Genomic DNA, 57671 nt, shown 5'->3' on the forward strand with positions numbered 1-57671 from the left:
CGCAGCGAACGTGCCGCACGGTCGGCCAGCTCGGCGCGGAGCTCTTCATCGCGCAGCGAGCGTGCAGCGCGATCGGCGCGGAGTTCTCCGTCGCGCAGCGAACGTGCCGCACGGTCGGCCAGCTCGGCGCGCAGCTCCTCATCGCGCAGCGAGCGTACAGCGCGATCGGCGCGGAGTTCTTCGTCGCGCAGCGAACGCGCCGCACGGTTGGCCAGCTCGGCGCGCAACTCTTCATCGCGCAGCGAGCGTGCAGCGCGATCGGCACGGAGTTCTTCGTCGCGCAGCGAACGCGCCGCACGGTCGGCCAGCTCGGCGCGCAACTCTTCATCGCGCAGCGAGCGTGCAGCGCGATCGGCGTGCAGTGAGCGAGCGGCACGGTCAGCCAGCTCGGCGCGCAGCTCCTCGTCGCGAAGTGCGCGTGCAGTGCGTTCCGCTCGCAGGCCATCGTCGCGCAGCGAACGGGTTGCGCGCTCGAAACGTGCGACCAGACTTCCGTCGCTTCGCAATCCTCGGGCGAAGGATCGCGACGCGCGTGCATCGCCTGAACGTATTGCCAGATCGATCTGATCCGCCACGTCCTCGACCTGTTCCAGATACTTGGTCGTGACGAGCAGCAAATCTTCCAGCAAATCAATGTGAATCACTGAGCTCATGGTTGTTCTCCTGGTTATATTCATTGACGAGAATGAATTGCCTGTGGTGCTGCAGTTAAACAAGCGCTTATAAAACACGGTCGATCAGGCTTGTTTAAATCAATAGAAAATGAAAAACACTTCGTGATTGGTTGTTTTTGAGTGGCATCGCGAAGACCCGATATCGATTGAGCAACGGAAGCGCACGGCACGATATAAGCATTCCAGACTCTCGGAGGAGGCTGCTCGGATGAAATTGGCTGAAAATGAGGCGGCCGCTTGAATAGTTTTGGATATTGGTGTCAATAAGGACGATTCTGGCGGAAATAAGGAGGCAAGGCAGAGAAAGGGATGCCGGAAAGTGGACCGTCGACGCGCGTAATGGTGAGGTTGTTGTTGAGTGAGGTGTTGCGGCCCCATATGTCGTCCGATTCCATGATTGCCTCCTAGCAAATTTTTTATTGAATTAAACGGATGAGTGGAACGGCATTTTGTGAATATTGCGAGATTCCTGAGAAAGCAATGAGGGTAGATTAGTTATTTATTTTTTCTTGTCAAGGATGAATTATATCTGTTTCGGTTTCAGATTTTTTGGCTTCATCCATTTCTGGAATTTAATCTTGGTGTCGATTTCGTGGTTTTGAAACTGGTCGTGAAAAGGGACGGACCTGATCGTGATGGGAACGATTGCTGTCAACGCGGTGGAACAAATAGTGGGGTCGAGAGCACTTGGCGGGCCACGATGGGAAAGCTGAGTGACGAATTGCTGAACCGGGAATGGTTCCGCAGCCGTGCGGAGGCCAAGGTGCTCATCGAACGCTGGCGGCAGTTCTACAACGAGCGCCGGCCCCATAGCGCGCATCGCTAGCTGAGAGCGTTCGTCAGCATGAGGCCGCTCGTAGGCTGGGCGTGTCGATGGCGACGCTGGGGAACTGGTGTCGTGATCAGCGCGATGGCAATGCGCAGGCCGCAACGGGGCGGCGTCGCCCAGTGTGCCGAGCTCAAGTCGTCGCCCGGTAGTCGTCTGTGTAAGGAGTTGGCCAGCGCGAAGCTGGATATTTGAATTTTTCGAAAGGCGACGGCGTACTTCGCGAAGGGGTCGCGGTGAGGTAATGCGATGGACTCGCCACCCCTCGGGGTGGCGATAATGCAGAGGATTTTTTGCGGAGCGGAGACGGGGCACTGAGCTGGCATGGGCACGGTGTACGGCGCCGTTTCCGCTCCGCAAAAAATTCTTTGAGCTAAGCCGCTCCACGGGCGGCGCCCGCTATGGGCATTGAATCTTGACACCGTGGTGTGAACTTGCCCGCGGCGGTATTTGGGGTGACGGGAATGAGAGGGTCTCGTTGCGGTTTTGCTGGCAGGGGATGCCGTTCGACGCGATCAGCCGACGCGCCGAAGCTGTGTTGGTGCTGGGCGGACGCGTGAAGCACGACGAGTTCGCCGTGTCCGCCGATGTTCTGCGGACACGGTGTAGAGCGGCACATGGGATGAGCTTCATGGAGCCGCCCTCGCTGGCGGTGCTCGCGGCGTGGGCAGTAAGCGCTCGATGCAGAACATGCGGCCTCGAGAGCAGGCCGGACATGCACGCAACGATCGGCCGGTCAGCTTCTCGTAGCGATCGCGATAGTCTGCTTGAGGCGTAGCGTGCGCTGGGCATGGAGAGTCGGTCTCAAGGAGCCGGCGGCATAGGGTCAATCGCATCTCGCGCAGGCGATTGCTCAGTATCCCGTAGTGACGGATGCGCTGGAATCCGCGCGGCAGCACGTGCTGGAGAAAGCGGCGGATGAACTCATGTGCGGGCAGGCGCATCGGCACCGACGGGTTGATCTGGAAAGCGGCCGGGAAACAGCCAGTACTGGGGCCGGCCAATGCACCAGTAACTGCGCAGGATCTCCAGCAGCCGTGGCGAGAGCATCACGTAACGATCGGCGTGCCCCTTGCCCTGTTCGACACGCAGCACCATGCGCTGGCTGTCGATGTCGCCGACCTTGAGGCGCGTCGCCTCCGAGATGCGCAGGCCGGCAGCATAGGCTGCCATCAGCAAGGTACGATGCTTGACGCTGCGGATCGCCTCGAGGAACCGGGTGACCTCATCCTGACTGAGGATCACCGGCAGTTTGAGTGGCACCTTCGACATGGGGATCTCGTCGACCGCCCAGTCGCGTTTGAGCGTGACCATGTACAGGAAGCGCAACGCTGCAGTGGCCACTACCAGCGTGCTGCGAGAACGCCGCTGGACTTCAACCAAGTGCAATTGCCACGCGCGGACCTCCTCTGGACCCATCACCTCGGGAGAACGCCCGAAGTATTGGGCAAAAGCCTTCACCTGCTGAAGATAGGCACGTTGGGTATTGGAAGCGAGGTTGCGCACGCGCATATCCTCGATCATGCGTCGACGTAGGGGTGTCATGGTGAACTCCGCTCAGAAGAGACGTGGGCAGCAAGCTGCACTGCCATCGTCGCACTTGAACGGAGACATCCCACGTACGATACCAACGCCGCCGGCCGACCACCTCCTCCCGCGTCAGCGGGTTAGTTCAATCACGATTATCCAATGAGGACGTCCAGCATGGGTGCACAAGTGATCGGGCTCGATATCGCGAAGTATGTCATTCAGGTTCACGGAGTGAACGCAGCCGGCGCAGCGGTACTGACGAAGGGCCTCAAACGTTCTCAGATTCTCGAGCTTTTCGCAAACCTGTCGCCTTGCCTGATCGCGATAGAGGCTTGAACTGGCTCGCACGATTGGGCGCGCCGACTGGCTGGCTTTGGGCATCGAATCAAGCTTATTCCCGCGCCATATGTAAAACCATTCGTCCGGCGTTCCAAAACGGATGCCCGTGACGCAGCGGCCATTTGCGAGGCTGACCGCACATCTGGAGCCGGAGCATGTGAGCGCGCGGCACCAGTCGCTGCATCATTTCGTGGCGAAATCGGAATGGTCCGATACGGCGCTGCTTGAGCAGGTGCGGCGCTGGGTGCGGCCGCACATGGACCCGGCGGGCGGGTAGTACTGGATCATTGACGACACGGGTTTCCCCAAGAAGGGCAAGCATTCGGTCGGTGTGGCGCGGCAATACTGCGGTCAACTGGACAAACAGGACAACTGCCAAGTGGCGGTGAGTCTGTCGGTAGCGACGGAAGAGGCAAGCTTTGTTCAGCGGTCAATGCTGGTTTATTGACACAGTAAGACTTCTATGGGGCATTGGAGAATGTTATAGGAATACCTATATCGGCGTATCAGGAGCTTCGTCCGGAAGCAGAGGTGCTCGCGGCCCATCGGCGAACTGGGGACGTAACGATTTTCCGATTTTAAGATAAAATAAGTAAATAATTCACCTCGAAATTCGCAGCCGGTTGCGAATTCTGGCGTCATATTTTTTCAATTCATTGAACATTCCATCCAATATCTGCGTGGCGCAAAATCAAGAAATTACAAATTTATCAACAAAACAAAATTTAATGCTCGTGATTTTAACCTGCTTATTCTGACAGCTTTAAGTGCGAGGGTGATCGACATATATTTGACCCTGAGGACATCAAGAATAAACCGCAATGTCAATTCGATGTCGTATCGGCCGTGCATTGGTGTTCATGCAAAGCAGGTCCGTGTTGCGGTAGGACCTCTCGCTCAAAAAGGAGTTCGTATGTCAGGAGCGACGCCCATCTGGCTGCGCTCGCATTGCTGAATGCCGGGTGGCCGACGCCGATCAAGTTCCGGCGGAACATGTACCTGAATAACGTCGCCGAGCAGGATCGCCGCGCCGCCAAACATGTCGTCAAACCGATGATGGGCTTCAAGAATTTCCGATGTGTGCGCATCATTCTCTCCGACGTCGAAATCATGCACATGATCCACAAGCGGAAGATAAAAGATGACGGTGTCGCCTCAACGGTTGCCGCAAAGTTCTATTCGCTTCGCTTGATAAGTAAATAATCCCAATCATTGTGTGAATTGCCTGCTCTGTCCGACCAATCGCGACAGAACCGATTTTATTGAGTGAGCGGATCGCCTCGGTGGATCGTATGAGGATCCTGCGGCATGACATGCGCGGGCGGTCAGTGACGGAGCGAAGTCGCAACGAAGTCAAAAGAGATAGTGAGCGTGAAAATAATGCTTGTGGTCGGTTCTCTCGGTGGGGGCGGAGCGGAGCGCGTGGCAGCGACGCTCGTCAACGCGTGGGCGGAACGCGGAGATGACGTGACGCTCGTTTCGACGTTCTCGGGACGCGGCGACTGCTTCTACGAGATATCGTCGCGCGTTCGCGTCGTGTATCTCGCCGACCTCGTGCGATCGACTGCAACCGGCGCGCTCAACGCATGGCAACGTTTCATCGCGTTGCTGCGCTTGATCAGGACGACACATGCCGACGTCGTGGTGTCGTTCCTCGCGCACGTCAACCTCGCAGTCATCGCGGCGAGCCGTGGAACGGGCATCCCCGTCATCGCCTGCGAGCATACGAATCCGATCGCGGCACCGCGCGGCCGGTTCCAGCGATTCATGGTGCGCTGCCTCTATCCGCATGCCGACGTATTGACCGTGCTGACGGCGGGAAGCGTCGATCCGTTGTGCAAGGAGATCCCCGCACTGCGGAACGTCGCCGTTCTGCCGAACCCGGTCGATGACGACGTCCTGCGATTCTGGAAGATGCCGGGCGCGCCCGGTTCCCGCAAGCGTGTGCTCGCCGCGGGACGCCTGCATCCGATCAAGCAGTTCGATGTGCTGATCGACGCATTCGCCACGCTGGCACACGAGTTTCCGGACTGGGACCTGTACATCTGGGGAGAGGGCCCGACACGGGATGCGCTGGCGCGACAGATCGGCAGGCTGAAGCTCGACGGCCGCGTGTTCCTGCCGGGAATGACGCGCGAGCTGTGGGCCGAAATGGCGAACGCCGACATCTACGCACTGACGTCGCATTTCGAAGGGTTGCCGATGGCGATGATGGAGGCGATGGCCATCGGCCTGCCATGTGTCGCTTTCGACTGCCCGAGTGGGCCGCGTGAATTGACGCGGGACGGCCGCGACGGCGTGCTGGTCGACAGACGCGACGCCGGCGGCCTCGCGGCGGCGTTCCGCGAGCTGTTCTCGAGCGAACACCTGAGAGGCGAATTGGGGCGTAAGGCGGCGGCGTCGGTGCGCGAACGGTTCTCGACGGCAGTCATCCTGGCGCGGTGGGATCGGTTGTATACGCGAGTGGGCGCGAAATCGGAGGCGATATGAGAGTGGTTCACGTCATCACTTGCCTTGAACAAGGCGGCGCCGAAGGTGTGTTGTTCCGTCTGGCGACGTTCCCGTCATCGCAATCGACCGCCCATATCGTCGTCTCGCTGCAGGGGCTCGGGTTCTACGGTCCCAGGCTGCTGGAGAAGGGGATCGCCGTGATACCGCTCGGCATGCCGAAAGGGCGCGTCACGCTATCCGGACTGCACCGGTTGTATGGCGTACTGCGCAACGCGCAGCCTGACGTCGTCCAGACGTGGATGTACCACTCCGATCTGATCGGCGGGTTGGTCGCGCGTTTCGCGGGCATCCGCAACCTTGCGTGGGGCGTTCGTCATGCGAACCTCGACCGGGACAAGAATTCTCCGATGACGCTGCGCGTCGCGAGACTGTGCGCGCGCCTCTCACACCTGGCGCCGCGCGCCATCGTCAGTTGCTCGGAAGAGGCGACGGCGACGCACAAGGCGTTCGGTTACGACGCGAGGAAGTTCGTGAACATTCCGAACGGCTATGACCTCAGCCGCCTCCGCGTCGACGCCGGCGCGCGCGAGGCGATGCGTCGTACATGGAACATCGGCCCGGACGAGATGCTCCTCGGGTGCGTCGCGCGCTGGGATGTGCAGAAGGACCATCCCAACCTGCTCAGGGCGCTGCGCATGCTCGCACGGCAGGGTTTCAGCGGCCGCTGCGTGCTCGTGGGCCGCAACATGGACGAGCGCAACGCGGAACTGATGTCGCTGATTCGCAAACTCGGCGTCGAACGGCAGGTGATGCTCGCCGGTCCGAGCGATGACGTCCCTTCGATCCTCAATGCCCTCGACCTGCTCGTCCTGCCGAGCTCCGGCGAGGCGTTTCCGAACGTGCTCGCCGAAGCGATGGCGTGCGGGACGCCCGCCGTGACGACCGACGTCGGCGACGCACGCATGATCGTCGGCGACACGGGTTGGGTGGTGCGCCCGCAGGATTCGGCAGATCTCGCGAGCGGCTTGTGGAACGCGCTCGACTGGCTGGGTTCGACGGACAGGGCGGCGATCGCGGCACGGTGCCGTCAGCGCGTCGAGCAGCATTTCTCGCTTCAGAAGATGGTGAGTTCGTTCGAGCGCGTTTGGGCCGACGGATGCACGGTTCAGGATCCCGAAGTACACGCATTGAAGATCGGATGAGCGCGGTTGGACGCCTGGACTGGCGGCCACGGGCATGGGCGGAATGATCGACAGGGATGTCGTCACATCGGGAATATCGTGCGCATGAGCACAATGCGAAACTGGAGCGTAACGAACACGATGCGCACGCTGGCTGCGCTCGCGGGCGCCTTGCTGTGCTGCATGTCCGCGCCTGCAACGGCAGGCGACGCGCCGCAACCGCGCAAGTTCCTGACGTTTTCCAGCCACCTGCCCGATACGTGGATCATGAAGCACGGGAGCGAATACGTATTCGTCTGGGGCGAAAGCGACGGCAACACGCGCAATCCGGCACGTGCCGACGTCTGGAAGCAGTACGCTCCGAACGCCGTGCTGAGCACCTACTTCCCGTATGGCCGCGATCCGGCACGCGCCGATCCCGCGAGCTGGCAGAAGTCGCATCCGGAGTGGATCGCGTACCGCTGCGATGGCGAGACGATGGCCAAGCTCTTCGACAAGCCCATCGTGCCGCTCGACATTTCGAATCCGCAGGTGGTGGCCTGGCAGGTTGGCAATTTCATCAACGGCCAGTACCGCGACATCGCGCTCGACAACTTTTCGACCTCGAACGTCGAGCGTGGATGCGGCGTGAAGCGCAACGGCCGCTTTGTTCGCCAGTACACGGACGACCGCGCCGGCACCGACCGATTCGCGGAAGCCAAGGTCGCGTGGCTCGAACACGTGACGGCGAAATTGCATGACGCGGGAAAGACGGTGACGGTCAATTACCAGATCGATCGGCCGGTCGACTCGCCGTTGGTCGGCCGCATCACGAAGGCCGTCGACTCGGTGCTGACCGAGGAAATGTTTCCGCCGCGCCGCAAGGACCGCTTCAAGGCGATTCTCGACTACGCCGACCGGTTGAAGCGGGAGGACAAGGGCTTTTACGCGATCTATCAGATCGAGGCGCCGTCCGCGGACAACGTGCAGTCGGTCATGGCCGCCTACCTGATCTATGCGTGGTCGAAGAGCGCCGTGTCCATTTCCGGCGTGCAGGACTACGGCAGCGAGCCGAAGTATGGCGGCTTCGATCGGTCGGTCGGCACGCCGTGCGAGGAATACCGCAACAGCGGCGGCATCTATTCGCGGCGCTATGCGGGGGGCGTGACGGTGTTCGCCGATCCCATGTCGCCGGTCGCGGCCGTTTATCGCGTACCGCCGGGTTTCAGCGATGTGTGGGGCAGGCCGGCGCCGTCGGCGCTCGAGCTGGAGCCGGGCGAAGGCCGGGTCCTTTACCGCAACGGCGTCATGACGTGTTCGTGAACGAGGGGCGTGCTGATCGGCGGCAGGGGAGCGGGTGCGGACGTGCGTGGGTGAAGGGCGCGCGTGATGCGGGGCGACGGAGACGGGGTGACGAAATGTTGAACTTCGTAGTGGCGATGCTGGCGTCCTTGCTGGTCACAGTGCTGATTATCCGGTATCACGGTGTCAACCAGCGGTTTGCGGGAGTGGATTTCGACATGCAGGGTGCGCAGAAATTTCACGCGCGCCCGGTGCCGCGCATCGGCGGCGTCGCGATCCTGCTCGGCGTCATCGTGTCGATCGGCGTGTTGTGGGGGCGCTATCCGACGATCGCGCGCGACCTGCTTTACGTGTGCCTGTGCGGCGCGCCCGCATTCCTTTCGGGCTTCGCCGAGGACGTGACGAAACGCGTGTCGGTGCGTGCGCGGCTGTTCTGTACGATGTTTGCTGCTTGGCTCGGCTACGGACTGCTCGATATCGCCGTCACGCGCATCAGCGTGCCGCCGATCGACTTCTTGCTCGGCTACCCGATCGTCGCGGGCCTGATCACGGTCGTGGCGGTGGCCGGGCTCGCGAACGCCGTGAACATCATCGACGGATTCAACGGGCTCGCGTCGATGGTGTCGACCATGATGTTCGCGTCGCTCGCGTATACCGCGTTCGAGGTCCACGACGAAGTCGTGATGACCGCGTCGCTGATGATGATGGGCGCCGTGCTTGGATTCTTCGTCTGGAATTTTCCGGCCGGGCTCATCTTCCTGGGCGACAGCGGCGCCTATTTCCTCGGCTTCATGCTGGCCGAACTGTCGATCGTCCTGGTCCAGCGCAACCCGCAGGTTTCGGCCTGGTATCCGATCCTCCTGTTCATGTACCCGATCTTCGAGACGTGCTTCTCGATCTACCGCAAGAAGCTGCTGCGCGGCATGTCACCGGGTATGCCGGACGGCGTGCACCTTCACATGCTCGTCTACAAGCGAATCATGCGCTGGGTGGTCGGAACGAAACAGGCACGCGAACTGACGCAGCGGAACTCGTTTACGTCGCCGTACCTGTGGCTGCTTTGCCTGCTGGCCGTCGGGCCCGCGACGCTGTTCTGGCGAAACACCGTCGTGCTGTTCGCTTTCGTGGTCATGTTTGCGATCACGTATATGTGGATCTACGCACGCATCGTGCGGTTCAAGGTGCCGAGATGGATCGTCGTGAGAGTCGGACGATCCGAAGAGGCGCGGACAAATGTTTCGGCTACCTGACTAATAGTCGAGAAATGCGTACTTGTGCAACAGGCATGAAGGATGGCATGTCGCATCTTCGTGGCGCAATGCACCGGTTGTCGTGATCTGGTGGTCTTGCCGGGATGGATGTTTGAAAGTCGGATTGCCCGGCAACAAAGATAAACAACTAATTTTATATGTCACCTGGCCTATGCGTTTCCTTGCTCGTTTCGCGCGAATGACTGGTGCGTCGGTCCTGCCGCTTATCGTGGGTGCTTGCGCACTCGCACCGGGGATGCAGTTCGATCCGCATGCGTCGATCGATGAGGACGATCCGTCGGTCGTTCCCACGGTCACCACCATCACTCCGGCCATCATCAAGCAGCAGCGCGAAAGCAGGTTGCGGACGTCGGGCGATACATACAGGCAGTTGATGACCGCTGTTGCGCCGTATCGGATCGGCCCCGCGGATGTGCTGTCGATCATCGTGTGGAATCACCCTGAACTGGTCATCCCGAACCTGACCTATACGATCGGCGAAACGGCGGGTTTGCAGCCGGCTGGCCCGGGACTCAGTTCGCAGGCGGTCCCCGGGTTCGCGGTCGGCGACGACGGCAACATCCAGTTTCCGTTCATCGGGGCGTTCCGGGCACAGGGCCTGACGACGGCCGAACTGCAACAACGATTGACCACGGTGCTGCAACCGTACATCCGGTCTCCGCAACTGACGATCAGTGTGGTGGCGTACCGCAGCAAGCGTGTTTTTGTCGAGGGGCCGGTGGCGCTGGCCGGCGTGAAGCCGATCACCGACGTTCCGATGTCGCTGGCCGAGGTGCTCGGCGAGGCGAACGGCGTGCAATCCGGCGTGGGCGACCTCAGCCAGATCGAACTGCTTCGGAACGGAAAGCGATTCCGGCTGAACCTGGGGGAGATGGCGGCGCAAGGCGTGAACACCGCGCAGATCATGCTGAAGGATCGTGACGTCATCCGCATCGTGCCGCAGACCTACAACCAGGTCTTCGTGACGGGCGAGGTCGGCAAGCCGACCGGGCTCTCGATGCATGACGGCCGCCTGACCTTGAGCGATGCGCTGGCGAGCGTGCAGGGCGTGGATCCGAATTCCGGCGATCCGGCCGCGGTCTACGTGATCCGTGCGACCGATGATCCCGCTCAGCCGGAAGTCTTCCGCCTGAACGGCAAGTCGCCGGCCGCCTATGCATTGGCGGAACATTTCGAGCTGAAGCCGAAGGATGTCGTGTACGTCGACGCGACCGGCCTGACTCGCTGGAGCCGGGTGATCAATCAGCTCGTGCCGACGGCAGTCGGTGCGAATGCCACCCGTGGCACCGTGAACTGATACTGCCATGCATTCAATACTTGTCGTGTGTGTCGGGAACATTTGCCGCAGCCCGATGACGGAGGGGCTGCTGCGCGAGCGCCTGAAGGATGTCGAAGTCCGGTCGGCCGGACTGGATGCGCGGGTCGGACAGCCGGCCCACAACCACTCCATCGAACTGATGGAGGAACGCGAGATCGACATCCGGCCGCACCGCGCCAGGCAACTCGGGGAGCACGAGTGCCGCCGGGCGGAGCTCATTCTTGTGGTGGAGGACGGGCACCGCCGGGCGATCGAGCACGTGTATCCGTTTGCGCGCGGCCGGGTCTTCACGCTGGGGCACTACGGACGCTTTGACATTGCCGATCCGTTCAGGCAGGAGCGACGGAAGTTCCGGGAGTGCCTCGAGATGATCGAGATGGGCGTTGACGATTGGGTGCAACGAATCCGGAAGCTTCGCTGATCCGTGGCTCGACGCCTCGCAACGGTGGTCGCGAGGCAAGGAAGGTCACCCCTGCAAACCAGGATCACAACTTGAAGGAATCGGCCGTACTCATGACCCAGTCGAACCAACACGCTGACGCGAACGTCGCCGAGACGACAGAACTCGATCTCGCATCGGTTCTCGATATCCTGCTCGACAACCGGTTGTTGATCGCTGCGATTGCCGCGGTATTCATCTTCATCAGCGGGCTGTACGCGCTACTCGTGACGCCGATCTACGAGTCGAACATCCTGGTCCAGATCGAGGACAGCCCGGATGCATCGGCGGCAAAGGATCTGCTCGGTACGTTGTCGACGATGTTCGACGTCAAATCGACTGCCGATGCGGAAATCCAGATTCTCGGCTCGCGCCTCGTCGTGTCGCGAGCGGTCGATAAGCTCAAGCTCTTCATCCATGCGAAACCGCATCGCTTTCCGATGATCGGCGGATGGCTTGCGCGTCGCCATGACGGCCTGTCCGTGCCGGGACTCTTCGGCGTTGGCGGCTACACGTGGGGCAAGGAGTCGATCGACGTCGCGACATTCGATGTACCGAAGCAACTCGAAGGCAAGCCGTACAAGCTCGTCGCGTTGGCAGGCGGCCGCTATGAGCTGAGCGGTCCGGGCCTGGACCAGCCGGTCAACGGCCGTGTCGGGACGGCCGGGACATACCCGGCGTCTGCGGGCCCGATCAACCTCTTCGTGCGCGGAATCAACGGCACGGCAGGGGCGAGGTTCGATCTTGTCCGCGGATCACGGATGGACACGATCGAAGACCTGCAGAAGCAACTGCGGATTCAGGAGCTTGGCAAGCAGTCGGGCGTCATCAGCGCCACGCTTCGATCCGACGATCCGGTGCAGCTCAGCGCGATCCTGAACGAAATCGGTGATCAGTACGTCAAGCAAAACGTGGACCGGAAAGCCGCGCAAGCGGAGAACTCGCTGCAGTTTCTCGCCAGTCAGGAACCGAAGATGAAACGCGATCTTGAACAGGCCGAGAATCGGCTCAACGATTATCGGAACACGCACAAGATCCTTGACCTGACGGAAGAAGGGAAATCCATTCTTGCCCAGTCGTCGGACGCAGAGCAGCAACAGTTCATGCTGAAGCAGAAGCGTCAGGAGCTGTTGACGCGCTTTGGTCCCATGCATCCGGGCGTCGTGGCGATCGACGAGCAAATTGCCGGAACGCGGGGCTATATCGGCGAACTGACTGATCTGATCAAGCGCATGCCGACCGCGCAACGCGATGCGATTCGACTCCAGCGTGATGTCCAGGTGAATACGGATCTCTACCTGGCGTTGAGGAGCAACATCGAGCAATTGCGCCTGCTGAAGGCGGGGAAGATCGGCAGCGTTCGTCTCGTGGACGTCGCTTCGTTGCCCGAGCGGGCGGTATTTCCCAACAAGACGATCGTGGTCGTCGTCGCGACGCTGCTGGGCCTGTTTGTCGGCGCAGGTGCGGCGTTCCTGCGTGACAAGCTATTCACCGGCATCACGAATGTGCGCTCGCTGGAGGCGCACAGTGGATTGGCCGTCTATGCAACGGTTCCGCACAGCGAGCAGCAACGCAAGCTCGCGGCCAACCTGGCGGATTCGATGTCAGCCGGTCAAGCAAGCCTGCTCGCGAATTTGTACCCGGGAGACCCGGCCGTCGAAAGTCTGCGCAGCCTGCGCACGGCACTTCAATTCGCGATGTTGGACGCCCATAACAACGTGGTGCTGTTGACGGGGCCGTCGCCCGGCCTCGGCAAGTCGTTTGCGTCGGCCAATCTGGCGGTGGTGCTGGCCGAAAGCAAGCGGGTCCTGCTGGTCGACGGCGATTTGCGTCGAGGTATTTTGAACAAGTACTTCGGCGAAGAGCGCGGGGTCGGCGTCGCGGATTTCGTCGCGGGAACGCGATCCGCCGCCGATATCATCCGCAAGACGAACGTGCCCAACCTCGATCTCGTGACGACGGGAACGCTGCCGCCGAATGCCGCAGCCTTGCTGATGAACCGGAACTGGCTTTCGTTCATACAGAATGCGTCTGCTGACTACGACATCGTGCTGATCGATTCGCCGCCGGTGCTCGCCGTCACGGACGCGGCCATCATCGCGTCGATCGCGGGTACGGTCTTCCTGGTTGCACGCTTCGGCCAGACACGTGTCGGCGAAGTGGTGGAATCTGCCAAGCAACTGGTGCAAAGTGGTTCGCGCGTGAGCGGCCTGATCTTCAACGGAATGAAGACACGAGGCGGCAACTACACGTATGGAGGAAAGTACGGAGGCTACCGGTATGTTTCGTACGACTATGAAAAAACCTAACCGGTTTCAACAAGATCCTCGTTTACGGGAATTCGGCTTGAAGCCGTGCTTCGCTTTGGGGGCGTATGTCTAATCTAAAATTCAAGATCGGGGTGATCGGCCTGGGGTATGTCGGTCTGCCGCTGGCCGTGGAATTCGGCAAGAAGCTGCAGGTGATCGGGTTCGACATCAATCGTGCACGCGTCGATTCCCTGAACGAGGGTCACGACGCGACGCTCGAGGTGAGCGCGGAGGAGTTGGCGCAGGCCCGGCACCTGAAGATCACCGCGGACGGAGGAGACCTCGCGGACTGCAATGTCTTCATCGTGACAGTTCCTACTCCGATCGACGAGCACAAGCAGCCGGACCTGCGCCACTTGATCGGTGCGAGTGAGACGGTTGGCCACGTACTCAAGAAGAACGACATCGTGATTTACGAATCGACGGTCTATCCAGGGGCGACGGAGGAAGTTTGCGTGCCCGTGCTCGAGCGCGTGTCGGGCCTGACGTTCAACGTGGACTTCTTCGCGGGATACAGTCCCGAGAGGATCAATCCCGGTGACAGCAACCACCGGCTGCCGCTGATCCGCAAGGTGACTTCCGGTTCGACGCCGGAAGTGGCGGATACCGTCGACGGACTGTACAGGGAGATCATCGTTGCCGGCACGTACAAGGCGCCGAGCATTCGTGTGGCCGAGGCGGCGAAGGTGATCGAGAACACGCAACGCGATGTCAATATCGCGCTGATCAACGAATTGGCGATCATCTTCAATAAGATGGGCATCGACACCGAGTCGGTGCTCGCCGCGGCCGGCACCAAGTGGAATTTCGTCCCGTTCGTTCCGGGCCTCGTCGGCGGGCACTGTATCGGCGTCGACCCTTACTATCTGACGCACAAGGCGCAATCGATCGGATACAACCCGGAAATCATCCTGGCCGGACGCAGGTTGAACGACGGAATGGGGCGGTACGTGGTGGCCCAGCTCGTCAAGGCAATGACGAAGCGGCGCATCCATATTCAGGGCGCGCGCGTACTGGTCCTGGGTCTGACCTTCAAGGAAAACTGCCCCGATCTGCGCAACAGCCGGGTCGTCGACATCATCAAGGAACTCGCGGAGTACAGCGTCAACGTCGACGTATACGACCCGTGGGTATCGAAAGAGGCCGCGCGGAAGGAATACGGCATCGATCCGATCGATCGGCCGTTCAAGAACAAATACGACGCCATCGTGCTGGCGGTCGCCCATCGGGAGTTTGCCGAGTTCGGCGCGGACGCCATTCACGAATTCGGCAGGCCCGACCACGTTTTCTACGATCTGAAGTTCGTTTTTCACATGGATTCGACCGATATTCGTCTGTAAGACATTGCCGTTCGATCCGCTTTCGCCTCCGACCCATTCGACCCGACGCCGACATGTCCGACTGCTACACCAGAACCAGCCAAGCGCTGCAACAGGACCCGAAGACCTGGCTCGTCACGGGCGTGGCCGGGTTCATCGGTTCGAATCTGCTCGAGCGCTTGCTGAACCTCGATCAGCAGGTTGTCGGCCTGGACAATTTGTCGACGGGCTATCGACGCAACCTCGACGAGGTCTGCGGCCTCGTCACGCCGGACCAATGGCGTCGCTTCCGATTCATCGAAGGAGATATCCGTTCGCTCGACGATTGCCGGAACGCGTGCACTGGCGTGGACCATGTGCTTCACGAGGCGGCGCTCGGTTCGGTGCCGCGTTCGCTCATCGATCCGATCGCCACGAATGAAGTCAACGTGAGCGGTTTTCTGAACATGCTGGTCGCCGGTCGCGATGCCGGCGTCAAGAGTTTCACGTATGCGGCATCGAGTTCGACCTATGGCGATCATCCGGGCTTGCCGAAGATCGAGGACCGGATCGGCAAGCCGTTGTCTCCGTACGCGGTGACGAAGTGCGTGAACGAGATGTACGCGGAAGTCTTTGCGCGGAACTACGGGTTCCGGACGATCGGCTTGCGGTATTTCAACGTATTCGGAAAGCGTCAGGATCCGGATGGCGCTTACGCCGCCGTGATTCCGAAATGGACGATTGCGCTGATTCGGAACGAGCCGGTGTTCATCAACGGCGATGGCGAAACGAGTCGCGATTTCTGTTTCGTCGATAACGTCGTTGAAGCGAATCTTCTCGCCGCGACGGCGGACGATGCGAGCAAGAACGAGGTTTACAACGTGGCGCTCGGCGATCGGACGACGCTGAACGAACTGTTCGCCGCGCTGCAGGCGGCATTGGTGAAAAACGGCATCCGGAGCGACGCGCGTCCTGCTTACCGCGACTTTCGTGCCGGGGACGTGAGGCACTCGCAAGCAAGCGTCGACAAGGCAAGAAGGCTGTTGCGTTATGGCGGTTCGGTTCGCCTGTTCGATGGAATCGAGCGCGCGATGCCTTGGTATATCGACTATCTGGGGTGAACGCGGACGTTCGACGGATCGCGGTCGATCCGCCGGGCGACACCACTTTCACGCAAGTTTTTCGGATTCACGGGCCCTCGGCCTGTTTCAGAGCGCATACATTGACACCCGTAATCGACCGAATCGGCAGCCGCTTGTCGGCAGTTCATGCCGATCACAAGCGCATCCTGCGCAGCGCGATGCTCGTTTCCTTCTTCGTGCTTGTCGGCAAGTCGGCAGGCGCAATGAAGGAAATGGCCATTGCGTATCGCTACGGCGTCAGCGCAACGGTCGACGCGTACCAACTCACACTCACGATGATGACGTGGGTGCCGGGGACCGTGGCGACGGTGTTGGGTGTCGTCCTCGTACCGACGCTGGTTCGCCTGCAGAAGCAGCCGGAACAGGAGCGAACGCTGTTTCTGGGCGAATTTCAGGGCGCGAGCCTGGTGCTGGGCATCCTGCTTGCCGGCACGCTTTACGGTGCATGGGATGCTGTCCTGGCGGTGATGGATGCCCGTCTGCCGTCCCACACGGCCGAGCTGTCCCGTGAAATGGCGCGAGGCATGTCGTTCATTTCATGCTTTACGTTGCTGATCTGCGTGTCGGGCGCACGCCTGCAAGCGCGCGAGCATCACGCCAATACGTTGCTGGAATGCATTCCGGCGGGCGTGCTCCTCGTCTGGATATTGCTCGCGCCGAACAAGAACACCTATGTCCCGCTGACTTGGGGCACGACAACGGGCTTCCTGCTGCAAGCAGCCTGCGTGAGCGTGCTGGCCGCGCGTGCCGACGGAATCCGCCCGGGCCTGCGCTTCGGTTTCCGGTCTTCGCAGTGGCGGACCCTGTATCCGGCGCTTGGGGTCTTCATGGTCGGGCAGATGGTGATGAGCCTCGTCACGCCGATGGACCAGTATTTTGTCGCGAACCTCGGCAGCGGCGCGATCGCAACGCTCGGCTACGCCAATCGGCTGCTGGGCCTGCTGATGAGCATGGGCGCACTCGCGATCGGCCGGGCGACGCTGCCCGTTTTCGCGGACATCCTGAGCAGCGCCGAACCGGACAGGGCACGCACGACGGCGTTCAAGTGGGCAGCGGTGATGTTCGTCGGTGGCTGTCTCGTGGCGATCGTGGGTTGGCTGGGCGCACCGCTGGGCGTGCGGTTGATGTTCCAGCGCGGTGCTTTCAGTGCACACGACACGCTCGCGGTATCGGCCCTTGTCGGATGGGGATTGATCCAGCTTCCGTTCTATTTCGCCGTGCTCGTCCTGGTTCAGTGCTTCGCCAGCGAAGGGCGCTTTCGGGCGATGGCCGCGATTGCGATGATCAATTTCGGCGTGAAGGCGCTAGGCGATTACGTATTGATAGGCTGGATGGGTAGCGCCGGCGTCCTGCTCGCGAGTGCGCTGATGCATGCGTCGTCGCTGGGCTGCCACCTCGTCCTCTCGAGAAAGGACGCCAAATGCCGATGAAGATCGTGTTGCTCAATCACTCGATGCGTTGCGGCGGAGCCGAGCGCGTCACGGCCAGTCTCGCCAACCATTGGGCCGAGCGCGGATGGGATGTCGCGGTCGCGACATTTGTGTCGTCGGACGCCGATTTCTACAAACTGGACAGTCGGGTGGCGCGTGTCGACCTGGCGTTGGCGGGCGCTTCATCGGGCGTGCTTGGCGGAATGCTCGCGAACGTCCGGCGTCTCGCGGCCGTTCGCCGGCTCTTCAGGGATCGGCGCCCCGATGTCGTGATCGGGGTGATGACGGTGCCGTCCGTTCTGTGCATTCTCGGCAGTATCGGGTTACGGCTGAAAGTGATCGCCACCGAGCACAATCATCCGCCGATGCTTCGCATGAATGCGGTATGGGAGACGCTGCGGCGCCTCACGTTCAGGCACGCGGATGCCGTGGTCGCGCTGACGGCGGAGACCGGCGCATGGCTTGCGCGTCGTTGCAGGTGCCGGAACGTGAGCATCATTCCCAACCCTGTTGCGTTGCCGATGGAGGTCATGGAGCCTCGGCTTGCGCCAGTGGAAACGATATCGGCCGATACGCGGCTGTTGTTGGCCGTTGGGCGCCTGGCACCGCAAAAGGGATTCGATCTGCTGATTCAGGCATTCGAAAAGATTCGCGAGCGTGGGCCAGGCTGGAAACTCGTCATTCTCGGCGACGGGGAAGCACGCGGGACGCTGCAATCGGCGATCTCGAAGCGTGGACTGGACGACCTGGTCTTGATGCCGGGGAGAGCCGGAAACATCGGGGAGTGGTACGGTCGTGCCGACCTCTACGTGATGAGTTCCCGATTCGAGGGGTTGCCGATGACGCTGATGGAAGCGATGGGAAGCGGGTGCGCGGCCGTGAGTTTCGACTGCGACGTGGGGCCGCGGGACATCATTCGTGACGGCATCGACGGTGTGCTGGTGCGTCCGGCCGGTGACGTCGGTGCGCTCGCCGACGCTTTGCTGAAGTTGATGGTCGATACCCGGGAGCGGGAGCGAATGGCGAGCATGGCGAAGGACGTGGCTGCGAGATTCGCACCGTCGCGCATCCTTCCGCTATGGGAGCAACTTTTCCTGAGCATGGGCCTGAGCAGTGCCGATCATGAGCGTCCGCCGCAGCGGGTGACACGTGAAACGGATTGCCGTGCGGCCGAACATTCCGGCGACAAGGCACAGCTGCGATGAAACTCTTCGTCTCGCAAGACAAAATCGCCATCTCGATCGACAAAAGATGGATGCGGCCGTCGGCATTCGCTTTTGTCGGGCTGGCAGGCGTGGTCCTGAGCATCATGGTTGTCGGCGACAGAAGCCAGCTTCTCGATCAGGACAACTACGTCAATTACTTCCGCCTGACCGACGCCGGCTGGTTCATGAACATATGGGCCGACCGATCGTCGTTCCTGGGCTTTGCCATCAGCGTGATGACGGAGGAACTCGGCTGGCGAGCCTGGGTGCTGGCGATCAACGCGCTGGGTGTCGACCCGGAGGATGGCGTGCGGATCACGGTCGTGGTGCTCAACTTCGCGATGATCTCGGCACTCTGGAATACGCGACGTCCGATACTGGATTTGTGTCTGTGGTCGGTGATCCCGGTCGGCCTGGCGACGATGGGGCTGTTCCAGATCCGGCAAGGCATGGCGTTTGCCGTTGCCATGTACGTCGCGCTGCGGTGGAAGCGTCCGGCAACCGGCGCCTTGATTGCGGGAACCATTCACACGACCTTCGCGTTCCCGGCGCTGCTTCTGCTGGTCGCCAGGCTGTTGCGACGGCGGGGGGCGCTTGTCTCCGTATCCGCGAGCGCTGGCGTCGGGTTGCTGCTTGCCCTGGCATCGCCGTTGTTGTTCACGACATTCGGGGGGCGGCGCGTCGACCAGTATCGCGATCTCGAACGGATGTTCAACGCGACTTACGTGCTGGCGCTGCTTATCTATTCGATTGCGCCTGCAATGATCATTCATCGATGGTTTATCGAAAAGAAGCAGGACGTTCACGAGTTGGTCATCGACCAGATCGCGGTGATGCACGTCGGGCTGATCGTTTTTCTGGTCACGTCGTTTTTTGTCTTTCCGTTTGCGATGAGCCGGATTGGCTACTACGCGCCGGCCATGATCGCCATCCTGTTGCCCGAGACAAAGGTGAAGCAGCCACTCGGGTTGTTGCTGTTGTCCGCAGTCGTGATGATGGTCATGTACGACGCCATCAAGAATTATTTCGCCGGGGTCTACGTCTTTTTCCTGTAGCGAAAGCGGTCGACGTTCGGCGATGTTGGGTGTCACGACACGATACGAACAAACAAGGACACGACCCATGACAATCAAGTTGCGTGCGAAGGTGGCCACGAACAAGCCGACGGCCGTTGCCCTGGGGGCGGCGTTGGCATTTTCCCTGCCGGCCGGTGCGGCGGGCTCGCCGGTGCTGATGTCGATGGGTGTGTCCGGCGGGCTCGTGATTCCATACGGATTCACGCTGCCTGAAGGGACATTCGAGGGGCAATACAACAACTACATCGATCCGCGGTACGGGAAGAACACGACGAGTTCCGACATCGTCTGGGGCGCGGTCGGCCTGTTTCCGCACGTGGAGGTATCGGGCGGCCTGGCGGACTACCCCGGCAACGTGCGCACGACGGTGCCGGGCTACGACCATTTCGTGCTTCGGCACCTGATGGCGAACGCGAAGGTTTCGATTCCGAAGTTCTTCGCATACCAGCCCGATATCGCGATCGGCATCAACGACGTCGGCGGGCAGACGCATTTCTTCCGGTCCACCTACGGCGTCGTGTCGCAGGCGCTCGGGCCCGCGACACTGACGGTCGGCTATGGGCACGGCGACCGGCTCGACGGTGTGTTCGGCGGCGCCGAGCTCCGGCTGTGGCAAACGGGGCTGTCGCTGCTCGCGGAACACGATTCGAAAACGCCGTACGCGGGGATACGTTACCAGTCGCCGCCGATCAGGTGGCTCGCCGACGCGAGCATCGTCGGCACCGTGATGCGCTCGCTGAAGCATACGGACGGGGTCGCGCCGCGCACGTCGTTTGCGATCGGCGTGCAGATTCCACTCGGCAAGCGGTTCGATGCGGCGCGTTGCAGCAAGGGCTTGTGCGACGGTGCACCGGATGCGGCGGCGAATCCGGCATCGTCCGGCGACGTTCACGCCGCGGACGGCGATGCGCTGCAACCGGCCGCCGTGCTCGCGCCGCTGGGCACGTTCACGCGCGTCGAGCCGACGGCATCGATGCCCGCAACGGCGGACGCAGCGCAAGGTGACATGGCCATGCCATCGCTTCGCACGGCGCCCGCAATCGTGCGGACCGTCGCGCCGGCAATCCCGGCGGCGCCTGATCCAGCGGCGCTCGACATGATCGTGGGCGTGTTGACGGGCGCGGGGCTCGAGCGCGTGCGGGCCGGCGTTGCGGGCACGGATCTCGTCGTCGAATACGAAAACCACCGCTACAACCAGAACGAGGCGGACGCGCTGGGCATCGCGCTCGGCGCGGCCGCGCAGTACGCGCCAACGGGCGTCGAGACCGTGCGCGTCGTGATCAAGAAGGCGAACGAGCCGGTGGGCGAGGTGAGCGTCGACCGGACGGACTACGCGCAATTTGTCGCGGGCGGCGCATCGACTGCGGCCGGCGCGTCGCTGTCGATGCGCATGCGGCCAACACATGACGCGGATTCGATCGCATGGTCGGGCAACGCGCACAAGCATGGACTCGTGCGGATCCAGATCGCACCCGTCACGTCCTACCTGTACGGCACGGAGTACGGCAACTTCGATTACTCGATCGGCGCGAACCTTCAGGGATTCGTGCCGCTGTGGCGCGGTGCGGAACTGTATTCGAGCGTGATCGTGCCGATCGCGAACAGCAGGAACATGGACAACGGCCACGTGTATGACCGGTATCGCCTGCGCGGCGGACTGTCGACGCTCGCGCTCGTGCAGAGCTTCTGGATCGCGCCACGCGTGTTCAACGTGACCGCGCTCGGCAAGTTCGACCACCAGTACCTCGGCATCGAGAACGAGACGACCGCGTTCGTGCCGGGCCGCCCCGACGTCGTGCGACTGAAGCTCGCGTATCTGCATCGCGAGCCGGGCAAGGATGCGCTGCCGGCGGAGAAGAACGCGCTGCTCACGTACCGGTGGGTCGAGCCCGCGTGGAAGATGTGGATCGAGGCGGGCGTCGCGCGTTATGTGGGCGGCGACAAGGGGCCGCTGATCACGTTGACGCGCTGGTTCGACGACGTTTCGTTCAGCGTGCAGGGCTGGCACAGCGGGCGCGGTTCGTTCGCGGGGGCATCGGTCAGCTTCCCGCTGACGCCGCGCCAGGGCATGAGGCCGGGGATCGTGCAGGTCAACGGCGCCGAGCAGTTCTCGCTCAATTTCCGCACGCGCATCGGATCGACGAACTACGTGTCGCAGGACGGTGCCGAGAACCTCGGCTTTGCCTACAACACGCAGCAATTCGTTCTCAACCAGGGGCGCTTCAGCGCCGAATACTTTGCGACACAGCTTTACCGGATGCGCGACGCGTACAAGCGCTATGCACAATCCGCAAGCGCTGCGCCGCCCGCCACGCAGGCGGCGCAGCTACCGGGAAGTGCCCCACGCCCCCAGACGGGGCTGTGACGCAGGCATTCAATGAGCGAGGGACCGGGGGGGGGCCCTGGCGGATCGAGTCGACCTATTGGAGAAAATCGATGAAGACGATGAAGAAGGCGGCACTGAGAGCATGGCAGACCGGGATGTTTGCGCTCGCGGCGGGCACGCTCGCGGGATGTGGCGGGGGCAGCGACAGCGCGACGCCTTCGAATGCATCGAGGGCCACGATCAGCGGCACGGCCGCGACCGGTGCACCCATGGCGAACGCCGCGATCACGATCGCCTGCACGAGCGGCAGCGGTTCGGGGACGGCCGACGCGAACGGTGCCTTCTCGATCTCGTTCGTGTTCGCGGGACCGTGCGCGATCACGGGGACGAACGGAGCGATCACGCAGCACTCGTTCGCGAGCGGCGGCGGCACGTTCAACGTGACGCCGTTGACCGAAATGCTGCTGACCTTCATGGCGGCGCAACTCGGCACGGACCTGAACGGGCTGCTGACGGGCCTCACGACCAATCCGACGTATCAGGGCGCGTTGACGAGCCCAACGGCCGTCGCGTCGGCACAGAACGGGGTCATCCAGGCCATCAAGAACGAAACGGGCGTCACGGTGTCGGCGTCCTCGTTTCTGACGACGCCATTCAAGCCCGGCCAGGCCGGCCAGGATGCCGACCTCGAAACCTTGAAGTCCAACGGCGCGCTCACGAGCACCGGCCAGCCGTCTCCGGCGTTGCTCGACAAGGTGAAGACGGCCGGCGCGGCAGCTGGCAAGCCGACCGGCGGCAGCGGTGGCAGCGGCAACCCGGCGTAACGGCGGGCGAATCCGCACGCGGATTCATTTAAGCGCGGTTTTACACATGGGTGTACATCCCAATGGATGCCTGCTTCGGCCTGTTTCAACACCGCCACAATCTGCTCAACACTGAAGCGCTTGCGTTTCATCGTACGGCTCCTCTCATACTGAAAAAGCCCGCCGAAAACTCGCTTACATCATGGCACTGTTTACTGGGGGCCGCTCACCGGGAAGGCCATGAAGTTGGTCGCCGTCGCGTGCGCACGTTGATGAAGCGCATGGGGGGAGGCGCTGTACTGCAAGCCGCACACGAGCCGCCGCAACGCGCGGCACAAAATCTGGCCGTATCACCGGCAAGTTGCGGGGCGGAACGCGGCAATCGTGCGGGAGGACGAAAAAAATCCCGGCCGCATAAGCTGTGACCGGGACGTAAAATCATCCGATGCTCAGGCACGAGAATGGATGTGTGTCAAGAGTAGACGAGGAGGTCTTCCGGTTAAATAGAGTGAAACGCCTATTTCTATTTTCTTCGAGAGCCTAGGGAACTCTCGTCCCATTCATCAAGCCTATTGATTTGGGGAGCAATTGGTCTTCGGCGTATGGCAGTGTGACCTTGCCCCTGTTTCGCGAATCCCATAGCCGATGCAATCAGGCCGCTTGCCCTTGCTGACCGGCGGCCCAATTCTTCTCGAACATCATGGGGCTGACGTAGTTCAATGTGGAATGGAGTCGACGGGCATTGTAGAAGCCGAGCCAGTCAATGACTTCGTCCATCGCCGCTCGTCGCGTCGCAAAGTGCCGGCCGTGCAGCCGCGCCACCTTCAGCGAACCCCACAGGCTTTCGGTCGGCGCATTATCCCAACAATCGCCGCGCCGGCTCATCGACGAACGCATGCCGTACGCCTTGAGCGTGTCCTGGAAGAGCCCGCTGCAATACTGGGCGCCACGGTCGCTATGCACAATCACGCCGGCGTCGGGACGGCGTCGGAACCATGCCATGCGCAGCGCATCCGTGACCAGTTCGGCCTTCATATGCGGCTGCATCGACCAGCCCACCACCTGCCGGCTAAACAGGTCGATGATGACGGCCAGGTACAACCAGCCTTCAGCCGTCGCCAAGTAGGTGATGTCGCTCGTCCAGACCTGATTCGGCGCCAGCGCCGTGAAGTTGCGCTCGAGCAGATTCGGCGCGACCGGCAGACCATGATTCGAGTTCGTCGTCGCGATGTACTTGCGCTTGTGCCGGGCACGCACGCCGTGCTGCACCATCAGCTTGCGAACGCGCTCCTTGCCCACACGTACGCCGCGTGCAACCAGTTCTTTCCACATGCGCGGCCAGCCGTATTCGCCTTTCACTTCCGCGTGAATCGCCTTGATGTGCGCCAGCAGTGCATCGTCGCTCACGCGGCTGCGCTGCGGCTTGTCCTGAGCGGCGCGTTGCCGCCGCTGGTGAAAGCCGCTGGGGCTGACTTCCAGCACCTCGCATAACATCGAAATCGGCCAGTGACGGCAATTGCGTTCGATGAAGGCGTACTTCACGTCGAGTCCTTCGCGAAGTACGCACAGGTAGGTTCAATGAGTCGCTGCAACAGCCTCGCATAGTTTATCGGCCGGAGACATGAAGCCTAATGTCTTTCTGGGCCTTTCATTGAGCCGCGCTGCGATCTTGTTCAATTCCGCCTGCGAGTATTGATTGGAGTTGCCCCTGTAATACCGGACACAGCGTCACACTAAGGTTGCCGAATCCATCGAGCGCCGGAACTCGCGAGGCGAGCGGTATTTCAGCGCGCTATGGGGATGCTTCTCGTTGTAATGCTCGAACGCGATGGCCAAGTTGCGTGCAGCAGTCGCTGCGTCCGGCTTCGGCATGAAGGCGACGTAGTCGCGTTTCATCGTCTTCACGAAGCTCTCGGCCATCCCGTTACTTTGCGGGCTGCACACCGGCGTGGTCAATGGCTTCAGGCCGATGGCCACTGCGAACCGGCGCGTGTCGTCGGCCGTGTAGCCCGAGCCGTTGTCGCTCAGCCACTCGATTTCGGACGGGGTATGCAGTTCGTTGCCAAATCGATTTTCCACTGCAGCCAGCATCACGTCGCGCACGATGTCACCGCTGTGGCCTGCCGTCGTGGCCGCCCAGCTCATCGCCTCACGGTCGCAGCAGTCCAGCGCAAACGTCACGCGCAGCGGCTCGCCGTTGTCGCAGCGAAACTCGAATCCATCGGAGCACCATCGCTGATTGCTGCGCGCTACGGCCACCTTGCCGTCGTGTCGACGTTGGGGGCGAGGCGGAATCGGCCGACGCTGCATCAGCAACCCATGTGTGCGCATGACGCGATAGATGCGCTTGGCATTGAACGGCACCAGCCCAACCGCGACGCGCTCGTTGCGCAATATGCCCCAAACCCGGCGATAGCCATAGCTGGGCAAATCGCCGATGACCCGGCGGATTTCCTCGACTGCGACCGCGTCGTCAGTCTGCCTCGATTGACGGCCATCGCGCCACGTCGCCGGACGCGACAGTCGTGCCGATACGTTCGAGCGCGACACGCCGAGAACATCACAAACCAGTTTCACTGGTCGTCTATATGAACGTCTCTATATGAACGTCTCCCGTTTGTGCAGGTTTTCTTGTGCGTTGACGGACAGGATGGGTTGCAGCTCTATATCCGGCCTTTCTGCAGCCAGTACCGCCGCTGCGGGCCCCGATGAAATCCGCTGACTCGTGCCTCATTCCTCCGACGAGCTCAAGACTCTACGACCAGTTCAGGCTTGGCGAGTCACGGTCCTACCTGGTTCGTCATCACACGCAAAACCTGCGCAACCTTTCGACAATTCTTCCTCTGCAAAACATTGAGCTTCTACGCGGCGCAGCCAGTCATGCCGGCTTCACACTAACGTAGGTCTTCTCGTACTGCTTCTCGTGTGCAAGAACAGCCCAAACCGTTCGCGCCATCTTGTTGGCCAACGCAACGATTACGACATTCGGCGGCCGACGCTTTCTGATTTGCTCAATCCACGGGCCGGGATCTTTTGCGTTTGCCAACACACTGCGCGCACCGTGTATCAGCAACGTGCGCAGATACGTGTCGCCGCGCTTGCTGATGCCCTGCAGATTGACCTTGCCTCCCGATCCTGACTGCTTCGGTACCAAACCGATGTATGCCGCGAATTCCCGCCCAGATCTGAACACCTTCGCGTCCCCCATCGTTGCTACCGCCGCGGTGGCCGTAAGCAATCCGATTCCCGGTATCGCAGCGATAGTCGCGCATGCCCGATCTTGCTTCATCCATGCTTTCAGCCGCCTCTCGATTGTCGCGATCTGTTCGTCCAGCTTCGCTAGACCATTCCACTGCTCGCGTAGCGTGTCGATCAGCATCGCCGGCAGGCGCTCGGCAAGCCGCTCCAGCACGCCAGATATCCCTTTATCGAGTGACGCACGGCTCGTGCCCATCACTTCACCGTATTCGGTCAACAAGCCGCGCAGCGCGTTGATCTGCATGGTCCTGACCTTTACCAGTTGCTGACGGGTTCGGTGCATCGCCAGTACAGCTTGTTGGTCCTCGGTCTTTACCGCGACTGCTTTGCATGGCTGCTGCACTGCGAGCCATATTGCTCTCGCATCTGCTGCGTCGTTCTTGTTGCCGATGTTGAACGCCTTGACGAAGCGCGCCGGCATCAACTTAACCTGATGCCCCATCTTCTCCAACTCGCGTGCCCAGTGCTGTGAGCCGCCACATGCCTCCATGCCGATCAGACATGGCGCCCGATTTGCAAAGTACTCGAGGAATCCGGCGCGCTTGATTGCCTTATTCACAATCTCACCCGTCTCCATATCCACGTGGTGGACCTGAAACAGAGACTTTGCGATGTCAATCCCTACTGGCGTAAGCTTCATGAGGATCCTCCGGTTTGCCTGTGAAGACCTCAATGATCTTCCTCTTTGGGGCACTCTGATGCCGTCGGCCCGCGAGGATCCACCTTCCTGATTTCCCACTCTCGTCGGTCGCGAGAGTGGGAGACGTTCATTTCATTCCTCCGGCAGCGAGGGCGAGTGCGCTATCCATTAATAGGATGGTCCGCCCCTCCCGTAATCGCGTAATCTGGGCCGACGCCTGTTTCCGTCCTCGGAGGTGTGCCATGAGCCAGCAATGCTCTACTGCGATCGCCCGCATGGGCATCGATATCGGGAAGTCCGTGTTCCACGTCGTCGGCCTCGACGCCAAGGGCAAACCGGTGTTCCGGAACCGATTTACGCGTGAGCGACTGCTCGAGTTCCTGGCGCGTGCGTCACCAACGATCATCGGGATGGAGGCGTGCCCTGGTAGCAACTGGCTCGCTCGCAAAGCGATTGGTCAGGGACATCAGGTCCGTATCGTTCCCGCACAGTTCGTCAAACCGTTTGTTAAGTCGAACAAGACCGATATCGTCGACGCAGAGGCTATTGCCGAGGCGATTTCTCGTCCCACCATGCGCTTCACGCAGCCGAAAACAGAAGCACAACTCGATCTGCAGGCACTACATCGAGTTCGGCAAAGACTGGTTTCCAGCAAGACAGCCATCGTCAATCAGGCTCGTGCATTTTTGCTCGAGTATGGCCTGACTATCGGAGCCGGCCCCGCATACTTCGTTCGCGATATGCCAAGCATCCTCGCCGACGACGGCAACGGTCTAACGCCTGCGATGCGCGATCTGTTGCAGGAGCAGTGGCAGGAATACCGCTCCATTGAGGCACGCCTTTTGCAATTACGCCGCCAGATCGAAGCAATCGCAGGGGCCGACGATGTCGCCACACGACTGATCTCGGTACCGGGTATCGCGCATCTGACCGCAACCGCGATTACTGCCTTCGCCGGTACCGGTACGCAGTTCAAATCCGGACGCCATTTCGCTGCCTGGCTAGGCCTTGTTCCCGGCGAATTCTCCACTGGAGGCAAGCAGCACTTGCTCGGGATTACCAAGCGAGGCAATCCATATCTGCGCAAGCTGTTGATCCATGGTGCACGAGCGTGCGTGCTACATCTCGACCGAGCCAAGGATCATCTCGGGCTCTGGATCTCGCAGATGGAAGCGAAGGGGATACACCGCAACAAGGTCATCGTCGCATTGGCCAACAAGCTCGCACGCATCGCGTGGACCATCCTCACACGACGAGGAACGTTTTATCTTCGGCAGCCGCAAGCACAGTAGGCTACCGATCACCCGTCAAGGTTTGCAGACGTGCAATTGATGACGAAACAGCGCACCGGCGTTCGGTAAACCCGGGACAAAAAAACGGCCTTCGAGGTCAGTCCACTTATTGGGAACTGAGCGCGCATATCCCATCATGGCCTTGCCGCCAAAAGCGGCTGACTCGCGAGAGGCCGGATACATTTACGCAAACTGTCTCGTCGGAGAACGCCCGCTTGCAAAGCCGGGGCGGACCATACATTTTTTGCCCGGCCGTACTCGACTGCTTCGCGGAGAATCTCGTTCTCCATGGTCTTCTTGCCGAGCATCCGTTGCAGCTCACGAATCTGCTTGAGCGCGTCGGCCAGTTCCGAGGCCGGAACCACCTCCTCGCCAGCCTTGACCGCTGACAGGCTCCCATCCTGGTACAGCTTGCGCCAGTGGAACAGTTGGTTCGGATTCACGCCGTGCTGGCGCGCGACCATCGAAACCGATTTCCCCGGCTCGAAACTCCCGCGAACCATCGCCAGCTTCTGCTCCGCCGTCCAGCGCCGCCGGCGCTCCGGGCCCGTCAACACTTCCATCACTTCCTGCCTGGTGTTAGTCAAAAACACAGTCTTATGCCTACCCGTTATTGTAAGTGGGTGACTGTGTCCGGCGTTTCAGGGGGCTGCTCCATTGATCAAGTTGCGTACCGTGGGGCAAGTACTGACGCAGGAGTCGGTTCGTGTTTTCGTTGGTACCACGTTGCCAAGGACTTCGCGGGTCGCAGAAGTAGACTGACCTGGGACGTTTCTTGTAGCCGTTTGGCAAGTGAGTTCTCTTTTATCCTAGAGGCAAGGAGAACTCGATGAAGAAGCGATTTACCGACGAGCAGATCATCCGGATTTTGCGCGAGGCCGAGAGCCGGGACGAGCCGGTGAAGGATCTGTGCAAGCGCCACAACATCTCAGAACAGACGTTCTATCGTTGGCGCAACAAGTTCGGCGGCATGGATGTGGCCGACGCCCGTCGGCTCAAGGATCTGGAATCGGAGAACGAGCGGCTCAAGCGCCTGATTGCCGAGCAATTGCTGGTCATCGACGGACTGAAGGAATTCAGCCGAAAAAAATGAATACCCCAACGGGCCGGCGCGAAGCGCTGGAAGTCCTGACTCGGCGGGGTCTCTCGCAACGCAAGGCATGTTGTTATCTGGGGCTGAGTCGCCGGGTGGCCACCTATACGCTCAAGCAACCGGAGAAGGATCGGAGCCTGGGCGAGCGGCTGATGGCGGCCGCGCAGGAAGTGCCGCGCTTCGGCTACCGGCGGATGTCGGCTTGGCTGGCGCTGGGCGAATCGCGCGTGCGGCGAATGTGGCAAGCCTTGCGGCTCAACATTCCACGGCGGCGTCCTCGCCGGCGTCGTTGTGGCAACGACATTCGCTTGCCCGGTGCGACACAGCCGAATTCGGTCTGGAGCTACGACTTCGTGCACGATCAACTGGTCGATGGGCGGGCGTTGAAGATGCTTTGCGTGATCGATGAATACACCCGCGAGTGCCTGGCGATCGAAGTCGGCTCCAGCTTGCGGTCGCAGGATGTCATCCTGACGCTGTCGCGACTGATGCGGCTGTACGGCAAGCCCGCGTTCATTCGGTCTGACAACGGCGCCGAATTTACCGCTGCCAAGGTCATGCGCTGGCTGCGGGATGCTGCCATCGGTCCGGCCTTCATCACGCCCGGCAGTCCGTGGCAAAACGGGTTCGTCGAGAGCTTCAACGGCAAGTTGCGTGACGAATTGTTGAACCGGGAATGGTTCCGCAGCCGCGCCGAAGCCAAGGTGCTCATTGAACGATGGCGGCAGTTCTACAACGAGCGCCGGCCCCATAGCGCACATCGCTATCAACCTCCCGCCACGGTCCGTCGAGCCTGGCTGGATTCCGATAATATCGACACGAGACTCACTGCCTGACTGGTCACAAAATTCCGCCGCAGGTCAGAATTGGTCGGCAATGAAATACGATGCCAGAACATATGTGTGTCGTCTATTGGAAGGCAGCTGACGCGGCACGATCAGCAGTGTAGGCCCGGAGCTCGATTCCGTGAGCGGCCGTGCGGATCGAAAATCTGTCTGCATCAGCCTCGTGGATTCCGTGGTCTCGAGCAAATAGACGAACCTCGTGTGGTCGGTGTGCACGGTACGTTGCGCATTTGATCACAGTTCCCGACCGCGACTGTCGAATTTAATTAGAGGTGGTCGCGCAAATTCGGACAAGCGGATAAGTGGAACGGCCGGGGCCTGAGCCAGCGATAATGCCGGCAAAGGAACCCGAGAAATGACGAAGAGAACCCGACGGACGCACTCAGCGGCGTTCAAGGCGAAAGTGGCGCTGGCTGCGGTCAAGGGCGAGCGAACGCTGGCCGAACTGGCACAGCAGTTCGATGTGCACCCGAACCAGATCACGGAATGGAAACGGCAATTGCAGGAACGCGCGGCGGACGTGTTCGGCGCGGGCGGTACGCCGACGAACGAGCCGCCGGTTGATCTGAAATCGCTGCACGCGAAGATCGGACAACTGGCGCTGGAAAATGATTTTTTAAGCGGCGCGCTCGACAAGGCGGGATTGCTGAGCGCAAAGAAATGATCGACCGTAAGCACGCTTTGCCGATTGCGCAGCAGGCCCGTCTCGTCGGCGTGGCGAGATCGAGCGTGTATTACCGCCCCCAGCCGGTGAGCGAAGCGGATCAGTTGCTGATGCGGCGGATCGACGAACTGCACCTGGAATTTCCATTCGCCGGAGCGCGGATGCTGGCGCGTCTGTTGCGCCGGGAAGGCCATGAAATCGGCCGCCGGCGCGTGCGCACGCTGATGAAGCGCATGGGCGTGGAGGCGCTGTACTGCAAGCCGAACACGAGCCGCCGCAACGCGCAACACAAGATCTGGCCGTACCTGCTGCGCGGCATGAAGATCGACCGTGCCAATCAGGTGTTCGCCCTCGACACGACGTACATTCCGACGGCTCGCGGCTTTGTGTACCTGACGGCCGTGGTGGACTGGGCGAGCCGCAAGATTCTCGCGCACCGGGTGGCCATCACACTAGAGGCCACGCACGCTGTTGAGGCGCTGGAAGAAGCGTTTGCCCGCTACGGGTTGCCGGACATCGTGAACACCGATCAGGGCAGTCAGTTCACGGCAGGCGCGTTCACCGATGCCGTGCTGGGCCGACAGGTTCGCTTGTCGATGGACGGCAAAGGGGCCTGGCGCGACAACGTGTTCGTCGAGCGGGTGTGGCGCAGCATCAAGTATGAAGAGGTCTACCTGAAGGCGTACGAGTCGGTCAGCCATGCCCGGCGCTCCATCGGCGAATACATCGATCTGTACAACCGGAAACGGCCCCATTCGAGCCTGGCGGATCAGACGCCGGATGAGGCATACTTCGCGACGCTGCCTGCGATCAAATCGGCAGCATGATTGCCTCGGACGTTCCACTTAAAAATCCAAGAAAACTGTCCGAACGAGCGAGGCCACCTCTATTCTTCGACTGTGCATGCGCCAGATCTTGTTCAGTGATGCGGCCGTGCGTCAGGACTGGATGCGATCGGCGATGAGAATTCAGATTCGGTCGGCAGCAATTTGACAAGGCGGCTTTCGGCGTCAACCACAATGCGCGCAGGAATCGAGACAAGTCGCTTTTCGTAAATACTCAGGACTCGCTGAATCGCGATTTGTCCCTCGGGAGGAACATCGAATTTGCCGGTAATTTCGCCACCGATCGTGCATTTGTGTAACGCGACTTCGGCGGCACTGAACTGATTCAGATCAGGTTGGCGCACAACTGTCTCATGCACGAGGTACGCGCAGTTCACGGTGTCGAGAAGTTGCGCCACGGTCGCCACGTTTCCTTGCCTGGACGCGAGCAAAAATAGCGCATCGCGAAGTGCGATACACTTTGGACGTGTATGGTCGCCGGTAGAGGCAGCAACGTGTCCTGCGTCTTCGGCCGCCTGTTGTTTTCGCGACGGTTTGGGCCCGGGCGGAGCAGCGGTGCAATAGATGAACAGAATTTTGCGCTTCAGTCGGGGCGGGTCAAATACTTCAAGAAATGGCAACGTTACGTCGCAGAATTTCTGCTTGCGAAGACCGCCGACAATGATACGCTTGCGTGTAGTGATTCCGCCGGATTCTGGTGACGTCACAATTCGACCGGTGAACGACGCGGAGCCCAAAATGACTTTGAAAATCGTGAGTCTGAAGGTCGACCCAATGATGAAAAATCAGGCAGATTCGGTTCTGAGTGGTCTTGGAGTTAGTTTCAGTGAATTCATGCGCATGGCACTAATTCACTTGATCGAGCGTGGGGAATTGCCTTTCGACCGTGTCGATTCCGGCGTGCGTGTTGGGCGGCCGCTGATCGCGCAATGTGGTGGCGAACTGAAATGATTTCTTCGCGGCAATAACATGCGCGCGTAGTACGAGGCACGCTACGACATATGGCTGGTGCCCGCGGCTGGCGGCCGCATAGACACATCTTCATCTGTCTTCGTCTGGACGGAAAACATCGATTCGCGGCGGCACGTGCACGGCAAGCGCATCGTGTTCGTCGCCGGCGGCGCAACCGCGCATCTGGCCTGTCGGGACAAGCGACTGATCGATTGGCTGCGCCGCCAGAATCCGCTCTGCGAAGTCCTACATCCGATCGCTGAAGAGTAAGCATCTCGCGACGGCCCTCCGCAACACGACGCTCGTGTGAGTTACAGCGCGAGCAGCTACCGCATTCCAATGCGGTGCCAAGGAATCGTGGAGCGCCCGGCCAGGTAGTTGCGTATGGTGCGTGTGAAGACCTCCCCTTGATTTTCTTGCGTTCTACCGGTTCAGACCGACCTAGGCGCGACAAGGCGTTGTGATTTGACCCCAAAATAAGTGGTAATCAAATCAAAGACTTCCTGTCTGGCCCGATCATTCACGATATGGTGATGCTGATGGTCGATCATTTTCGTCCACGCGCGCGCTTCGTCCCGCGTGCGCAGACACGCCACTCGGTAGCATGCATCGGTAAAACACACCGAAATTAGCGCTCCGGTGAACACCGCTAGCGCCGTTTGTGAACGCCTACACCTGCGACGATCCGCGTGCCAACGGAAACGCCCGCCCTCGTCGTGACATCCAATTCCACGAGCGGGCACGAACCGCGTCCAGGCGGCGCCCCTTCGCCGTCCGTCAAAGCTCGGAGGAAATCAGATGAAAGCGATCAGGAATACCGTCTTATGCGGCGCGCTTCTCGCCGCCGGCTTGCCGGCGTATGCGCAACAAACCGGCCCGACCGATCCGCAGATCGCGGCAATCGTCGTGACAGCCAATCAGGTCGACATCGACGCAGGGAAGCTGGCTGAATCGAAAACGCAAAACAAGGACGTCAAGGCGTTCGCCGCACGCATGGTGCAAGACCACACCGGGGTCAACAAGGCGGCGGTCGACCTCGTGACCAAGCTGGGCGTGAAGCCCGAGGAAAATCCGACCAGCATGGATCTCAAGCACGGTGGCGACACCAATCTGCAGAACCTCGGCAAGCTCGACGGCGCCCGTTTCGACCGTGCGTACGTCGATCACGAGGTGACCTATCATGAAGCGGTGCTCGATGCGATCAACCATACGCTGATTCCGTCTGCCAAAAACAGCGATCTGAAGGCACTGCTGGTCAAGGTCGAGCCGGCGTTCGTCGCGCATCTCGAACATGCACGGCACCTGCAGCCGACGCTGGGGAAAGGCGGTGGCGCGGGGCAATAACGACCGCACGGCGCCGACCCGCGTGGCATCGTGGCGGCGCCGTTTCGGTGCCCGATGCGCACGCGCCGCCTGGGTGTGCGCGCTGGCCGCTTCGTCCGGCATGTTCGCCGAGTCGCACGTGGTCGTTGTCGAGCAGATGCGCTTCACGCCGGCCGAACTGACCGTACACCACGGCGACGAGGTGGTCTGGATCAATCGGGATCTGTTTCCGCACACGGCGAGCGCGGACGCGCACGCGTTCGACTCGGGCAGCATCGCGCCGCAGGCGTCGTGGCATTTCGTCGCGCGCCAGCGCGGGCGGTTTCCGTACTCGTGCACGTTCCACCCGACGATGCACGGCATGTTGATCGTTCGATGACGCAAACCGGGAGCATGCGATGACGACCGCTTTCGACACTCACGCGGCCGCCCCGGTCGACGACGAGCACGACGTCGTGCGCCGCGTCGTCGCCGGCGAGCAGGCGGCGTTCGAACTGCTGATGCGCCGGCACAACCGACGCCTGTACCGGCTCGCGCGCGCAGTCCTGCGCGACGACGCGGAAGCCGAAGACGCGCTGCAGGCAGCGTATCTGTCCGCCTATCGGTCGATCGCGCATTTTCGCGGCGACTCGGCGCTCTCGACCTGGCTGTCCCGGCTGGTGCTCAATGAGTGCTTTGGTCGCATTCGGCGCGCTAGGCGGCGGGCGGACGCGCTGCCGATCATCGATGCGGACGATTCATTCAATGAGGCGGACATGATCGACTTCTCGTCCGATTCACCCGAGCGGTCGGCGTCGCGCGCCGAGCTACGGGATTTGCTTGAACGCCGGATCGACGCGTTGCCGCCTGCGTTCCGGATCGTATTCGTGATGCGCTCGGTGGAAGAAATGACCGTCGAGGAAACCGCGCGGTGCCTCGCACTGCCCGAGGCGACGGTGCGCAGCCGGCATCATCACGCGCGGCGGATGCTGCGCGAGTTGCTGGTGCTCGATATCGATCTGGCCGAGCGCGACGCGTTCGATTTTTGCGGAGCACAGTGCGATCGGGTCGTCGCGCACGTGCTGTCCAGATTGCCGCAGGATGCCGAAGCGGGCGACAAGCGGGACACCTGAGCGCTCACGGCCGTTGCCGGATGGCAACTCGCGCTGGCGTACCCGAACTTGGCGGGGCACGGTGTGGGAACGCCCGAACGCCGGTCGCCGCACCCTGCTCGCCCTCGTGTGCCGGCAGGCGATGCGTGGCTTGAGGCGCCGGCCGACGTAGGTGCCGGTATCGGTCGTTTCGAGCTCGCGCGCAATTTCGTGCCCCCCAGCTCGTTCCCTCCTCAATATCGATTCCGGACACCCGGACCAGCCCCCTGTCGAATCGATTACTTGCCGGCACCGGTGGAGGGGACGCAAGTCAGCACAAGAATTCCCCCGTCATTTGTGGCAGCCCTGACTACCGCTCGATGGTATTCGCCCGGTCCGCAGAACCACTCGGCAATGAAATCGGCTCTGCAAGCATTTTGTGTACGAAAGCCCCCAGGCAAGGAGACCGGGTAACGGTATCGGCGGAATTACAGCATAGAGCCAGGAGGCGCGTCGCATTGCCATGATGCGCGCCGCAATTCGCACCTGGAGTTGACCCCGTGACCGACGGGATGGATGGCTGGATCGGTGTTCCGGGTGCGTTGCGCTGACAAGGGAAGGGGGCTTTCAAGTGGACGTCCGGTGCCATCCCACCCCCGTCGCGCTTACGGTGTCACCGCGAGTACCGTGTGCATGCCTGCCTCATAGTGCCCGGGCTTGTTGCAAATGAGGACGTAGTGTCCGGGAGTGAGCTTGAATGACGCGTACTTGCGCTTGCCCGGTGCGATATCCTCGACTTCTCCGACCTTGGTCAGTTTGTGCTCGAGCACCTGTCCCTTGCTGACGGGTAGAGCGTTATCGGCAAGATCTGTTTTGAGCACGACGAGTTCGTGCTCCATGTTGTTCTTCGCTACATTCGCTACGACCAGTTTGACGCGGCCAGCCTTCACGTTATGCTTTTCAAGCTGGATCGAGTTCGAGAGCAAGATCGCTTTGACGGATTGCTGTGCCCAGCCCACATGCGAAATCATGCAAAGCACGACAACGCTGGCGATTCTGTAAACAACACGCATGGCAGCCTCCTTTGCATAAAAAGTTGCGCAGACGCGCTTCGGGCGATTGCCCTCTGCGGATCCGGCGAGCACGCACGTGCCCCTGTCATGGCAACGGCACGAGACTTTCAACAGCGTGAGATACGTGCAGTAAACGCGCCGAACGGGCGACTTATTCCCAGTGATTTTGGCGCGTTTTACCGATGCGGCTATTGCGTCTGTGCCCCCGTCCGGCGGGTCGGCCGGTGCGCAGTGCGTTGCCCATCGACACCGAGTTTTGTTTAGAGCGGCTAACACAACCTGGACATGATGCTGCGGGCGCCGTATCGTCTACCGCATGGCAAGACGCAAAATCAGTAACGAATTATGGGTGGCGCTGGAGCCGCTGATTCTGGAGTTCACGCCATCGCCCAGGGGGGGCGGCGGCGCACAGTCGATGATCGCGCAGCGCTGAACGGTATCTTGTATGTATTGCAGACGGGCATTCCGTGGGAAGACCTTCCGCAGGAGTTGAGTGTCAACGTCGGACGTAATTTCCCCAGAAGTGTCGAAGTAAAATTCCCCACCCTGTTCGGACGGTGATCAGCCGGCGATGTGATCGGATGAGCTCCTTCGAGGACGGCCCGGGCGCCGACGAACCGGTTCAGCGGGCGCGGGATTCAGAGAGGACGGTCGGTTGCGCAGATGGTCGGGCAGCAGATCGGCGTGTTCTCGTAGGCGGTACGATGTGCCTTCGATCTGCACGACGATCGCGTGATGCAGCAGCCGGTCGAGCAGCGCCGCGGCGACCACGCTGTCGCCGAACACTTCGCCCCATTCGCCGAAGCTGCGATTGGACGTAAGGATGATCGAGCAGCGCTCGTAGCAGGCGTTGACGAGTTGGAAGAACAGATTGCCGCCGTTGGAACCGATCGGCAGGTAACCGATCTCGTCGACGATGAGCAGGCTGTTGCGTGCAAGGAAGCGCACGCGCTGCGCCAGGTTGCCCTCCCGCTCGGCCTTGGCCATCGAGTTGACGATCTCGGCCAACGAGCCGAAGTAGACGCTCTTGCCGGCGCGCACGGCTTCCACGCCCAGCGCAATGGACAGGTGCGATTTGCCCGTGCCCGGCGGCCCCAGGAAGTGAACGGTCTGCCGTCGTTCGATGAACTCGAGCTGCGCAAGCGCCATGATGCGATCGCGGTCGAGGCTGGGCTGGAAGCTGAAGTCGTAACCGGCCAGCGTCTTGATCGTGCCGAGCCGCGCGGTCTGCAGCGCCATCCGGATGCGGCGGGTCTCGCGCGTCGTGAACTCCTCGCCCAGCAGCGTTTCCAACACTTCCAGCATCGAGCTGTCGCCTTGCTCGAAGCGATTCAGGGTGGCGTCCAGCGTTTCGAGCGCGCGCGACATGCGCAAGCCGACGAGATAGCGTCGGATGCGTTCCAGTGTCGAGACGGGCACGCTGCTCATGCGGCCCTCCCGGCGTTCGCGAGGCGTCTGGCGACCTGGTCATAGAACGACAGAGGCCGCCGAGCCACGGCTGCCGTCACCGATGGCGCCTGGTGTCGTGCCGGCTGCTTACGCTGATTTGCGCGTCGATGACCGGGCAACAGCGAGGTTCGTCGCCGGCCTTCGAGCACGGGATGAACCGCCAGCAGTTCCCCGTCTTCGTAGATGCGGATCTCGTGAGCCAGACTATGGACGTCGAGCGTGCGCTTGCGTGTACGATCGGGCACGCTGTAGTAATTGCCGCCGACCGAGACGAGGCCTTCGTGGCTCACGCGCCGCTCGAGCCGGATCACGCCGTTGAAGGTGCCGGCCGGCAACGCCTGCAGTGCGGGGCGCTCCTCACCGAAGTGCTGGGCGACGACGCGGTGCGTCGTGCCGTGCACGCGCACATTGGCCACCGTGTCGAGCCACTCGCGCAACTGTCGGTTCAGGTCGGCGAGATTCTGGAAGCGACGCGCCAGGAAGAAGTCCTGCCGGATATAACGGTACGGCCGCTCGACCTTGCCTTTGGTCTTGGCGCGATACGCCTTGCAGGCGCGCGGCGCGAAGCCGTAGTGCTGCGCAAACGCGACCAGCTTCGCGTTGTAGACGATGTGCTTCTCGACTTCGCCCAGCACGGCCGCCTTCATCCGGTCGTACAGAATCTCGCGCGGAGCGCCGCCGAGGTGCTCGAACGCTTCCATGTGGCAGCGCAGGACGGTCTGCAGGTCCTGATGCTCGACGAAGCGTCCCCAGAGATAACGGCTGTGTCCAAGCACGATCGAGAACAGCCAGATCGAACGTCGCTGGCCAGGCGCGTCGTCGAACTCGACATTGAAGTGGGCGAAATCCACCTGCGCTTGATGCCCCGCAGGCGTCTCAAAGCGCACCTCGAAGCCGCGCTGGCGTGGCGGGCGGACCTCCCGAACGAGGTCGCCCAGCGCCGTGCGGCCGCCCGCGTAACCCATGGCTCGAATCTCGCGCAGCAGACGCTCGACGCTCAGGTCGGGAAACTCGCGGACACGTTCGGTGACGTAGTGGACGAACGGATCGACCACGCACGGTCGCGGTGCGCGCGGACCGTAACGCGGCGCCTGAACGCCATTCCTGATGTATTTACGAACGGTCTTGCGGTCCATACTCAGTCGAGCAGCGATGGCCGAAATACTCAGCCCTTGCCGATGCAATTCCAGAATCGTCATCACTTCCTCCAGCTCGACCACCGACACCCCCACGACGGATCTCCAGGGCGATATGGTCGGCGATCGACAGGACGGCGCCGCTACCGCGGCGCCGTCAGACAAAAAGCTGGGGAAAATTACTTCGACGAAAGTGGGGAGTATCTATCCGACGCTGACAGTTGAGCTTCGGCAGTGGCATGACATGCTGGCGACGTCTGCGAGACTGGCAAGCGGCCGGCGTATGGCATCGACTGCATTTGGCGATGCTGCGTCGACTGCGAGAGCGCGACCAGATCGATTGGGAGCGTGCGAGCCTAGATGGAGCCAGCGTCTCCAGCCCCCGGGGGACCAAGAAACCGGCCCCAACCCGACGGACCGAGGCAAGCTCGGATCGAAGCGACACATCGTCGTAGATGCACGCGGCATCCCGCTGGCTGTCACGATCACGGGAGCTAATCGGCACGATTCGATGGCATTCGAGCCCAAGCTTGACTCCATTCCTGCGGTATCGGGCCTGAACGGGCAGCCGCGCAAGCGGCCGAGAAACTGCACGCCGACAAAGGGTATGACTTCGCTCGTTGCCGGCGCTATCTGAGACAGCGCGGCTTCAAGGCCCGTATTGCCCGCCGTGGTATCGAAAGCAGTGAGCGGCTCGGGCGTCATCGTTGGGTCGTCGAGCGCACACATGCGTGGTTTGCTGGCTTCGACAAGCTCCGGATTCGCTTCGAGCGCCGCCTCGATATTCATGCCGCTTTGCTCGCTCTGGCTGCCGCCGTCATCTGCTCCAGATTCGTGGATGACTTGTGTTAGCGACTCTTAGGAGGGGGAGGTGCTGACCGGACGAGCCGGTAAGTGCTATCGGAATGAGCAGACTCGAGGTGGCCTCGCAGTTGTGTGCGGCTGGCAAGCGCCTCTGATTCGATGACGTTTTCTGATCGTCGAATGTGCCGAAAGAGCTCTCTGTCGGCAAATCCCTCTGTCTCCATCTCGATGAAGGGGCTTCTAGCGGTAATGGCAATGGCTCTGTTTCAGCCGATGCGGTGATGAAGAGGGGTAGATACTTACAAGCCAGCTTTGAGTTTATCGAGATGATCAGCCCAATGCTGCATCATCCTGCGTCGTTCAGGTAAGTATTCGGCATGAACGTAGGCTGCTGTTACCTGATTGCGCTCCGCATGCGCGAGCTGACGATCTACGACGTCCCGGCTGTACCCTAGTTCACGTAACATCGTGGCGGCGAGTCCACGGAAGCCATGTCCTGTCATGCGCGATTTGTAGCCCATGCGGTAAAGCGCGAATAACATGGTGTTGTTCGAGATCGGTGCACGGCCATGTACGCTATAGAACACGTGTGGCCGGTCGCCATTGATCTGCCGGAGTTGCTCTAACACCACCAGCGATTGCCGTGACAGCGGGACAATATGTGGGTCCCGCATCTTCATTCTCTCGGGCGGGACTCGCCACTCTGCTGCCGCCTCGTCGAACTCGGCCCATTGAGCGCGAATCATTTCCTTCGTGCGGACAAAGGTAAGGGCCATCAATTCTAGCGCCAGCCGGGTAACTGGCTCACCTGGGTACGCGGCGATGTCGCGCATGAGCTGTGGGATCTCCAACGGCTTGACCCTGGCCATGTGCTGCACGCCCGGCCCCTTTTTTAAGATCGTTTCCGCATCGATGTCAGCAGACGGGTTACGGGTGCAACGGCCAGTCATGATGGCGTACTGGAATACGGCGCGCGAACGCTGCAACAGTCGCTTGGCGGTTTCCCGGACGCCCCGTGCTTCGATTGCGCGGATGACCTCCAGCATTTCCGGCGCTTCGATGCTGGAGATGGGGCGTGAGCCGATCTTCGGGAATGCATCGATCTCCAGCGAGTGGATGACTTTCTCAGCGTAGGTCTCGGTCCATCCTGCGCGCTGATTGTCGAACCACTCGCGCGCAACTGCCTCGAACGAACTAGCGGCTGCGATGCGCGCCGTTCGTTTGACTTCTCTCTTTGCCTCATTGGGATCGATACCCGCCGCAAGCTTTTCCCGCGCCTCGTCCCGCTTTTTGCGTGCGACTGCTAGTGAAACGTCCGGGTACACGCCGAGTGCCAGCAACTTTTCCTTGCCGTTGACGCGATATTTGAGCCGCCAGTAGCGCTGACCGGCCGGGGTAACGAGCAGGAACATTCCGCCGCCGTCGAACAACTTTACAGGCTTGTCGCCCGCTTTCGCGTTCTTGACGGCTTTGTCGGTCAAGGGCATGGGGGTATCCCTCCAAGGGGTATCTTGGATACCCCGAGAGATACCCCCAAATACCCCCGGCTGTCGCAGCACGTCATGGGACGTATACGGAATTGAAAAACCCGGTGAGCCTTATGCTATCACGGGTTGCCGGAATTCTGGGGATCACATGAGATGGAAGATTGGTCCCCCCGACAGGAATCGAACCTGTATCTAGCGCTTAGGAGGCGCTTGTTCTATCCATTGAACTACGGGGAGAGCCATGTCCGGGCGATCGCGCGAAAAACGCGAACCGGACGGCGATGTGGACAGCGCGCAGAGTATAGCAAACGCGCGGCGCGTCGGCGGGCGGATTGCACGCCGACGCGCGTATCGCGCGGTCAGCCGCGATCAGAAATCGACGACGACGAAATCTTCCTTGCCCACGTCGCACAGCGGGCACCGCCAGTCGGCGGGAATGTCGGCAAAACGGGTGCCGGGCGCGATGCCCTCGTCGGGCAGCCCTTCCGCTTCGTTGTAGACCCACCCGCAAATCAGGCAGACCCAGCTCTGGTATTCGGTTACTTCGCTCATGTAGCGCTCGTGATAATGAAGACTCGGTAATGCCGTCCGCAGCCTCGCCGGCGGACGAAAGGCGCAATGTTACCGGAATTTCGCCGAACGCCTGCGCAACGTCGTTTTAAACGTACGCATCGCGAACAATGAGTGTCGTCGCGTGCGGCGGGCTTGCAGTGTATGCTTCGTGGGCCTGTCAATCTGAAGGAGGAAACGATGCTCAACAGAAAGTGGATCGCGGGTGCGGTTTGTGTCGCGGCGCTGGCCGTGTCGACGCTCGCGCGCGCCGAAGCGCGCGTGTTCTTTGTCGAGCCGCAGGACGGCGCGACGGTGTCCAGCCCCGTGCACGTGAAGTTCGGTCTCGAAGGCATGGAGCTCAAGCCGGCCGGCGACATGACGCCGAATACGGGCCATCATCACCTGCTGATCGACGGCAAGTCGGTGCCGAAGGGCGACGTGATCCCGGCGTCCGACCATTCGCTGCATTTCGGCAAGGGCCAGACCGAAACCGATGTGAAGCTGCCGCCCGGCCCGCACACGCTGACGCTGCAGCTCGGCGACGGCGCGCACCGTTCGTACGGTCCCGAAATGAGCTCGACGATCACGGTCAACGTGAAGTAACCGCAGCATCCCGTGCCGGCGCCCGTTGCACCAGGCGCGGGATGACCGATCGACCGGCCGCGGGCATCCGGCCGGCATTCGCCCGTTCAGCCGTTCCCCGGTCGCGCGCAACTCGCAGCCGGCGGCCGGCATCCGGCACCGGAAACCGGCCGCAAGCCGTACATGGCACCGCTCCATCGCACCGCGTCGACGCGGTGCGAGCGCCGCTCGCAGGGCTAGTCCGTCCGGCCATACCGGTGGCGGCGTCCGCGACCGGTACAATGGGCGCTTCCGATTCCTCTCTCTCCGCCGTCTCCCCATGTCGCTCTATTCCATTACCGGCGCGCAGCTCGCGTTCGGTCACGTCGCGTTGCTCGATCACGCGGATTTCTCGCTGGAAGCCGGCGAGCGCGTCGGCCTGATCGGCCGCAACGGCGCGGGCAAGTCGTCGCTGCTGAAGATCGTCGCCGGCCTCGCGAAGCCCGACGACGGGCTGGTCACGCGCCAGCAGGAACTGGTGACCGTCTACGTGCCGCAGGAGCCCGAATTCGAGCCGGGCGCGACGGTGTTCGACGCGGTCGCGTCGGGGCTCACGCACACGCGCGAACTGCTCGAAGAATACGATTCGATCGCGCACCGCCTCGCGGATATACCGGAAGGCGCCGAGCACGATGCGCTGCTCGCGCGGATGAACGCGCTGCAGTCGTCGCTCGACGCGCACGACGCATGGAGCTGGCGCACGCGCGTGTCGATGACGCTCGCGCAGATCGGCCTGCCGGACGGCGATGCGAGCGTCGACGCGCTGTCGGGCGGGATGCAGAAGCGCGTCGCGCTGGCGCGCGCGCTGGTGTTGCAGCCCGACGTGCTGTTGCTCGACGAACCGACCAACCACCTCGACTTCGACGGCATCCGCTGGCTCGAAGAACTGCTCGTCGCGCAGCGCGCGGGCCTGCTGTTCATCACGCACGATCGCGCGTTCCTCGATCGCGTCGCGACGCGCATCGTCGAGCTCGACCGCGGCCGGCTGCTGTCGTACCCGGGCAATTTCTCCGCGTACCAGACCCGCAAGGCGCAACAGCTCGAAGTCGAGCGCGTGGAAAACGACAAGTTCGACAAGCTGCTCGCGCAGGAAGAAGTGTGGATCCGCAAGGGCGTCGAGGCGCGCCGCACGCGCAGCGTCGGCCGCATCGCGCGGCTCGAGCAGATGCGTCACGAGCGCGCGGAGCGCCGCAATTCGCAGGGCAACGTAAGGCTCGACGTCGCGCAGGGCGAGAAGTCCGGCAAGATCGTCGCGGAGCTGACCGACGTGACGAAGCGCTACGGCGGCCGCACGGTCGTCGACCGCTTCACGACGACGGTCATGCGCGGCGACAAGATCGGCTTCATCGGCCCGAACGGCGCGGGCAAGACCACGCTGCTCAAGCTGATCCTCGGCGAGCTGAAGCCCGACGAAGGCACGGTGCGCACCGGCACGAACCTGCAGGTCGCGTATTTCGACCAGATGCGCGCGCAGCTCGACCAGGAGAAGAGCCTCGCGGATACCATCAGCCCCGGCAGCGAATGGGTCGAGATCGGCGGCGTGCGCAAGCACGTGATGAGCTATCTCGGCGACTTCCTGTTCGCGCCGGAACGCGCGCGTTCGCCGGTGAAGTCGCTGTCGGGCGGCGAGCGCAACCGGCTGCTGCTCGCGCGCCTGTTCGCGCGTCCGGCCAACGTGCTGGTGCTCGACGAACCGACCAACGACCTCGACATCCCGACGCTCGAACTGCTCGAAGAGTTGCTGGCCGACTACGACGGCACGGTGCTGCTCGTCAGCCACGATCGTGCGTTCCTCGACAACGTCGTGACGTCGGTGATCGCGGCCGAAGGCGACGGCAAGTGGCGCGAATACGTCGGCGGCTTCACCGACTGGCAGATCCAGAGCGAGCGCTCGGAGCAGCTCGCGCAGCAGGAAGCCGCGAAGCGCGCGGTCAAGGAAGCGGCGCCCGTCAAGGAAGAGCCGGCGAAGAGCGCCGCGGGCCGCAATGCGCAGCGCACGGTGAAGCTGTCGTTCAACGAGCAGCGCGAACTCGATTCGCTGCCGGAGAAGATTGCCGCGCTCGAAGAGGAGCAGAAGACGATCAATGCGCAGCTCGAGGACGGCTCGATTTTCGCGAAGGATCCGCAGGAAGGCACGCGCCTGACCGAGCGGTTCGCGGCGATCGACGACGAATTGCTCGCCGCGCTCGAACGGTGGGAAACGCTCGAGGCGAAGCGCAAGCCAGCATAACGCGTCACGCGCCGCGCGGCCGGCGATGGCCGCGCGACGATCTCGCGATTGGCGTGCCACGCGGAACCAGTAAAATACCGCGCGTCCCGGGTAGCGCAGCACGCCGCGCGCCCGCTTTCGGAGCAGTCCAAGCACACCGTTGTTTCGATTCGCTTTTTTACGGAACTCAACGTTTTGTCCACGACGTTATCCACACGAGGTGTGGACAACGTCCCGATGAATGACGAAATTCAGCGCCTATGTCAACGAAGAAACCCAGCGCGGCCTATAGCGAAGCATCGATCAAGGTGCTCAAGGGTCTCGAGCCGGTCAAGCAGCGGCCCGGCATGTACACCCGTACCGAGAATCCGCTGCACATCATCCAGGAAGTCATCGACAACGCGTCCGACGAGGCACTCGGCGGCTACGGCAAGCAGATCACGGTCACGCTGCACACCGACCAGTCGGTATCGGTCGAGGACGACGGCCGCGGCATCCCGTTCGGCATGCACCCCGAAGAAGGCGTGCCGGTCGTCGAGATCGTGTTCACGCGCCTGCATGCGGGCGGCAAGTTCGACAAGGCCGCGGGCGGCGCTTACACGTTCTCGGGCGGCCTGCACGGCGTCGGCGTGTCGGTAACGAATGCGCTCGCGACGCGCCTCGACGTAACGGTCTGGCGCGACGGCAAGATTGCCGAGCTCGGCTTCGCCGACGGCGACGTCGTGAAGCCGCTGGCGACGCAGGGCGCGGGCCGCGGCGAGAAGAAGTCCGGCACGCGCGTGCAGGTGTGGCCGAACCCGAAATACTTCGATTCGCCGAACCTGCCGCTCGGCGAACTGCAGCGCCTGCTGCGCTCGAAGGCCGTGCTGCTGCCGGGCGTCGAGGTCGTGCTCGTCAACGAGAAAACCGGCGAGCGCCAGACCTGGAAATACGAGGATGGCCTGCGCGGCTACCTGCTCGACGAGATGAACGGCAGCGAGCTGCTGATCCCGCTGTTCGAAGGCGAGCGTTTCGCCGATTCGCGTTCGGGCGACGATACGTTCGCCGAGGGCGAGGGCGCGTCGTGGGTCGTCGCCTGGAGCGAGGAAGGCTCGCTCGTGCGCGAGTCGTACGTGAACCTGATCCCGACGCCGGCAGGCGGCACCCACGAATCGGGGCTGCGCGACGGTCTCTATCAGGCGGTGAAGAGCTTCGTCGAGCTGCACAACCTGCAGCCGAAGGGCGTGAAGCTGCTCGCCGAAGACGTGTTCGCGCGCGTGTCGTTCGTGCTGTCCGCGAAGGTGCTCGATCCGCAGTTCCAGGGGCAGATCAAGGAACGCCTGAACAGCCGCGACGCGGTGAAGCTCGTGTCGTCGTTCTCGCGTCCCGCGCTCGAACTGTGGCTGAACCAGCACGTCGAGCACGGCAAGAAGCTTGCCGAACTCGTGATCAAGCAGGCGCAGGCGCGCACGCGCGCGGGCCAGAAGGTCGAGAAGCGCAAGAGCTCGGGCGTCGCGGTGCTGCCCGGCAAGCTGACCGACTGCGAGACCGAGGATATCGAGCGCAACGAGCTGTTCCTCGTCGAGGGCGATTCGGCGGGCGGCTCCGCGAAGATGGGCCGCGACAAGGAGTACCAGGCGATCCTGCCGCTGCGCGGCAAGGTGCTGAATACCTGGGAAACCGAGCGCGACCGCCTGTTCGCGAACAATGAAGTGCACGACATCTCGGTTGCGATCGGCGTCGATCCGCACAGCCCGGACGACACCATCGACCTGTCGAATCTGCGCTACGGCAAGATCTGCATCCTGTCGGACGCGGACGTCGACGGCTCGCACATCCAGGTGCTGCTGCTCACGCTGTTCTTCAAGCATTTCCCGCAACTGATCGAGCGCGGCCACGTGTATGTCGCACGGCCGCCGCTGTTCCGCGTCGACGCGCCCGCGCGCGGCAAGAAGCCCGCGCAGAAGCTCTATGCGCTCGACGACGGCGAGCTGGAAGCGATCCTCGACAAGCTGCGCAAGGACGGCGCGCGCGAGACGCAGTGGAGCATCAGCCGCTTCAAGGGTCTCGGTGAAATGAGCGCCGAGCAGCTTTGGGACACGACGATGAACCCCGACACGCGCCGCCTGATGCCGATCAAGCTCGGCGAGCTCGACTTCGACGCGACCGTCGCGCGGATGACGATGCTGATGGGCAAGGGCGAGGCAGCCGCGCGGCGCGGCTGGCTCGAGGAAAAGGGCAACGACGTCGAAGCGGACATCTAAAGCCCCGCGCGCGGCCGGGCATGACGCCCGGCCCGGCCTCACGCCACTTACGAATACGGAATTCAGATGGACGACAACACTTCCGATCTCTTTGCCAGCCCCGACGCGCCCGAGAGCGACGCACTGACGCTCGGCAACTACGCGGAGCAGGCGTATCTCAGCTACGCGGTCAGCGTCGTGAAGAGCCGCGCGCTGCCCGACGTATGCGACGGCCAGAAGCCGGTGCAGCGCCGGATTCTGTTCGCGATGAACGAAATGGGCCTCGGCCCGGACGCGAAGCCGGTGAAGTCGGCGCGCGTGGTCGGCGACGTGCTCGGTAAATACCATCCGCACGGCGACCAGTCGGCGTACGACGCGCTCGTGCGTCTCGCGCAGGATTTCTCGCTGCGCTACCCGCTGATCGACGGGCAGGGCAACTTCGGCTCGCGCGACGGCGACGGCGCGGCGGCAATGCGTTACACCGAAGCGCGGCTCACGCCGATCGCGAAGCTGCTGCTCGACGAGATCGACCAGGGCACGGTCGACTTCATGCCGAACTACGACGGCTCGTTCGACGAACCGAAGACGCTGCCGAGCCGCATGCCGTTCGTGCTGCTGAACGGCGCGTCGGGCATCGCGGTCGGCCTCGCGACGGAAATCCCGTCGCACAACCTGCGCGAAGTCGCGGCCGCGGCGGTTGCACTGATCCGCAATCCGAAGCTTTCGCACGCGGAGCTGATGAATTTGATCCCCGGCCCGGATTTCCCGGGCGGCGGCCAGATCATTTCGAGCGACACGGAAATCGCGGCGGCGTACGAAACGGGTCGCGGCAGCCTGAAGGTGCGCGCGCGCTGGAAGATCGAGGATCTCGCGCGCGGCCAGTGGCAGCTCGTCGTCACCGAGCTGCCGCCGAGCACGTCGGGCCAGAAGGTGCTCGAGGAAATCGAGGAACTGACCAACCCGAAGCTCAAGCTCGGCAAGAAGACGCTGACGCCCGAACAGCTCAACACGAAGAAGGCGATGCTCGACCTGCTCGACGCGGTGCGCGACGAGTCGGGCAAGGAAGCGGCGGTGCGGCTCGTGTTCGAGCCGAAGTCGCGCACGATCGACCAGACGGAATTCGTGAACACGCTGCTCGCGTACACGAGCCTCGAATCGAACGCGACGCTGAACCTCGTGATGATCGGCGCCGACGGCCGGCCGGGCCAGAAGGGCCTGCTGACGATCCTCGACGAATGGGTGAAGTTCCGCCAGCTGACGATGACGCGCCGTTGCCGCCATCGTCTCGCGAAGGTCGACGACCGCATCCATATCCTCGAAGGGCGGATGATCGTCTTCCTGAACATCGACGAGGTGATCCGCATCATCCGCGAGTCGGACGAGCCGAAGGCCGCGCTGATGAGCGCGTTCGGCCTCTCCGAGCGGCAGGCCGAGGACATTCTCGAAATCCGGCTGCGCCAGCTCGCGCGGCTCGAGAAGATCAAGATCGAGAAGGAGCTCGAAGCGCTGCGCGACGAGAAGGCGAAGCTCGAGGAGCTGCTCGCGAACGAAAGCGCGATGAAGCGGCTGATGATCAAGGAGATCGAGGCCGACTCGAAGCAGTACGGCGACGACCGTCGCACGCTGATCCAGCAGGAAAAGCGCGCGACGTTCGAGGCGAAGGTGGTCGACGAGCCGGTGACGGTCGTCGTGTCGCAGAAAGGCTGGGTGCGTGCGCTGAAGGGCCACGGGCTCGACCCGGCCGGCTTCACGTTCAAGGCCGGCGATCATCTGTATGCGGCGTTCCAGTGCCGCACGCCCGATCGCCTGATCGCATGGGGCAGCAGCGGCCGCGTGTATTCGGTCGACGTATCGGTGCTGCCGGGCGGGCGCGGTGACGGCGTACCGGTCACGTCGCTGATCGAGCTCGAATCGGGCTCGCATCTGATGCACTACTACGCGGCGCCGGCCGATCAGCAACTGCTGCTCGCATCGAGCAACGGCTTCGGCTTCCTCGCGAAGGTCGGCGACATGGTGAGCCGCGTGAAGGCCGGCAAGTCGTTCATGACGATCGATACGGGCGCGGTGCCGCTCGCACCGATGCCCGTGCTGCCGAACGCGACGCAGGTCGCGTGCCTGTCGAGCGGCGGCCGCCTGCTCGTGTTCGGGATGGACGAGATGAAGACGCTGTCCGGCGGCGGCCGCGGCGTGATCCTGATGGCGCTCGACGACAAGGAAACGCTCGTGCAGGCGCTCGCGATCGATCCGGCGGGCGTCGTGCTGATCGGCACCGGCCGCGGCGGCAAGGCGCAGGACGACACGCTGTCGTATGCGGGGCTCGCCCCGCATATCGGCAAGCGCGCACGCAAGGGCCGCGCGCCGGAGTCGAAGCTCAAGGTCGTCAACGAGCTGCGTCCGCTGCTCGGCTGACGCCGCGCGCGATCGTCCGGTTCGATCGCGATCGAAGGCCGCACCTCCGCTTCGGCGGACGTGCGGCCTTTTCTTTGGGACCGCGGATTCGGGTGATTCGGGTAAGCAAGCGTGGCGCTGTCACGCGGAACTTGCAAAATATTGTGAAATCGCGCGTGGGGCCTGAACCGCGCGGCGACGGGCCGGTCGAACGACGTTCGATGCCGCGTACGACGCGGCCGTTCGCAGCACCCACCCCATCACAGGATTGCCGCCATGTCCCACGCTGTTGCCGTCGCGCTGTTTCTTCATCTGCTGGCCGTTGCCGTGTGGGTGGGCGGGATGGTCTTCGCGAACTTCTGCCTGCGTCCGGCATTGTCCGACCTGTCGCCGCAGCTCCGGTTGCCGCTGATCGAAGGCGTGTTCGGCCGCTTCTTCAACTGGGTGGCGGGTTCCGTGATCGTGATCCTGCTGTCCGGCGGCTTCCTGCTGATGGAGTTCGGCGGCGCGCACGCGACGTGGTCGCTGCACGCGATGGCCGGGCTCGGCGTCGTGATGATGCTGATCTTCGGGCATATCCGCTTCGCGCTGTTCCCGCGCATCCGCCGCGCGGTGCAGGCGCAGAACTGGCCGGACGGCGCGCGCGCGGTGAACGCGGTGCGCCTGCTCGTCGTCGTCAATCTTGTGCTCGGTGTCGTCACGGTCGGTGCGGCCGTGCTGTCGCGCGGCTTCTGATCTTCAGGCGCCGACCGGCGCCAACCGCGGGCGCGCCGGCATGCGCCGCTACGCGGCCAGCATCGCGTCGAGCAGCCAGGAGCCGGCCGGACCGAGCGGGCGGTTGCGCGACCATACCGCATCCACCCGCACACGGCGCGGCCAGCCGCGTGCGCGCAGTTCGCACAGGCGATCGCGCGCGAAGTGGTCGACCATCCAGCGCGGTAGCTCGGCCCAGCCGAACCCCAGCACCGCCATCTCCAGCAGCATCAGGTAGCTCGGCGCCAGCCAGTGCTGCGTGCCGACGACGATCCGGTCGTCGGCGCTGCGGCCCTCCGTTTTCACATAGGTGTTGAGGCGCAGTTCGCGCACGTCGCGCAGCGCCGCGTGCGGCACTTCCGTATCGCCGTATTCCGCAAGCGCATGCGTGCGCCCGACGAACAGCCCGATCTCCGATTCCTCCGCCACCGTCGCCGCGCCGATATCGGCCGGGTAGGCCGCGCGCGCGGCCATCAGCCCGAGCTGCGCGCGACCCTGCTGGATCAGGTCGAGCACGTCTTCGTGCTCGGCGATCTGGCATTCGAGCTCGAGCGCCGGAAAGCGCCGTTCGAGCGCCATCAACGTTTCCTCGTAGCGCTTCGACTGGTACGTATCGGACACGACGAGCGTCAGCCGTGCTTCCTCGCCGCGTGCGAGCCGCGCGGCCGTGCGGTCGATCGCCGCGCCGGCCTCGAGTGTGCGCTGCACCTGCGGCAGCAGCGCGCGCCCGGCGTCGGTCAGCGTCGGTGCGCGCGTCGAGCGGTCGAACAACTGCACGCCGAGATCGATCTCGAGGTTCGCGATCGCCTCAGACACGGTCGACTGACGCTTGCCTAGCTTGCGCGCGGCGGCCGTGAACGAGCCGAGCAGCGCGGCTTCGGCGAATGCGAGCAGGGCTTCGGGGGCGTGGCGCATGTGGCGCTCCAGACTTTGTTATATCGGTAAAACCGATGATATCAAACTGGATTAATACGGTTTCGCCGATCAAAATGACCGACATGAATGACGTAACGAATCGGAGGGAATCATGAAACAGATGAATAAAACGGTGACGGAACGGTTTCTGCATGCGCTGGCGTTCGAGCTGGTCGCGATCGCGCTGTGCGCGCCGATCGGCGCGTGGCTGCTCGACATGCCGGTATCGCACGTCGGCGTGCTGACGGTGATGGTGTCGTTGATCGCGATGGCGTGGAACATGACCTTCAACACGCTGTTCGACCGCTTCGAACGGCGCGCGGGGCTGTCGCGCACGCTCGGCTTGCGGATCGCGCACGCGGTCGTCTTCGAGCTCGGCCTCGTCGCGATGGTGGTGCCGGTTGCCGCGTGGTGGCTGAACGTGAGCCTCGTCGAGGCGCTGCTGCTCGACCTCGGCATCGTGCTGTTCTTCCTGCCGTACACGTTCTGCTTCAACCTCGCGTACGACGCGCTGCGCGCCCGCTGGATGGCACGCCGGGTCGCGGTGCAGGCGGGTTGAAGTCGCCTGGTGCCGGTGAGTGCCGGTTGAGTCCGCTAGAGTGACGGCCGCCGCCCGTCAGTGCGCGGCCCACAGCCACACGCCGCAGACAACCGCGACCGCGCCGTAGACGGCATAGACGGGCACCTTGAGGCGCGTGAAGCACAGCGTCGCGAACGCGCCCGTCAGCCAGTAAATCGGGTCGCCCGGCTCGCGATGCAGGATCTTCACGACGGCGACGATGAGAAAGCCCGTCGTCGCCGCGCGCAGCAGGCGCATCCCGTGCTCGAAGCGCGAATGGCGCTTGAGCCGGGACAGGTGGTTCTGCGCAAACACGACGAGGCAACCCGACGGAATGAACAGCGCGGCCGTGGCGAGCAGCGCGCCGACCCAGCCGTCGGTCAGGTAGCCGAGAAACGGCACGACGTTCAGCAGCGGCCCCGGCGCCACGGGCGACAGCGCGAATGCCAGCGTGAAGTCGTGATCGGAGATGCCGGTGGCCGGCGAGACGAACAGCGTCTTGAGCACCGGCAGTGCGGAAAAGCCGCCGCCGAACAGCGTCATGCCGGCGCCCGCGAGGCGCGGCCACAGCAGCTGCTCCTGGTAATCGCCTGGCAGCGGCACCGCGAACAGCGCGACGAGCACGCCGAGCAGCACGAGCAGGTTGCGGTCGCGTCTCGACAGCGTGAAATCGACCGCGTCGCGTTGCGTCGGCCCGGTCAGCCAGCCCGCTGCAAACGCAGCGAAAAGAATCCCGACGAAAGCGGCCGGACTATGCGCGAAAGCGAGCAGAATCGTCGACAGCGCGGCGATCGCCTGTTCGAGCCGCGTGCGCGCGAGCATGCGCAGCTGCTTGACCCACGTGACGCCGATCAGCGCGGCGAGCACCATCCCGAAGTGATTGATCAGCATCGGCGCGGCAAGCGAGCGCACGAGCGGCGTGCGATAGAAGATCGCGAACAGCGTCATCAAGATGGAAAACGGCAGCACGCTTGCGATGCCGGCGACCCATGCGCCGGCGCGGCCGTGCAGCGTCTGGCCGACCTGCACCGCAACATTGCAGCCGACGGGGCCCGGCACGAGCCACGCGAGCGCGACGAGATCGCCGAATACGTGCGGTTCGATGCGCTGCAGCCGTTCCACGTAGTGGCGTTCGAGTTGCGCCATCATCGAAAGCCCGCCCCACGAGATCGCCGAAATGCCGGCGACGACCTTGAACAAGGTCCATAGGGATGCCTGTGCCTCTTCGACACGAGCGGTCGCTTCGACTTCGACGGTTGTCATGATTGTGGTGTTGGCGCAGGGCCGGATCTCGCGCGTGTGAGCGTGCCGGCGGCCCGCCGATACGTTGGCCCTCCCAATTGTCCGCCGCGCATCGTGACACCGCCATGCGCGAAAACGCTAGTTAATGAACTAAACAATCGGATCGGAAAACGAAATAATTGCGGCAGCGCGCAACGCGTGCCGCAGCCGGGCCGCGGTGCGCTCAGGCGCCCGTGCTGCCGGTCGCGCGATGTGCGATGACGTTCGGATGGTCGCCGCGCACGCCGAAGCGCGCGATCAGCGCGGGAATCGCGTCGGCCGGCACCGGGCGAGAGAACAGGAAGCCCTGCGCCTCGATCTCGCCGAGCGCGGACAGCCACGTGATCTGCTCCTCGGTTTCCGTGCCTTCGACGACGACGGTCAGGCCGAGCGAGCGCGCGAGATGCACGATCGACGACACCATCACGCACACGCTGCGATCGTTCGGGATCGCCTGCACGAACGAGCGGTCGACCTTCAGCGTGTCGACGGAGAAGCGGTGCAGGTACGACAGCGACGAATAGCCGGTGCCGAAATCGTCGAGTGCGATCCGGATGCCGAGCTTCTTCAGCGCGACGATCTTCTCGGACACGAGTTCCGGATATTCCATCATCGCGGTTTCGGTGATCTCGAGTTCGAGCCGGTTCGCGTCGATGCCGGTTTCCTGCAGCGTGCTCGAGATCGTCTCGATCAGGTCGCCGCGCCAGAACTGCACGGGCGAGATGTTGACCGCGAGCGTCAGCGTGTCGTGGCCCTCGTCGCGCCAGCGCGCGATCTGCTCGCACGCGGTGCGGATCACGAAGTCGCCGATCGGCACGATCAGGCCCGTCGATTCGGCGATCGAAATGAATTCGTTCGCGGAGATGATCCCGTGCTCGGGGTGGTCCCAGCGCGCGAGCGCCTCGAAGCCGGTGATGTAGCGGTGCGTGAGGTCGATCTTCGGCTGGTATGCGAGGAACAGCTGCCCCTCGGCGAGCGCGACGCGCAATTGCTGTTCCCAGCGCATCAGGTGGTCGGCACGGTGCGACAGGTGCGGCGCATAGAACTGGTAGCAGTTCTTGCCGGCGTCCTTCGCGCTGTACATCGCGAGGTCTGCCTTCTTCAGCAGGTCGATCTCGCTCTCGTTCGCGACGGAGTGCAGCGCGATGCCGATGCTCGCATGCAGCACGAACGAACTGCCGCGCACGTCGAACGGTTCGCCGAACATCCGGATGATCGCTTCCGCGAGCCGCACCGCGCGCCGCTCGACGTCGTCGCCCTTCATCACGACGACGAACTCGTCGCCGCCGATGCGCGCGAGCGAGCCTTCGTCGCCGACCGCATCGGACAGGCGCGACGCGGTCATCTGCAGCACGATGTCGCCGGCGTTGTGGCCGAGCGTGTCGTTGACGGTCTTGAAGTTGTCGAGATCGATGAACAGCAGGCCGAGCCGCGACAGGCTCGTCGGCATCGACACGTCGTTGCGCAGCCCGCGCAGCGTCGCATAGCGGTTCGCGAGGCCGGTGAGCAGGTCGAATTCCGCGAGTTGCGTCATCTCGCGCTCGCGGCCGAGCAACTTGCCGATCAGGCCCGTCGCGACGCCGAAGAACGCGAGCATCGCGAGCGTGATGAAGCTCGTCATCAGCAGGTAGACGTTGCGCGTGTGGTAGTAATCCGCGAATTCCTCGGTCTGCGACAGCCCGACCATCACCGCGAGCGGGTAGCCGTCGAGGTGGCGGTACGACACGATGCGCGTCACGCCGTCGATCGGGTCGATGATCGTGCCCGTCACGCGCTCGGCGATCGGGTAGACGCCCGATGCGGAAAACGCGCCCGGCGCGTTGCTGAGCGAGCCCGTGCGCCGCGCGAGCACGCCGCCCGTGTCGGACACGACCGCGATCACGCCTTCCTTGCCGATCGCCGCGTTGTTGTAGAAGTCGTTCGTGAAATAGCTCGGGTCTTCCGACACGACGACGATGCCCGCGAAGCTGCCGTCCGGGTTGTTCAGGCGCCGCGTCATCTGCAGCGTCCAGTGGCTCGACACGCGACCGAGCACGGGCTTGCTGATATAGAGGCGGTCGTCGTTGTGCGCGAGGTGGACCTTGAAGTGCTCGCGATCGGACAGGTTGATCGGCTGCGGATGGATCTCGGCGGTGTTCGCGAACAGGATGCCCTTCGCGTTGACGAGCGACACCTGGATCAGCGTGTCGCTCGGCACGACGCCTTTCTCGACGGTGCTCGCGAGATTGAAGCGCGCGGGCGACTTCTCGAACTCGAACTTCACGAAGCGGGTGATCTGGTCGACCTGGTGGATCGCCTTGACCGTATGCTGCTCGAGCGCGGAGGACAGGATCGCCGCGGACGCCGCCGCTTCCTTGTACGCGCTGTCCTTCTCGACCGACAGACGCGCGACGATCACGGCCCACAGCAGCGCAAGCGCCAGCATCCCGAGCAGCGGGATCGCGAATAGCGCGCGCCGGCGCGATTTGCGCGGCGCGCGCAGCGGCCGGGTCGGCGGCGTAGGGTTGGACCGGGCGGAGCTCATCGAAGAGGGTGGCGTCCTGCTCGCGTGCGCCATCCGTCGGGATGGCCGGCTATGGTTGGGGTCGCTCCGGCGTCTGTTCGTCCGCGGGATGCGCAACCATGGACAGACCTCCGAAACAACGGATTAGGCCCGATATTACTGGCTGGAACGTTTTTGCGATAGTTGGGCGAATCGGAGGGGCGCCGGACGGGCCGGCGCCATCGCACATCGCGAAATGTCAGTCAGGTGACCGGAACGTGCCGTCGACGACCGTGACGACGTGGCCGCCGATCCACGTCGTGCCGTCCTCGTCGTAGCTGACGAAGATGCGGCCGTCGCGGCCGATCGCCGTGCCCTGGCGGGCCGTGTAGGACGTGCCGGGACGGCGTTCCTGCCGCGTCAGCAGCCCGGCCAGCGCGGCGTTGGCGCTGCCGGTGACGGGGTCCTCGCCGACGCCGAAGCCGCCGCCCGTCATCAGGCAGCGGATTTCGAACGTGGCGGGGCCGCCGTCGGCGTGCGGCGCATAGACCGCGAGGCCGTGCGTGCCGTAGCGGTGCGTGATCGCCTCCAGCGCGGCCGGATCGGGCGACAGGCCGATGCATGCGTCGGCCGACGTCAGCCGCACGACGAGCCAGGGCGCGCCGTTGTCGACCGCGCACGCTTCGGCATCCGGATCGATCGCGTCGCTGCGCAACGCGGCCGCCAGCGCCGCGTAGTCCGAACGGTCGAGCGGCGTGACGCGTGCCGGCGGCGCGGCGAACGCCCAGCCGTCGGCCTGCTCGCGCAGCGCGACCCGGCCGACCCCGCACTGCTGGATCAGCCGGCCCGGCGTGCGCGGCCGCGCGCCGCTTTCGAGGAACGCGTGCGCGGTGCCCAGCGTCGGGTGGCCGGCGAACGGCAGTTCGCCGCACGGCGTGAAGATCCGTACACGGTAGTCGGCTTCCGGATCGGTCGGCGTGCAGACGAACGTCGTTTCCGACAGGTTGGTCCAGCGGGCGATCGCGAGCATGTCGTCGTCGCCGAGCGAATCGGCGTCGAACACCACGGCGAGCGGGTTGCCCTTGAACGGCACCGACGTGAACACGTCGACCTGCTTGAAGCGGACCAGATGACCGGGCATCGCGATCCGCCCGTTACGCGACTTCGGCGATCAGCTCGATCTCGACGCACGCGCCGAGCGGGATCTGCGCGACGCCGAAGGCCGAGCGCGCGTGCTTGCCCGCATCGCCGAACACTTCCGCGATCAGCTCCGACGCGCCGTTCGTCACGACGTGCTGTTCGGTGAAGTCGAGCGTCGAGTTGACGAGGCTCATCAGCTTGACGATGCGCGTGACCTTGTTCAGGTCGCCGGTGTGCGCGTGCAGCGTCGCGAGCAGGTCGATCGCGATCGAGCGTGCGGCCGCCTTGCCGTCTTCCGTCTGCAGATCCGCGCCGAGCTTGCCGGCCCAGACCTTGCCGTCCTTCTTCGCGATGTGGCCCGACAGGTAGACCGTGTTGCCGCTTTGCGCGCTCATCACGTAGGCGGCGGCCGGTGCGCCGGCGGTCGGGAGCTCGATGCCGAGCGACTTCAGTTTGTCGTAGACGTTAGCCATGCGTTCGATTCCTCGTAGAGAGTCGTGACAGGAAAAGGGTGGGATCAGAGGCGCTCGCGCAGCAGCTTGCCGAGGCGAGCCACGCCTTCCTCGATCTTCTCGGGCGGCACCGTGACGAACGACAGGCGCAGCGTGTTCTGCTGCGCGTCGTCCGCGAAGAACGGCGCGCCCGGCACGAAGGCGACGTGATTGTCGACCGCCGCGGCGAGCAGCTTCATGCTGTCGATCTGCGCGGGCAGGTTCACCCAGATGAACATCCCGCCTTCCGGGCGGTTCCACGTGACGCCTTCCGGCATGTGGCGCGCGAGCGCGCCGAGCATCGCGTCGCATTGCGCGCTGTACAGCTCGCGGATCGTCGGGATGTGCTCGTCGAGGAAGCCGTTCTTGATCACTTCGTGCGCGATGCGCTGGGTCAGGGTCGGCGTGTGCAGGTCGGTGGCCTGCTTGGCCTGCACCAGCTTGAAGTGGAGTTCCTCGGGGGCAATGATGTAGCCGATCCGCAGGCCCGGTGCGAGCACCTTCGAGAACGTGCCGAGGTGCACGACGTGGTCGGGCGCCATCGACAGCATCGTCGGCAGCGGTTCGCCGCGGTAGTTCAGCGCGCCGTACGGATCGTCTTCCAGCACCGGGAACGGGCTCGACTGCGCGAACGCGGCGAGCGCGCGGCGGCGCTCGACGGGCAGGCGGCGGCCGGTCGGGTTCTGGAAGTTCGGCTGCGCGTACAGGAGGCGCGCGCCTTGCGTGAGCTCGGGCGTGAGGCCTTCCGGCAGCAGGCCCTGCTCGTCGGTCGGCACCTGCACGTAGCGCGGCTCGTACAGCGAGAACGACTGCAGCGCGCCGAGGTAGGTCGGCGTTTCGACGAGGATCGGGCTGCCCGGATCGATGAGTGCCTTGCCGAGCAGGTCGAGCGCCTGCTGCGAGCCGGTCGTGATCAGCACCTGCGACACGCGCACGCTGTAGCGCTCGGCGATCCACTCGCGCAGCGGCAGGTAGCCTTCGGTCGCGCTGTACTGGAGCGCGGCGGCCGGCGCGTCGCGCAGCACGCGGTCGGCGGCGGCGCGCATGCGCTCGGCCGGGAACGTCGCGGGGGCGGGCAGGCCGCCGGCGAACGAGATGACCTCGGGGCGTTCCGTGACCTTCAGGATCTCGCGGATCGCAGAGCTCGTCAGCTTGCGGGCGCGTTCGGAAAGCTGCCAGTGCGGCGGATGCAGGTCGCTCGGATTCATAGTCTCCTCGTTCGGATATCG

General features: G+C 62.8%; 45 protein-coding genes, 1 tRNA gene and 11 pseudogenes. 35 read left to right on the forward strand and 22 right to left on the reverse strand.

The features are described 5' to 3' along the window. Together KVT39_RS33255 and KVT39_RS38560 are read right to left on the reverse strand one after the other, a co-directional pair. Positions 1 to 653: pseudogene (locus tag KVT39_RS33255) on the reverse strand (hypothetical protein); the annotation flags it as partial. 281 nt (positions 654 to 934) lie between these two features. Continuing rightward, positions 935 to 1069, reverse strand: coding sequence for a hypothetical protein (locus KVT39_RS38560; protein ID WP_306795605.1), 135 nt, complete (start codon positions 1067 to 1069; stop codon positions 935 to 937). 308 nt (positions 1070 to 1377) lie between these two features. Here KVT39_RS38560 and KVT39_RS33260 point away from each other — a divergent pair. Both KVT39_RS33260 and KVT39_RS33265 read left to right on the forward strand, forming a co-directional pair. Continuing rightward, positions 1378 to 1500, forward strand: a pseudogene (locus KVT39_RS33260) (integrase core domain-containing protein); the annotation flags it as partial. Beyond that, positions 1497 to 1692, forward strand: a pseudogene (locus KVT39_RS33265) (transposase); the annotation flags it as partial. The pseudogenes KVT39_RS33260 and KVT39_RS33265, both read left to right, overlap by 4 nt. A gap of 437 nt (positions 1693 to 2129) precedes the next feature. On the opposite strand, the pseudogene KVT39_RS33270 reads toward KVT39_RS33265, so the two are convergent. Both KVT39_RS33270 and KVT39_RS33275 read right to left on the reverse strand, forming a co-directional pair. Beyond that, positions 2130 to 2444: pseudogene (locus KVT39_RS33270) on the reverse strand (transposase); the annotation flags it as partial. Next, positions 2425 to 3045 (reverse strand): site-specific integrase, encoded by a 621-nt coding sequence (locus KVT39_RS33275; RefSeq protein WP_306795606.1) that lies wholly within the window; start codon positions 3043 to 3045, stop codon positions 2425 to 2427. The gene KVT39_RS33275 and the pseudogene KVT39_RS33270, both read right to left, overlap by 20 nt. A gap of 159 nt (positions 3046 to 3204) precedes the next feature. On the opposite strand from KVT39_RS33275, the gene KVT39_RS33280 reads away from it, so the two are divergent. The 16 genes and pseudogenes from KVT39_RS33280 (at position 3205) to KVT39_RS33355 (ending at position 22135) form a co-directional block, all read left to right on the forward strand. Then, positions 3205 to 3366, forward strand: a complete 162-nt coding sequence (locus KVT39_RS33280) for a hypothetical protein (RefSeq protein WP_217591047.1) — start codon at positions 3205 to 3207, stop codon at positions 3364 to 3366. A gap of 79 nt (positions 3367 to 3445) precedes the next feature. Continuing rightward, positions 3446 to 3787, forward strand: a pseudogene (locus KVT39_RS33285) (transposase); the annotation flags it as partial. Between the two features lie 500 nt (positions 3788 to 4287). After that, positions 4288 to 4572 (forward strand): annotated as a pseudogene (locus KVT39_RS33290) (DDE-type integrase/transposase/recombinase); the annotation flags it as partial. 177 nt (positions 4573 to 4749) lie between these two features. Continuing rightward, entirely contained in the window at positions 4750 to 5859 is a 1110-nt protein-coding gene (locus KVT39_RS33295) for a glycosyltransferase family 4 protein (protein ID WP_254640729.1), read from the forward strand. After that, complete coding sequence (locus KVT39_RS33300) at positions 5844 to 7022, forward strand: glycosyltransferase (protein ID WP_217591083.1); 1179 nt, start codon at positions 5844 to 5846, stop codon at positions 7020 to 7022. The genes KVT39_RS33295 and KVT39_RS33300 overlap by 16 nt, the downstream gene beginning before the upstream one ends. A gap of 84 nt (positions 7023 to 7106) precedes the next feature. Continuing rightward, entirely contained in the window at positions 7107 to 8303 is a 1197-nt protein-coding gene (locus KVT39_RS33305) for a putative glycoside hydrolase (RefSeq protein WP_217591050.1), read from the forward strand. 95 nt (positions 8304 to 8398) lie between these two features. Further along, positions 8399 to 9532 (forward strand): glycosyltransferase, encoded by a 1134-nt coding sequence (locus tag KVT39_RS33310; protein WP_217591051.1) that lies wholly within the window; start codon positions 8399 to 8401, stop codon positions 9530 to 9532. A 256-nt stretch (positions 9533 to 9788) separates the two neighbouring features. Beyond that, a complete protein-coding gene (locus KVT39_RS33315; protein ID WP_254640723.1) occupies positions 9789 to 10850 on the forward strand; it encodes a polysaccharide biosynthesis/export family protein in 1062 nt (353 codons plus the stop codon). A 7-nt stretch (positions 10851 to 10857) separates the two neighbouring features. Beyond that, on the forward strand, positions 10858 to 11292 hold the full coding sequence (locus tag KVT39_RS33320; RefSeq protein ID WP_217591052.1) for a low molecular weight protein-tyrosine-phosphatase: 435 nt from the start codon (positions 10858 to 10860) through the stop codon (positions 11290 to 11292). A 92-nt stretch (positions 11293 to 11384) separates the two neighbouring features. After that, entirely contained in the window at positions 11385 to 13619 is a 2235-nt protein-coding gene (locus KVT39_RS33325; protein ID WP_217591053.1) for a polysaccharide biosynthesis tyrosine autokinase, read from the forward strand. A gap of 65 nt (positions 13620 to 13684) precedes the next feature. Continuing rightward, entirely contained in the window at positions 13685 to 14959 is a 1275-nt protein-coding gene (tviB, locus tag KVT39_RS33330; protein ID WP_217591054.1) for a Vi polysaccharide biosynthesis UDP-N-acetylglucosamine C-6 dehydrogenase TviB, read from the forward strand. 53 nt (positions 14960 to 15012) lie between these two features. Next, positions 15013 to 16038, forward strand: a complete 1026-nt coding sequence (locus KVT39_RS33335) for an NAD-dependent epimerase/dehydratase family protein (RefSeq protein ID WP_217591055.1) — start codon at positions 15013 to 15015, stop codon at positions 16036 to 16038. Next, positions 16035 to 17489 carry a murein biosynthesis integral membrane protein MurJ gene (gene murJ, locus KVT39_RS33340; RefSeq protein ID WP_368858947.1) on the forward strand — a complete coding sequence of 485 codons (1455 nt, stop codon included), beginning with the start codon at positions 16035 to 16037 and terminating at the stop codon, positions 17487 to 17489. The genes KVT39_RS33335 and murJ overlap by 4 nt, the downstream gene beginning before the upstream one ends. After that, positions 17480 to 18694: a glycosyltransferase family 4 protein gene (locus KVT39_RS33345; RefSeq protein ID WP_217591056.1), complete on the forward strand. Its 1215-nt coding sequence runs from the start codon at positions 17480 to 17482 to the stop codon at positions 18692 to 18694. The genes murJ and KVT39_RS33345 overlap by 10 nt, the downstream gene beginning before the upstream one ends. Next, positions 18691 to 19749 carry a hypothetical protein gene (locus KVT39_RS33350; RefSeq protein WP_217591057.1) on the forward strand — a complete coding sequence of 353 codons (1059 nt, stop codon included), beginning with the start codon at positions 18691 to 18693 and terminating at the stop codon, positions 19747 to 19749. The genes KVT39_RS33345 and KVT39_RS33350 overlap by 4 nt, the downstream gene beginning before the upstream one ends. Positions 19750 to 19816: 67 nt before the next feature. Further along, a complete protein-coding gene (locus KVT39_RS33355; protein WP_217591058.1) occupies positions 19817 to 22135 on the forward strand; it encodes a YjbH domain-containing protein in 2319 nt (772 codons plus the stop codon). A gap of 55 nt (positions 22136 to 22190) precedes the next feature. On the opposite strand, the gene KVT39_RS38150 is transcribed toward KVT39_RS33355, so the two are convergent. Beyond that, entirely contained in the window at positions 22191 to 22571 is a 381-nt protein-coding gene (locus KVT39_RS38150) for a hypothetical protein (RefSeq protein ID WP_254640725.1), read from the reverse strand. Here KVT39_RS38150 and KVT39_RS38155 point away from each other — a divergent pair. Next, a complete protein-coding gene (locus tag KVT39_RS38155) occupies positions 22546 to 22920 on the forward strand; it encodes a hypothetical protein (protein WP_254640733.1) in 375 nt (124 codons plus the stop codon). The two genes, KVT39_RS38150 and KVT39_RS38155, sit on opposite strands and share 26 nt — an antisense overlap. 630 nt (positions 22921 to 23550) lie before the next feature. Here KVT39_RS38155 and KVT39_RS33365 read toward each other — a convergent pair. The 3 genes and pseudogenes from KVT39_RS33365 to KVT39_RS33375 all read right to left on the reverse strand — a co-directional run. Further along, positions 23551 to 24462 (reverse strand): annotated as a pseudogene (locus KVT39_RS33365) (IS3 family transposase); the annotation flags it as partial. Positions 24463 to 24627: 165 nt separating this feature from the next. Next, a pseudogene (locus tag KVT39_RS33370) lies at positions 24628 to 25482 on the reverse strand (IS3 family transposase); the annotation flags it as partial. A 295-nt stretch (positions 25483 to 25777) separates the two neighbouring features. Further along, positions 25778 to 26797 (reverse strand): IS110 family transposase, encoded by a 1020-nt coding sequence (locus KVT39_RS33375; protein ID WP_217591060.1) that lies wholly within the window; start codon positions 26795 to 26797, stop codon positions 25778 to 25780. Between the two features lie 242 nt (positions 26798 to 27039). Between KVT39_RS33375 and KVT39_RS33380 the strand changes: the two genes are divergently transcribed. Next, positions 27040 to 28089 (forward strand): IS110 family transposase, encoded by a 1050-nt coding sequence (locus tag KVT39_RS33380; RefSeq protein ID WP_254640726.1) that lies wholly within the window; start codon positions 27040 to 27042, stop codon positions 28087 to 28089. Positions 28090 to 28298: 209 nt separating this feature from the next. Here the strand turns inward: KVT39_RS33380 and KVT39_RS33385 are convergent. Next, a pseudogene (locus KVT39_RS33385) lies at positions 28299 to 28652 on the reverse strand (transposase); the annotation flags it as partial. A 266-nt stretch (positions 28653 to 28918) separates the two neighbouring features. Here KVT39_RS33385 and KVT39_RS33390 point away from each other — a divergent pair. Beyond that, positions 28919 to 30018, forward strand: a protein-coding gene (locus tag KVT39_RS33390; RefSeq protein ID WP_217591061.1) for an IS3 family transposase whose coding sequence is annotated in 2 segments (ribosomal slippage) — positions 28919 to 29171 and positions 29171 to 30018 — 1101 coding nt in all. Because the reading frame shifts where the segments join, the coding sequence is not laid out codon by codon here. 364 nt (positions 30019 to 30382) lie between these two features. Then, a protein-coding gene (locus KVT39_RS33395) for an IS3 family transposase (RefSeq protein WP_217591062.1) occupies positions 30383 to 31518 on the forward strand; the annotation gives its coding sequence in 2 pieces (ribosomal slippage) (positions 30383 to 30638 and positions 30638 to 31518; 1137 coding nt in all). Positions 31519 to 31610: 92 nt separating this feature from the next. Here the strand turns inward: KVT39_RS33395 and KVT39_RS33400 are convergent. Then, complete coding sequence (locus KVT39_RS33400) at positions 31611 to 32243, reverse strand: hypothetical protein (protein WP_217591063.1); 633 nt, start codon at positions 32241 to 32243, stop codon at positions 31611 to 31613. Between the two features lie 31 nt (positions 32244 to 32274). Here KVT39_RS33400 and KVT39_RS33405 point away from each other — a divergent pair, with 31 nt between their 5' ends. The 5 genes from KVT39_RS33405 (at position 32275) to KVT39_RS33430 (ending at position 34922) form a co-directional block, all read left to right on the forward strand. Continuing rightward, a complete protein-coding gene (locus KVT39_RS33405; RefSeq protein WP_217591064.1) occupies positions 32275 to 32487 on the forward strand; it encodes a type II toxin-antitoxin system RelB/DinJ family antitoxin in 213 nt (70 codons plus the stop codon). A gap of 57 nt (positions 32488 to 32544) precedes the next feature. Further along, positions 32545 to 32757 carry a hypothetical protein gene (locus KVT39_RS33410; RefSeq protein ID WP_217591065.1) on the forward strand — a complete coding sequence of 71 codons (213 nt, stop codon included), beginning with the start codon at positions 32545 to 32547 and terminating at the stop codon, positions 32755 to 32757. 528 nt (positions 32758 to 33285) lie between these two features. Beyond that, positions 33286 to 33831 (forward strand): DUF4142 domain-containing protein, encoded by a 546-nt coding sequence (locus KVT39_RS33420; RefSeq protein WP_217591067.1) that lies wholly within the window; start codon positions 33286 to 33288, stop codon positions 33829 to 33831. Positions 33832 to 33904: 73 nt separating this feature from the next. Further along, positions 33905 to 34189 (forward strand): cupredoxin family copper-binding protein, encoded by a 285-nt coding sequence (locus KVT39_RS38160; protein ID WP_368858948.1) that lies wholly within the window; start codon positions 33905 to 33907, stop codon positions 34187 to 34189. A 19-nt stretch (positions 34190 to 34208) separates the two neighbouring features. Next, positions 34209 to 34922 (forward strand): RNA polymerase sigma factor, encoded by a 714-nt coding sequence (locus KVT39_RS33430; protein WP_217591069.1) that lies wholly within the window; start codon positions 34209 to 34211, stop codon positions 34920 to 34922. A gap of 623 nt (positions 34923 to 35545) precedes the next feature. Here the strand turns inward: KVT39_RS33430 and KVT39_RS33435 are convergent. Then, entirely contained in the window at positions 35546 to 35953 is a 408-nt protein-coding gene (locus KVT39_RS33435; protein WP_217591070.1) for a sulfocyanin-like copper-binding protein, read from the reverse strand. A 316-nt stretch (positions 35954 to 36269) separates the two neighbouring features. Between KVT39_RS33435 and KVT39_RS33440 the strand changes: the two are divergent. Further along, positions 36270 to 36445 (forward strand): annotated as a pseudogene (locus KVT39_RS33440) (transposase); the annotation flags it as partial. Positions 36446 to 36514: 69 nt separating this feature from the next. Here the strand turns inward: KVT39_RS33440 and istB are convergent. Together istB and istA are read right to left on the reverse strand one after the other, a co-directional pair. Next, entirely contained in the window at positions 36515 to 37381 is an 867-nt protein-coding gene (gene istB / locus KVT39_RS33445; protein ID WP_217591071.1) for an IS21-like element ISBcen28 family helper ATPase IstB, read from the reverse strand. Continuing rightward, entirely contained in the window at positions 37378 to 38634 is a 1257-nt protein-coding gene (istA, locus tag KVT39_RS33450; protein WP_217591072.1) for an IS21 family transposase, read from the reverse strand. The genes istB and istA overlap by 4 nt, the downstream gene beginning before the upstream one ends. Positions 38635 to 38639: 5 nt before the next feature. Here istA and KVT39_RS33455 point away from each other — a divergent pair. Beyond that, positions 38640 to 39390, forward strand: a pseudogene (locus KVT39_RS33455) (IS5 family transposase). 251 nt (positions 39391 to 39641) lie between these two features. Here the strand turns inward: KVT39_RS33455 and KVT39_RS33460 are convergent. The 3 genes from KVT39_RS33460 to KVT39_RS33470 form a co-directional block, all read right to left on the reverse strand. Beyond that, entirely contained in the window at positions 39642 to 40829 is a 1188-nt protein-coding gene (locus KVT39_RS33460; RefSeq protein WP_217591073.1) for an integrase arm-type DNA-binding domain-containing protein, read from the reverse strand. Positions 40830 to 40991: 162 nt separating this feature from the next. Beyond that, positions 40992 to 41066 (reverse strand) — tRNA-Arg (locus tag KVT39_RS33465). 132 nt (positions 41067 to 41198) lie between these two features. Continuing rightward, positions 41199 to 41381 carry a rubredoxin gene (locus KVT39_RS33470; RefSeq protein WP_006398668.1) on the reverse strand — a complete coding sequence of 61 codons (183 nt, stop codon included), beginning with the start codon at positions 41379 to 41381 and terminating at the stop codon, positions 41199 to 41201. A gap of 198 nt (positions 41382 to 41579) precedes the next feature. Here KVT39_RS33470 and KVT39_RS33475 point away from each other — a divergent pair, with 198 nt between their 5' ends. From KVT39_RS33475 to KVT39_RS33495, 5 genes are all read left to right on the forward strand, one after another. Further along, positions 41580 to 41984 (forward strand): DUF4399 domain-containing protein, encoded by a 405-nt coding sequence (locus KVT39_RS33475; RefSeq protein WP_105391018.1) that lies wholly within the window; start codon positions 41580 to 41582, stop codon positions 41982 to 41984. Between the two features lie 298 nt (positions 41985 to 42282). Continuing rightward, positions 42283 to 44232: an ATP-binding cassette domain-containing protein gene (locus KVT39_RS33480; protein WP_217591074.1), complete on the forward strand. Its 1950-nt coding sequence runs from the start codon at positions 42283 to 42285 to the stop codon at positions 44230 to 44232. A 239-nt stretch (positions 44233 to 44471) separates the two neighbouring features. Beyond that, the gene (gene parE / locus KVT39_RS33485; protein WP_034184787.1) at positions 44472 to 46454 is read left to right on the forward strand and encodes a DNA topoisomerase IV subunit B; all 1983 of its coding nucleotides are present in this window, start codon (positions 44472 to 44474) and stop codon (positions 46452 to 46454) included. Between the two features lie 66 nt (positions 46455 to 46520). Beyond that, positions 46521 to 48842: a DNA topoisomerase IV subunit A gene (parC, locus tag KVT39_RS33490; protein ID WP_217591075.1), complete on the forward strand. Its 2322-nt coding sequence runs from the start codon at positions 46521 to 46523 to the stop codon at positions 48840 to 48842. Positions 48843 to 49097: 255 nt separating this feature from the next. Then, positions 49098 to 49556: a CopD family protein gene (locus tag KVT39_RS33495; RefSeq protein ID WP_034184789.1), complete on the forward strand. Its 459-nt coding sequence runs from the start codon at positions 49098 to 49100 to the stop codon at positions 49554 to 49556. A gap of 48 nt (positions 49557 to 49604) precedes the next feature. Here KVT39_RS33495 and KVT39_RS33500 read toward each other — a convergent pair whose 3' ends face one another. Continuing rightward, complete coding sequence (locus tag KVT39_RS33500) at positions 49605 to 50489, reverse strand: LysR family transcriptional regulator (protein ID WP_034184790.1); 885 nt, start codon at positions 50487 to 50489, stop codon at positions 49605 to 49607. Between the two features lie 112 nt (positions 50490 to 50601). Between KVT39_RS33500 and KVT39_RS33505 the strand changes: the two genes are divergently transcribed. After that, positions 50602 to 51048 carry a multidrug/biocide efflux PACE transporter gene (locus KVT39_RS33505; RefSeq protein ID WP_217591076.1) on the forward strand — a complete coding sequence of 149 codons (447 nt, stop codon included), beginning with the start codon at positions 50602 to 50604 and terminating at the stop codon, positions 51046 to 51048. A 57-nt stretch (positions 51049 to 51105) separates the two neighbouring features. Here KVT39_RS33505 and KVT39_RS33510 read toward each other — a convergent pair whose 3' ends face one another. From KVT39_RS33510 to KVT39_RS33530, 5 genes are all read right to left on the reverse strand, one after another. Beyond that, complete coding sequence (locus KVT39_RS33510) at positions 51106 to 52311, reverse strand: chromate transporter (RefSeq protein WP_081938627.1); 1206 nt, start codon at positions 52309 to 52311, stop codon at positions 51106 to 51108. 202 nt (positions 52312 to 52513) lie between these two features. Continuing rightward, positions 52514 to 54853 carry an EAL domain-containing protein gene (locus tag KVT39_RS33515; protein ID WP_034184793.1) on the reverse strand — a complete coding sequence of 780 codons (2340 nt, stop codon included), beginning with the start codon at positions 54851 to 54853 and terminating at the stop codon, positions 52514 to 52516. 217 nt (positions 54854 to 55070) lie between these two features. Then, entirely contained in the window at positions 55071 to 55952 is an 882-nt protein-coding gene (locus KVT39_RS33520; protein ID WP_217591077.1) for a PhzF family phenazine biosynthesis protein, read from the reverse strand. Between the two features lie 13 nt (positions 55953 to 55965). Continuing rightward, positions 55966 to 56424, reverse strand: coding sequence for a RidA family protein (locus KVT39_RS33525; RefSeq protein WP_006478174.1), 459 nt, complete (start codon positions 56422 to 56424; stop codon positions 55966 to 55968). 44 nt (positions 56425 to 56468) lie between these two features. Beyond that, positions 56469 to 57650, reverse strand: a complete 1182-nt coding sequence (locus KVT39_RS33530; protein ID WP_217591078.1) for a PLP-dependent aminotransferase family protein — start codon at positions 57648 to 57650, stop codon at positions 56469 to 56471. Positions 57651 to 57671 lie beyond the last annotated feature (21 nt).

Source organism: Burkholderia sp. GbtcB21, assembly GCF_019091065.1.
Lineage (GTDB): Bacteria > Pseudomonadota > Gammaproteobacteria > Burkholderiales > Burkholderiaceae > Burkholderia > Burkholderia pyrrocinia_C.

Bases quoted from the DNA above. Each gene is read 5' to 3' on its own strand.
- KVT39_RS33480 (WP_217591074.1), top strand. From the start codon at position 42,283: ATGTCGCTCTATTCCATTACCGGCGCGCAGCTCGCGTTCGGTCACGTC.
- KVT39_RS33280 (WP_217591047.1), top strand. From the start codon at position 3,205: ATGGGTGCACAAGTGATCGGGCTCGATATCGCGAAGTATGTCATTCAG.
- parC (WP_217591075.1), top strand. From the start codon at position 46,521: ATGGACGACAACACTTCCGATCTCTTTGCCAGCCCCGACGCGCCCGAG.
- KVT39_RS33320 (WP_217591052.1), top strand. From the start codon at position 10,858: ATGCATTCAATACTTGTCGTGTGTGTCGGGAACATTTGCCGCAGCCCG.
- KVT39_RS33470 (WP_006398668.1), bottom strand. From the start codon at position 41,381: ATGAGCGAAGTAACCGAATACCAGAGCTGGGTCTGCCTGATTTGCGGG.
- KVT39_RS33310 (WP_217591051.1), top strand. From the start codon at position 8,399: ATGTTGAACTTCGTAGTGGCGATGCTGGCGTCCTTGCTGGTCACAGTG.
- KVT39_RS33435 (WP_217591070.1), bottom strand. From the start codon at position 35,953: ATGCGTGTTGTTTACAGAATCGCCAGCGTTGTCGTGCTTTGCATGATT.
- KVT39_RS33520 (WP_217591077.1), bottom strand. From the start codon at position 55,952: ATGCCCGGTCATCTGGTCCGCTTCAAGCAGGTCGACGTGTTCACGTCG.
- KVT39_RS33500 (WP_034184790.1), bottom strand. From the start codon at position 50,489: ATGCGCCACGCCCCCGAAGCCCTGCTCGCATTCGCCGAAGCCGCGCTG.
- KVT39_RS33355 (WP_217591058.1), top strand. From the start codon at position 19,817: ATGACAATCAAGTTGCGTGCGAAGGTGGCCACGAACAAGCCGACGGCC.
- tviB (WP_217591054.1), top strand. From the start codon at position 13,685: ATGTCTAATCTAAAATTCAAGATCGGGGTGATCGGCCTGGGGTATGTC.
- KVT39_RS33305 (WP_217591050.1), top strand. From the start codon at position 7,107: ATGAGCACAATGCGAAACTGGAGCGTAACGAACACGATGCGCACGCTG.
- KVT39_RS33475 (WP_105391018.1), top strand. From the start codon at position 41,580: ATGCTCAACAGAAAGTGGATCGCGGGTGCGGTTTGTGTCGCGGCGCTG.
- parE (WP_034184787.1), top strand. From the start codon at position 44,472: ATGTCAACGAAGAAACCCAGCGCGGCCTATAGCGAAGCATCGATCAAG.
- KVT39_RS33510 (WP_081938627.1), bottom strand. From the start codon at position 52,311: ATGACAACCGTCGAAGTCGAAGCGACCGCTCGTGTCGAAGAGGCACAG.
- KVT39_RS33515 (WP_034184793.1), bottom strand. From the start codon at position 54,853: ATGAGCTCCGCCCGGTCCAACCCTACGCCGCCGACCCGGCCGCTGCGC.
- istB (WP_217591071.1), bottom strand. From the start codon at position 37,381: ATGAGCAGCGTGCCCGTCTCGACACTGGAACGCATCCGACGCTATCTC.
- KVT39_RS33375 (WP_217591060.1), bottom strand. From the start codon at position 26,797: ATGAAGCTTACGCCAGTAGGGATTGACATCGCAAAGTCTCTGTTTCAG.
- KVT39_RS33505 (WP_217591076.1), top strand. From the start codon at position 50,602: ATGAAACAGATGAATAAAACGGTGACGGAACGGTTTCTGCATGCGCTG.
- KVT39_RS38150 (WP_254640725.1), bottom strand. From the start codon at position 22,571: ATGAAGGTCAGCAGCATTTCGGTCAACGGCGTCACGTTGAACGTGCCG.
- KVT39_RS33325 (WP_217591053.1), top strand. From the start codon at position 11,385: ATGACCCAGTCGAACCAACACGCTGACGCGAACGTCGCCGAGACGACA.
- KVT39_RS38560 (WP_306795605.1), bottom strand. From the start codon at position 1,069: ATGGAATCGGACGACATATGGGGCCGCAACACCTCACTCAACAACAAC.
- KVT39_RS33315 (WP_254640723.1), top strand. From the start codon at position 9,789: ATGCAGTTCGATCCGCATGCGTCGATCGATGAGGACGATCCGTCGGTC.
- KVT39_RS33380 (WP_254640726.1), top strand. From the start codon at position 27,040: ATGAGCCAGCAATGCTCTACTGCGATCGCCCGCATGGGCATCGATATC.
- KVT39_RS33530 (WP_217591078.1), bottom strand. From the start codon at position 57,650: ATGAATCCGAGCGACCTGCATCCGCCGCACTGGCAGCTTTCCGAACGC.
- KVT39_RS33345 (WP_217591056.1), top strand. From the start codon at position 17,480: ATGCCGATGAAGATCGTGTTGCTCAATCACTCGATGCGTTGCGGCGGA.
- KVT39_RS33495 (WP_034184789.1), top strand. From the start codon at position 49,098: ATGTCCCACGCTGTTGCCGTCGCGCTGTTTCTTCATCTGCTGGCCGTT.
- KVT39_RS33420 (WP_217591067.1), top strand. From the start codon at position 33,286: ATGAAAGCGATCAGGAATACCGTCTTATGCGGCGCGCTTCTCGCCGCC.
- KVT39_RS33430 (WP_217591069.1), top strand. From the start codon at position 34,209: ATGACGACCGCTTTCGACACTCACGCGGCCGCCCCGGTCGACGACGAG.
- KVT39_RS33295 (WP_254640729.1), top strand. From the start codon at position 4,750: ATGCTTGTGGTCGGTTCTCTCGGTGGGGGCGGAGCGGAGCGCGTGGCA.
- KVT39_RS33275 (WP_306795606.1), bottom strand. From the start codon at position 3,045: ATGACACCCCTACGTCGACGCATGATCGAGGATATGCGCGTGCGCAAC.
- KVT39_RS33335 (WP_217591055.1), top strand. From the start codon at position 15,013: ATGTCCGACTGCTACACCAGAACCAGCCAAGCGCTGCAACAGGACCCG.
- KVT39_RS33350 (WP_217591057.1), top strand. From the start codon at position 18,691: ATGAAACTCTTCGTCTCGCAAGACAAAATCGCCATCTCGATCGACAAA.
- KVT39_RS33460 (WP_217591073.1), bottom strand. From the start codon at position 40,829: ATGCCCTTGACCGACAAAGCCGTCAAGAACGCGAAAGCGGGCGACAAG.
- KVT39_RS33525 (WP_006478174.1), bottom strand. From the start codon at position 56,424: ATGGCTAACGTCTACGACAAACTGAAGTCGCTCGGCATCGAGCTCCCG.
- KVT39_RS33405 (WP_217591064.1), top strand. From the start codon at position 32,275: ATGACTTTGAAAATCGTGAGTCTGAAGGTCGACCCAATGATGAAAAAT.